Origin of the sequence: Streptomyces sp. NPDC057743 (assembly GCF_042798755.1) — a bacterium.
In the GTDB taxonomy this organism is placed as follows: Bacteria; Actinomycetota; Actinomycetes; order Streptomycetales; family Streptomycetaceae; genus Streptomyces.
On the sequence record NZ_JBHVJX010000021.1, the window covers coordinates 55,831 to 113,501 of the forward strand.

A 57,671-nucleotide genomic window follows, 5' to 3' on the forward strand; every position below is an offset into this window, starting at 1 on the left:
GCCGACGCCGGCTACGTCTACGCCGCGGCCGGGCGGCTGGTCGCCGGCACCGAGGACCGCAAGGCGTTCGGGCTGGACGCCGAGGGGCTCATCGAGGCGTTCATCGACAAGGCGCGCACGATCTTCCCGGACAGCCGGCTGCTGCGGGTCTACTGGTACGACGGCGCCCGCCGCCGGATCCACACCCCGGAGCAGCAGCGGATCGCCGAGCTCCCCGACGTCAAGGTCCGGCTCGGCAACCTCAACGCCCACAACCAGCAGAAGGGCGTGGACTCGTTGATCCGCAGCGATCTGGAGTCGCTGGCCCGGCACCGGGCGATCAGCGACGCGGTGCTGATCGGCGGCGACGAGGACCTGGTCTCCGCGGTGGAGGCGGCCCAGGGCTACGGCGCCCGCGTTCACCTGTGGGGCATCGAGGCCGCCCCGGGCGGCCGCAACCAGGCCGAGCCGCTGATGTGGGAGGTGGACAGCGCGCGCACCTTCGACCTGGACTTCTGCAAGCCCTATGTGACCCGGCGGACGGCCGGCGAGGGCGCGGAGGCGGGGGCCGGCGAGGGGCCGGTGCCGTCCCGCGAGGAGGTCCGGTTCGTGGGGGCGCGGGTCGCCGCCCAGTGGCTGTCCGAGCGCGGCCCGGCGTGGGTGGCCGAGCTGCTGCCCGGCCACCCGTATCTGCCCGGCACCGTCGACCAGGAGCTGCTCACCGCGGCGGAGGCGCTGCTCAAGCACTCGCTGCGCGGCCACGCCGATCTGCGGCGGGTGCTGCGCGACGGGTTCTGGGACCACATCCACGGGCGCTTCTAGGGTCTGGCCGATGGGTCAGCGTCCGGCCCCGGCCATGACCCATCGGACAGGTCCAGGTCCTAGCCATCGCGGACGGGGCGGCGGTCAGTCGAGCGCGCGCCAGAAATCCGCCAGCGCCGTCGCGGTCCGCTCCGGCCGTTCGGCGTTGGGGGAGTGCTCGGCGCCCTCGATGACGGTGCGGTGGGCGGAGAGCCGGCGGGCCATCGCGTCCATCAGCGGCACCGGCCAGGCGTAGTCGACGGCCCCGGAGACGACGTGCACCGGCAGCCCGGTGCGGGCCAGTTCGTCGACCCGGTCCGGTTCGGTGAGCATCTGCCGGCCGGTCGCGATCAGTTGCTCGGGGACGGTGTTCAGCCAACGTTGCCGCAGGAACGCGGCGATCTCGGGCGCCTGCGCGTCCGGGGGCGACCCCGCCGCGGTGGTCCCGGCGGCGTCGGTCGGCGCGGGATCCAGGGCCCGCATCGCCTCCCACACCCGCTCCATGGACATCGTGGTGAGCGCGTCGATCAGCATCCGCACCCGGTGCTGCTGCTCCGGATCGATGGCGGCCGGGCCGGAGCTGAGCGCCGTGAGCGAACGGAACGCCGTCGGATCGCGCAGCGCGGCGGCCCGGGAGATCAGCCCGCCGAGAGAGTGCCCCAGCAGGTGCGGCGGGCCGCCGTCGGGCGCCCGTACGGCCCGCGCCTGCGCCAGTACGTCCAGCGCCAACTCCGGCTGCTCGTAGGCGCGTTGGTCGCGCGGGCCCAGGGACTCGTGCTGCCCGCGGCCGTCCACCGCGACCGCCCGGAACCCGGCCGCGGCGAGCGGCGCCAGCAGGGCGATGAAGTCCTCCTTGCTGCCGGTGAACCCGGGCACCAGGAGGACGGTGCCGACGGGCGTGCCGTCGGGGCGGGCGTCGTGCACGGCGAACCCACCGCGCTCGGTGTCGAGCCGGTGCGCGCGGGCGCACGGCGGCAGGGTGAGGGTGGGCGGCGTGCTCATGGGGTGAGGTTATCGGGCGCTGACCGGCGCAAACGCGTTCGGGAGGGCGGCGCGGACCGGCCCGGCGAGCGCCCCCGAACGCCGGCGACCCGGCGCCCGCGCGAGGCGGGGCCGGGTCGTCAACTGCCGTGGGTGGAGCGGGAGATCAGCCCTCGGTGGGGGTCTCGGCGGCGGCGGTCTTCTTGGCGGGGGTCCGCTTGCGGGTGCGCTTGGGCTTGGCCTCCGCGCCGTCCGCGGCCTCCGGGGCGTCCGCGGCGACCTTCGCGGCCGCGGTCTTCCGGGTCCGCTTCGGCTTGGCGGGGGCCTCCTCGGCGCCCTCGGCGACGGCCGGCTCGGCGGCAACGGCCTTGGCCGCGGCCGTCTTTCGGGTCCGCTTCGGCTTCGCCGGCGCGGCTTCGGCGCCCTCGGCGGTCTCCACCGCGGCCTCGGCCGCGGGCTCGGCGGCCGCCACCTTACGGGTACGGGTGCGCTTGGGCTTGGCCGGCGCCTCCGCCTCCGCCTCCGTTTCCGCTTCCGCGACGTCGGTGCCCTCGGCGGCGGCCGTCTTCTTGGTGGCCGTCCGCTTACGGGTGCGCTTGGGCTTCTCCGGAGCGGCCTCGGCGGCGGTCTCCTGCGCGGCCTCGACCACGGTCGCCGGGGTCTTTGCCGCCTCGCTCACCGTCTCCGCGGCGGCCTTGGCGGCACTGCGGGTACGGCGCCGGCGCGGCTTGGCCGGCTCGGCGTCCGGCTCGACCGCGGGGGCCGGCACCGCGGCTGCGGCGACGGCGTCGCCGGCCTCGGCGGTCGTGGGCTCGACGGCCGCGGACTCGCCGGTCGTGGCCTGGGTCGCCCCGGCCGCCACCGCGCCACGGGTACGGCGCCGACGCCGGGGCGTCCGCCGTGCCGGTGCCTCGGTGCCCTCGGCCGTGCTCACCGCGGTGTCCGCGGCGTCCGTCGCCTGCGGCGCGGCCGCGGACTCCTCGACCGGCGTCCCGCCGCGCGTCCGGCGCCGCTGGCGCGGCGTCCGGGTGCGTCGGGGCTCCTCCTGGACGTCCTGCTCGGTGCGGCCGCCGGGCCGACGGCCGCGCCCGCGGCCCCCGGTCTCGCCCAGGTCCTCGACCTCTTCGGCGGCCAGCCCGGCCCGGGTCCGCTCGGCGCGCGGCAGCACGCCCTTGGTGCCCTGCGGGATGTTCAGCTGCTCGAAGAGGTGCGGGGAGGTGGAGTAGGTCTCCTCCGGCTCGTCGAACGAGAGCTCCAGCGCCTTGTTGATCAGCTTCCAGCGCGGGATGTCGTCCCAGTCGACGAGGGTGACCGCGGTGCCCTTGTTGCCCGCGCGACCGGTGCGGCCGATGCGGTGCAGGTAGGTCTTCTCGTCCTCGGGGGACTGGTAGTTGATGACGTGCGTCACGCCCTCGACGTCGATGCCACGGGCGGCGACGTCGGTGCAGACCAGGACGTCGACCTTGCCGTTGCGGAAGGCGCGCAGCGCCTGCTCGCGGGCGCCCTGGCCGAGGTCACCGTGGACCGCGCCGGACGCGAAGCCGCGGCGGGAGAGCTGGTCGGCGATGTCGGCGGCGGTCCGCTTGGTGCGGCAGAACACCATCGCCAGCCCGCGGCCCTCGGCCTGGAGGATGCGCGCGACCATCTCCGGCTTGTCCATGGAGTGCGCGCGGTAGACGTGCTGGGTGATGTTGGCGACCGTCGCGCCCTGGTCGTCCGGCGCGGTGGCGCGGATGTGCGTCGGCTGCGACATGTAGCGGCGGGCCAGCGAGATGACCTGGCCGGGCATGGTCGCCGAGAACAGCATGGTCTGCCGCTTGACCGGCAGCAGCTGGATGATCTTCTCGACGTCGGGCAGGAAGCCCAGGTCGAGCATCTCGTCGGCCTCGTCCAGGACGAGGGAGCGCACCTGCGACAGGTTCAGCTTCTTCTGACCGGCGAGGTCGAGCAGCCGGCCGGGCGTGCCGACGACCACGTCGACGCCCTTCTGGAGCGCCTCGACCTGCGGCTCGTACGCGCGGCCGCCGTAGATCGCCAGCACCCGGACGTTGCGGACCTTGCCCGCGGTCAGCAGGTCGTTGGTGACCTGCTGGCACAGCTCACGGGTGGGCACCACGACGAGGGCCTGCGGCGCCTCGGTGAGCTGCTCGGGGGTGGCCCGGCCGGCCTCGACGTCGGCGGGCACGGTGACCCGCTCCAGCAGCGGCAGGCCGAAGCCCAGCGTCTTGCCGGTGCCGGTCTTGGCCTGGCCGATGACGTCATTGCCGGAGAGGGCGACGGGGAGCGTCAGCTCCTGGATGGGAAAGGGGGAAACGATGCCGACGGCTTCCAGGGCCTCGGCGGTCTCGGGGAAGATCCCGAGTTCTCGAAACGTCGTAGACAGAGTCTTGCCTCTTCTGTGAGACGCGGTAAGAGGCGGCGGAGGGGGTCGTACCGCACCGTCGTACGGGTTCGTACGGCGCCGGCCCGAAGGGGCCGGACGGGGCGCGGGACCACTGCCGTCGCTCAGGCGCTCTCGCCGCGAGCGGTGTCCCTCCTGCCGTGCGTACGTGGGCACGCGCCGCGCGGAGGGCGGTCGGTTGGAGCCGATCGGGCCACCGACCGGGCATCCGCTTTCGTGGAACGACCCACCGATACTCGGCGGGTCCTTTAGCACTGTACCCCGGAAATCGTCCGTGAATCCGAAGGCGTGTATGACTGAGGAATTCATCACGGCACGCCGGAGCGGTGTCCACGATCACACGCAAGGGTGGCCGGGCCGTGGCTGACCAGGGCCTTCCAAGGCTCGTCAGGCGGGCTATTGTGCGGTCATGGAGACGCCTGACAACGCCGCTGCTGACGCGCAGGAACACACCGGAATCGCCGCCCAGGACTGGGCACGGGCATCCGCGGACCCGCAGTACCGGGCCGCCGTGATCGATCTGCTCGGCGCGCTCGCGTACGGCGAGCTGTCCGCCTTCGAGCGCCTGGCGGAGGACGCCAAGCTGGCCCCCACGATGGACGACAAGGCAGAACTGGCCAAGATGGCCTCGGCGGAATTCCACCACTTCGAGCGGCTGCGGGACCGGCTCTCGGAGATCGAGGCGGAGCCGAACGAGGCGATGGAGCCGTTCGCCGCGGCGCTGGACGAGTTCCACCGTCAGACCGCGCCCTCGGACTGGCTGGAGGGCCTGGTCAAGGCGTACGTCGGCGACTCGATCGCCAGTGACTTCTACCGGGAGGTCGCGGCCCGGCTGGACGCCGACACCCGGGACCTGGTGCTCGCGGTGCTGGACGACACCGGGCACGCCACCTTCGCGGTGGAGAAGGTCCGGGCGGCCATCGACGCCGATCCGCGGGTCGGCGGGCGGCTGGCACTGTGGGCCCGCCGGCTGATGGGCGAGGCGCTCTCGCAGGCCCAGCGGGTGGTCGCGGACCGCGACGCGCTCTCCACGATGCTGGTCGGCGGGGTCGCCGACGGCTTCGACCTCGCGGAGGTGGGCCGGATGTTCTCCCGGATCACCGAGGCGCACACCAAGCGGATGTCGGCGCTGGGCCTGGCGGCCTGAGGCGCACCGGCGACGGACACCGGACGGTCAACAGGCCGTCCGGTGATGCCCCCGCGGAACGGCCGGGCGGCGGGGCCGGCGGCGCGGCGGGCGCACCAGGACCGACAGCAGCGCCGCGCCCACTGCGACCGCGGCGACCATCACCTGCACCGGGTGGCCCGGGCCCAGGATCGAGCGGGTCAGCAGCGCGCCGAGCAGCGCGGCGACCGGGCCGGTGGCCAGCGTCAGGGTCGGGTCGGGGAACCGCTCCGGCAGCCAGCGTCGTGCGGACAGGGCGATGGCGTATCCGACGATCACGGCGCCGAGCGCTTCCCAGATCATGGCGTTCCCTCCCGCTGACGAGGCCGATCGGTCGAACAAATCGGTCGTAGGCGGTCGTACCCAAGGGCCGCCGGCAACAACCCTCCGGCGGGACCCGCTTGTCCGGCCAGCGTGCGCCCTCGTCCGGCCATCGGGCAAGGGATTTCGGCCACGCACCGACAACGACATGGGGCGGCGGCCCGGAGATGGTGTCTCCGGGCCGCCGCCCCATGCTCTTACTCGGCGTCGCTAGCGCCGACGTGGTCCGCCGCTCAGGGCGCGCCGAAGCCGACCTTGCGGGTCGACGGCTCGCCGATCTCCACGTAGGCCACCCGGTCCGCCGCTACGAGGACCTTGCGGCCATGGTCGTCCACGAGGGCCAGCAGCTCCGCCTTGCCGGACAGCGCCTCGCTCACTGCGCGCTCGACCTCTTCGGCAGACTGCCCGCTCTCCAGAACGATCTCGCGGGGCGCGTGCTGCACGCCGATCTTGACCTCCACGGCTTCTGTCCCTCCGAATGCTCTGGGGTTCCCCCAGCGTCAGCTGGGAGAGGTGCGCGGCCAACCGCGCGGTACGCAGCACACATTAGCCCGGTACGGGGACTCGGGCCGCCGCCGTCGCCCACGCCAGCAGCGAACACGCTCAGTGTGTGTCGTTGCCGTGCAGCGGGAATCCGGCGATGCCCTTCCAGGCGAGCGAGGTCAGCAACTGCACCGCGGTGGCCCGCGGGACGGTGCTCTCCGAGGACAGCCAGTAGCGGGCCACCACCTGGGAGACCCCGCCCAGGCCCACGGCCAGCAGCATCGACTCGTCCCGGGAGAGCCCGGTGTCCTCCGCGATCACCGCGCTTATCGCCTCGGCGCACTCCAGGGACACCTTGTCCACCCGCTCGCGGACGGCCGGCTCGTTGGTCAGGTCCGACTCGAAGACCAGCCGGAAGGCGCCGCCGGGGTCCTCCACGTACGCGAAGTAGGCGTCCATCGTGGCCGCCACCCGCTGCTTGTTGTCGTTGGTGGACTCAAGGGCCGCGCGCACCGACTGCAGCAGCGCGTCGCAGTGCTGGTCGAGCAGGGCCAGATACAGCTCCAGCTTCCCGGGGAAGTGCTGGTAGAGCACCGGCTTGCTGACGCCCGCCCGCTCGGCGATGTCGTCCATCGCGGCCGCGTGGTAGCCCTGCGCGACGAAGACTTCCTGGGCCGCGCCCAGGAGTTGGTTCCGTCGGGCTCGGCGTGGCAGGCGTGTGCCCCGCGGGCGCGCGGCCTCGGTCTGCTCGATGGCGCTCACGCTGCCTCCCAGTGATCGTTCCGTTCGCGGTCCGTACAAGGTGGTGAACCGCGGCCGTCATCGTACTTTTGGGTAACGGGACTGTGCGCGGTACGCGGCGAGAAATTCTGCCCGGCCCCGCTCCCCGATGCCGACATAACGCCCCAGGTCATCGGTATTCGTCTTCGTTGAGCTCGACGACCCGGGCCTGTTCGGCGCGGTCCGCCTCGTTCGCCGAGTAGTCCTCGCCGGTCATGGCGTCGTCGCGCTGGGGTGCGAGATCGGCGTGCTGCTCGGCGGCGTCGGCCTCGGGTGCCTCCACGTCGAACGGGCCGGCGGCCGGGGCCTCGTCCGATTCCTCGAAGGTGTCGGGATCTGTCGGGTCGACGCGCATGGTGGCTCCCTTTCCGGTGCTTGCCGGGGCCGTGGCCCGTCGTGGGCGTTCGCCCTGATACGAGCCTAGGAGAGCGGTTGCGGCAGCGCGATGCGGTGTGTGACGGCGAACACACAATTGGGGGCGTGATCGTCTCGTAACATCGACTGCATGTCTTCGACCGAGTCGCCGGACACCGCGACAGCCGCCGCCCTCCCGGTGCCGCCGGCCGGAACCGGTGCCCCGGACGAACTGGTCGACTGGGTCACGCTGGCCTCGCCGCCGCGGCTGACGCTGGCCGTGCGGCGCCCGGCCGCCCGCCGGGAGGCCCCGGCGGGTGCCGCCGCACTGGACCGCGAGCCGGCGCTCTTCGTCCACGGCCTCGGCGGCTCGTCCCAGAACTGGTCGGGGCTGATGCCGCTGCTCGCCGACCGGCTGGACGGCGTGGCGCTCGACCTCCCCGGCTTCGGCGAGTCGCCGCCGCCGGACGACGGCAACTACGCGGTGACCGCACAGGCCCGCGCGGTCATCCGCTATCTCGACGCGGCCGGTCGCGGCCCCGTCCACCTCCTCGGCAACTCCATGGGCGGCGCCGCCGCGACCCGGGTCGCGGCCGTCCGCCCCGATCTGGTCCGCACCCTCACCCTGATCTCGCCCGCGCTGCCGGAGCTCCCGCCGCAGCGCACGGCGCTGCCCACCGCGCTGCTGGCGATCCCCGGCGTGGCCCGGCTGTTCGCCCGGCTCACCCGCGAGTGGACGCCCGAGCAGCGCACCCGCGAGGTGCTGGCGCTCTGTTACGGCGACCCGGCGCGGATCACCCCCGAGGGCCTCGGCGTCCACACCGAGGAGTACGCCCGGCGGCTGCAACTCCCGTATTTCTGGGAGGCGATGGAGCGGGCCACGCGTGGTCTGGTCAACGCCTACACGCTCGGCGGCCAGCACGGCCTGTGGCGGCAGGCCGAACGGGTCCTGGCGCCCACGCTCCTCGTTTACGGTGGGCGCGACCGCCTGGTCTCCTCTCGGATGGCGCGGCGGGCTGCCGCGGCGTTCCGCGGCTCACGGCTGCTGACACTTCCGGAGGCGGGGCACGTGGCGATGATGGAGTATCCCGAGGTCGTGGCGCGAGCCGTGCGCGAACTGGTCGATGCGGTGGGCGCCCGGCGCGCCGCGGACGGGAGCTGACCGGCCCGTGGGACGACACAGCCGCCGGGGCGGGCCGCAGGGCCCGTCCGGCGAAGCGGCCAAGAGCGCCGGCAACACTCCCGCCGCCCCGGGGACGGGGCGCCGGCGTCGGACGCCCGACCCGGCCGGAAGCGCGCCCCGCGACGCCGCGGTGCGCGGCACTCACCCCGAGCAGCGCGAGACGAGCGGTGGCCGGGGCGCGCCGGGGATGCCGCCCGGCGTGCGGATTCCCCGCCCCCGGGCCGGCGAGCCCGGCGGGGGTGCGTTCGGTGTGCCCGGTGACGGGACGCCCCCGTTCGGCGTGCCGGCCGGGGAGCGGGGGAGCGTGCCGGGTCCGCGGCGCGAGTATCTGGAGGCGTTCGAGGCGCCGTTGGGGCGCGGTGCGGCGGAGGTCGACCCCGGGCCTCGTCCGGAGCGGCCCGTGGACGGTGCCGGCGGGGCGGTGGTCGACGAGGTCGACCGGGTGCCGGCCGGGGGCGGGGCGCGCGGGGTCCAAAAGGGCCACCGGGCGCGGACGTTGACCGGTGCGGCCGCGGCCGCGGTGACCACCGCGCTCGCCGTCGTCATCGCGAGCCAGGTCGCCGAGCAGCGCCAGGACGGCTCCGGTACGCCGCAGCCCCGCAGCGGCGACGACCGGACCGACGGCGGCGACGAGGCGTCGCGCTCCCAGACGCGGCCCGGCCAGGACGCCAAGGCCGCCGACTACGCCACGCAGATGGCGCGGGTCTTCCCGTTGGACCCGCAGTTGACCGCCAGCGGACGGTTCCGGCCGGCCGGCGGCGACGCGAAGGCGCCCGGCCACGGGAAGGTGCTGCGCTACCGGGTCGACGTCGAGGAGGGACTGCCGCTGGACGGCGAGCTGTTCGCCGAGGCGGTGCACAAGACCCTCAACGACGACCGGAGTTGGGCGCACGGCGGTCGACGGACCTTCCAGCGGGTGGGGTCCGGCGACGCGGACTTCGTGATCTCGTTGGCGAGCCCCGGTACCACCGCGAAGTGGTGCGCCAAGTCGGGCCTGGACACCACCGAGGACAACGTCTCCTGCGACTCGGCGATCACCGAGCGCGTGATGATCAACGCCTACCGGTGGGCGCAGGGCGCCAAGACCTACGGCGCCGACAAGATGCTGGCCTATCGGCAGATGCTGATCAACCACGAGGTCGGGCACCGGCTCGGCCACAACCACGAATCCTGCACCCGACAGGGCGCGTTGGCCCCGGTGATGATGCAGCAGACCAAGTTCCTCACCACGGACGGGGTGACCTGCCGGCCCAACTCCTGGCCGTACCCGACCGGGAGTTGAGCCGGGCGCCGTCGGCGTGAGACGGCCCGTCTCTCATGGCGAGACGTCTTCCGAGGTGGGCTGCGTTCACCGGCCGGTCCGCCGGGGAGGGGCCGGCCAGCCGGGTGGGCGATGTCCCTCAACGCCCGTACGCCCAGGGGCTGCTGGCCGCCGTCCCTGTGCTGGAGGCGCGGGTGGCGGCCGGGGAACGGGCGCTGCGGACAGGCCCTAGCCGGCCGGAGTTCCCGCCCAACGGCCCCATAGCGCGCAGAAACGCCCCCAGGGGTGGAAAGTCACGCGCGTTCACCCCTTCCGGTGGCGCGATGGACAACCGTCCATCGCGCCACGGGCCCCTTTGCGTAGCTTCTTCCTGCAGGTGGCGGGGGACATGCCGCGCCAGGACGCCGATATGGGAGGACGGGGGTGCCGTCGTGCGCATTGGACTGCTCACCGAGGGTGGTTATCCCTATGCGTCCGGTGAGGCCCACGCGTGGTGCGAGCGGCTCGTGCGCGGGCTCGCCGGCCATGACTTCGCGCTCTACGCGCTGACCACGACCCCCGGCCAGGAGGCCCGCGACCCGGTCGCGTTGCCGGCCAATGTGGAGCTCAGGGGGCGGGCGCCGCTGTGGGGGGAGAGCTCCGTGGCGTCCCGGCGGGGCGGCGAGCGGGGGGCCGGCCGGCGCGTCCGGCGGCGCTTCGTCGAGCACTTCGGCGACCTGGTGGCGGGCTGCGTCGCACCGCGGGTCGGGGAGGGGCCCGCCGCCGAGGACGGACAGGCGGACCGTTTCGCCAGGGGGCTCTACGGGCTCGCCGACCTCGCCCGCGACGGCGCCCCGCTGCCCGCCCTGCTCCGTTCCGAGGGCGCCGTACGGGTCCTGGAGGCGGTCTGTCACGGCCCGGGCGCGCCACCCGCCGCCCAGGGTGCCCAGGTCGCCGATCTCCTGGCGCTGGCCGCGGAGTTGGAGTCGGCGCTGCGCCCGCTCGCCCTGGACTGGTACGGCGACGCCGACCTCGCCCGGGTCGACCTCTGCCACGCCGCCTCGGCCGGCTCCGCCGCGCTCCCGGGATTGCTGGGCAAACGCTTCTTCGGGACCCCGCTCCTGGTCACCGAGCACGGCGTGCGGCTGCGCGAGCACTACCTCGCGCACCCCGATGCACCCCGCTCCGCCCCGGTCCGCGCGCTGCTCGCCGCCTTCCGGCGCGCCCTGGCCGTCGAGACCTACGCCCGGGCCACGCTGCTCACCCCCGGCTCCACCCGGGCCCGCCGCTGGCAGCAGCACTGCGGCGCGGACCCGGCGCGGCTGCGCACGGTCTACCCGGGCATGGCCGCGGGCCCGTTCGCCGCGGTGCCGGACGCCGCGCCGGACGACTCCGCGACCCTGGTGTGGACCGGCGCCATCGCCCCGGACAAGGACCTCGTCGGGCTGCTGCATGCCTTCGCCGACCTCCGCCGGGCGGTGCCGACCGCCACCCTGCGGATCATCGGCGGCCTCGGCGGCCACCCGGAGGCCGCCGGCTACCGCGCCCAGTGCCGGGCGCTGGCCGCCCAACTCTTCCCCGACGAGGCCGCCGACGCGCTGACCGCCGGCGAGAACCCGGTCCGCTTCGAGGAGATCGGCGACCCCACCGCGCCCACCCTCGCCGACGCCTACGCCTGTGCGACCGTGGTGGTGCTCTCCAGCGCGGTCGAGGGGTTCCCGCGCTCCCTGGTGGAGGCGATGTTCTGCGGCCGCGCCACCGTCTCCACCGACACCGGCGCGGTCTGCGAGGTGATCGGCGGCACCGGCCTGGTCGTCCCGCCGCGCAACCCCCGCGCGCTGGCCGACGCCTGCCGGGCGCTGCTCACCGATCCGGAACGGCGGGCCCGGCTGGGCGCCGCGGCCCGCGCCCGGGCCCTCGAACTGTTCACCGTCGAGCAGAACATCGCGGCATTTCGTGGCATCTACCTGGAGCTGATCGCGCACGCCCCGGCCCGTCCGGTCGGGTGCGCGGCCGCGGCCGGGGGCGATGCCCCGCGGCCCTTCGCCCGGCCCGCCGAGTCGCATGTGCCCGGCGGACCGGCCCCTGTCGGCACCGTCCGCACCCCGAGCTGGGCGCGGGCCGAGGAGGCCGACCGGGCGGGCGGACGGTCCCGGCGTACGCGGCACGGAGCGGCCGGCGGGCGGGCCGCCGGACAGGTGTGGTGAGGGTGAGGGAGACGGCAATGGTGACAGTGGTGCTGGATGTGCTCTGCGCGATGGGCGTGGTAGGCGCGGCCTTGGTGACGGGGATGACGGACGTGGCGCACGAGGGGAGTTGGGGGAGCCCGGGCGGCGCCCGGCGGTCCGACCTCCCGTGTACCGGCCGAAGGCTGCCCGTCCCCGGCGGGCGCGGCCCCGCCCCGTGTGCCCGGAAGCGGGGGAGGGGAGCCGGCGCATGACCGCACCCGAGAGCGACACCGCCCTCCGGCCCACCCGACCGACCCCCCGGTTCGGCCCCGCCGACCCGGTCAAGATCCTGATGCACCGTCATCGCGCCCTGTGCGAACGGGCCGTTGACCCCTTGGAGATCGCCGCCGGGCTGGAGGCGCACGGCGTCACCGACCGCACCGCGGCCCGCTTCCGGCACCGCGACGTCTTCTCGCTGGCCGAGGAGCTCTACGCCCGGGTCCCGCGCGCCGAAGCGCCGGGGCCGGAGGAGCCGGCCGGGCCGCCGGACGCACCACCGGACGCACCGCCGGACGACCCCGGCCCGGCCGTCGGGACCGCGGCCCCCGCCCCCGGCCCCCGTTTCGCCCGCGGCGCGGTGCAACTGCTGCCCGGCGCGGTCGGCCTGGCCACGCTCGCCGCACACGCCTCGGTCGCCCCCACAACGCCGCACGCCAGGACGGCCGTTGACGCCGCCGGCCTGCTGCTCACCCTGCTCGCGCTGCGACTGGCGCTGCGCAACGGACCGCTGCGCCCCCGCCGCGGCCCCGGCTCCCGTACGGCCCTGCTCTGCGCCGCCTGGACCCTGGGGTACGCGGTCTACGGCGACTGGCTGCTGACCCAGGTGCTGCAGGGCGGGCCCGAGGTGCCGGGCCCGCACCCCCGGGCGGCCGTGGCGACCGCCGTCGCGCTGGTCTGCGCCGTCGCCCCGGCCGCCGGCTGCGCCGCCGCCTTCGCCCGACGCGCCCGGCGCGGCCTGGCCGCCAGCCGCGCACTGAGCGAACTCGCCGCCCGGGTACGGCCGTTGCTGCTCGGCGTCACCCTGCTCTTCGTGGCCGTCGCGGGGGCGCTGGCGGTCGGCGCGGCGCTGCTCCTCGGCGCCGGCGGGAGCCCCGGCGGCCGGTGTGCCGTCCCGGCGGCGACCGCGCTGGCGGCGCTGCTCTTCCTCGCCCGGCTGCTCACCGTGCACGGCTTCCCGGTCGCCGCGGCGGCCGGCACCGGCCTCGCCGCCGCCCTCGAAGCGACGGCCCTGGGCCTGGCCCTCGCCGCCCGGCTGCCCGAACTGGCCCCGCTCGGCACCCCCGTGACGGCCCTGGTCACCGCCGCCGGCCCGGCCGCGGTCCCGGCGCTCGGCTGCGCGCTCGCGGCCCCGGTCCTCCTGGTGCACGGGCTGCGGGTGCTCACCGGCGCCTGCGCCCACCCGCCCTTCCCCACGCTCTCGACCCCGTTCGAGCAGGGGAGGCCCCACTCCCCGCAACGACGGGCCGCGCGCGACCCCTTGACGTCCCCCGCGCCCGACCGGCGCGGGGCCGCCCCCCTCACCGACGCGGCGGAGGGACACCGGCCATGACCCGTCCCACCCGCCCGTCCGGGCCCCCGTGCCACGCGCACCCCGCGGCGCGGCGCTTCGGTGCCGCCGCTCCGCACGCCCCGGCCCCCGCACCGCGGACCGCACCCCCCACCTGGCCCCCGCCCCCAGGGGCGGATGCCGATGCCGCGGCCGGAGCCGGCGGAACCCACCCGCTTCCCTCGATCCGCATGAGGAGACGACACATGAACGTCCACCCGACCACACGGCACGCGCGCAGGGGGGACGCACGATGAGGGTGCTGCTCATCGGCGCCAACGGCTACCTCGGCCGCTATGTCGCCGACCGCCTGCTCGCCGACCCCGCCGTCCAGCTCACCGCGCTCGGCCGGGGGGACGACGCCGACGTCCGCTTCGACCTCGCCACCGGCAGCCCCGGGGCGCTCACCCGCTTCCTCGACGCGGTCCACCCCGGCGTCGTCGTCAACTGCGCGGGCACCACCCGCGGCGGCGCCCGGGAGTTGACCCGGCACAACACCGTCGCGGTCGCCACCATCTGCGAGTCGCTGCGCCGCAGCGGCTGCGGCGCGCGCCTGGTCCACCTGGGCTGCGCCTCCGAGTACGGGCCCTCGCAACCCGGCTCGTCCACCGCCGAGGACGCGGTGCCGCGCCCCGGAGGCCCCTACGGCGTCAGCAAGTTGGCCGCCACCGAGCTGGTCCTGGGCTCCGGGCTGGACGCCGTGGTGCTGCGGGTCTTCTCGCCGGTCGGCCCCGGCACCCCGGCCGGCTCCCCGCTGGGCCGGCTCGCCGAGGCGATGCGCCGCGCCATGCAATCCGGCGACAACGAGCTGAAGTTGGGCGGCCTGGGCGTCCAACGGGACTTCGTCGACGTCCGGGACGTCGCCCGGGCGGTGCACGCGGCCTCGCTGTCCGCCGCGCAGGGCGTGGTCAACATCGGGACGGGGCGGGCGGTGCGGCTGCGGGAGGCGGCCGCGGTGCTGGCCCGGGTCGCCGGGTTCGGCGGCTCGCTGCACGAACTCGACTCCCCGCCGGCCCGGTTGGTGATCCCGGCCCCGGCCTCCGAAGGCCACCCCGCGGGCGGCCCGCCCACCGCCTATCCCTACCCGGACGGCTGCGGCACCTGGCAGCAGGCCGATGTGCGCACCGCCCGCGACCGGCTCGGCTGGCGCCCGCGGATCGGCCTGGAGGAGTCCCTGGCCGACATCTGGATGGAGGCCGCGTGTCGCATCTGAGCGCTCCCCTGGACAGCGCCCGCGCCCCCACCGGGGTCGGGCCGCTCGGTGTGGGGGTGCCGGGCTTCGCGCACCCCTTGCTGGCCCCCGCCGAGTGGGCGGAACTGCTGCGCGCCGCCCGCGGGTTCGTGCTGCCCCCGGAGCCCGACGGGGTGGGCTCCGGCCCCGGCTACCGGCTGATGACGCCGGTGCACTGGGCGGTGCTCAACGTCTGTAACGGGCCCGGCGCCCGCCCCGACCCGCACTGCCTCCCGGCCGCCGCCCGCGTCCGCGAGGCAGGCGGCCGCGCGCAGCGCGTCGGTGGGGGGTGGTGGTCGGGCGACGGGAGGGCAGGCGTCCGCCTGTTGGGACACCTGGACCTTGGGCGGGGCGCCCGCCCGTTCGCCGAGCTGATCGCCGACGCCCACCGCTACCGCGAGTGGTACAAGGTCGACGGCTTCTGGCTGGACCGTTGCCCCACCGACCGGACGCTGCTGCCGGCCACTCGGCGGCTGGCCGGCGCCCTGCGGACCCTGGAGGACGACGGCTACCTGGTCTTCTCGCACGGCGCCCACCCGCACCCCGGGTACGCCGAGTCCGCCGACCAGTTGGTGACCTTCGCCGGCTCCTGGGCGGACTACCGCTGGTCACAGGTGGCCGAGTGGACCGCGGACTACCCGCCGGACCGCTTCTGCCACCTCGTCCACGGCGTCCCGCGTACGCACCTGGACGAGGCGCTGCGGATCGCCCGCTGGCAGGGCGCCGGCACCGTGTACTTCACCGACCGCCGGGCCGCGGGGGCGGCGGACGCCGCGGCCGTCGCCTGGGAGTCGCTGCCCGGCTACTGGGACACCTTTGTCTCGCGCATCGGACCAGGTGTCTCGGAATGAAGAAGGGCGTGGCAGTGTTACGGGAAGAGCCAACTCCGCCGTCCCCGGTTCCGGCCGGGGCGGAGGAGCCCCATCGAGACCGACCAACGGAGTCCCCGTGTCGCTGCCACCCCTGGTCGAGCCCGCTCCCGAGCTCACCGTCGACGAGGTCCGCAGGTACTCCCGCCACCTGATCATCCCCGACGTCGGGATGGACGGGCAGAAGCGGCTGAAGAACGCCAAGGTGCTGTGCGTCGGCGCCGGCGGCCTGGGATCGCCCGCGCTGATGTACCTGGCCGCGGCCGGCGTCGGCACCCTGGGCATCGTCGAGTTCGACGAGGTCGACGAGTCGAATCTGCAGCGCCAGATCATCCACAGCCAGGCGGACATCGGCCGTTCCAAGGCCGCCTCCGCCAAGGACACGGTCCTCGGCATCAACCCGTACGTCACGGTCAACCTCCACGAAGAGCGCCTCGACTCCAGCAACGTCATGGAGCTCTTCGCGCAGTACGACCTGATCGTGGACGGCACGGACAACTTCGCCACCCGCTATCTGGTCAACGACGCCTGCGTGCTGCTGAACAAGCCGTACGTCTGGGGTTCCATCTACCGCTTCGACGGCCAGGCGTCGGTGTTCTGGTCCGAGCACGGCCCCTGCTACCGCTGCCTGTACCCGGAGCCCCCGCCGCCCGGCATGGTCCCGTCCTGCGCCGAGGGCGGCGTGCTCGGCGTGCTCTGCGCCTCCATCGGCTCGATCCAGGTCAACGAGGCCATCAAGCTGCTCGCCGGCATCGGTGACCCGCTGGTCGGCCGCCTGATGATCTACGACGCTCTGGAGATGACGTACCGCCAGGTCAAGGTCCGCAAGGACCCCAACTGCGCGGTCTGCGGCGAGAATCCGACCGTCACCGAGCTGATCGACTACGAGGCGTTCTGCGGTGTGGTCTCCGAGGAGGCCCAGGAGGCGGCGGCCGGTTCCACGATCACTCCGCAGCAGCTCAAGGAGTGGATCGACAACGACGAGAAGATCGACATCATCGACGTCCGGGAGCCCAACGAGTACGAGATCGTCTCGATCCCCGGCGCCCGGCTGATCCCGAAGAACGAGTTCCTGATGGGCACCGCCCTCCAGGACCTCCCGCAGGACAAGAAGATCGTCCTGCACTGCAAGACCGGCGTCCGCTCCGCCGAGGTCCTCGCGGTCCTGAAGTCCGCGGGCTTCGCCGACGCGGTACACGTCGGCGGCGGCGTCATCGGCTGGGTCAACACCGTCGAACCGGAGAAGCCGGTCTACTGAGGCGGCTGCTCCACCCCATCACGCGGAAGGCGCCGGTCCGTTCATACGGACCGGCGCCTTCGGTGTGTCTGCGGGGCGGAACCGGAACCACCGGCTCCGTCCCTCAGATCTCGCCCCGGCGGGACAGGAAGGTGAAGGCGATCCACCCTGGCAGCACCGGCAGCCAGAAGGTCATCAGGCGGAACAGCAGGACCGCGGGCAGGGCCGTGTCGGCGGCCAGCCCCGAGACCGTCAGCGCGCCCCACAGTGCACCCTCAACGGCGCCCACCCCGCCCGGCGTCGGGGCCGCCGAGCCCAGCGCGTTGCCGGCGAGGAAGGCGACCGCGATGGTCGCGTAGCTGAGCTGATCGCCGCCGAACGCCCGGATCGAGGCGTCCAGGCACATCACGTTCGCCGCCGTCAGCAGCAGCATCCCGCTGATGCCGGTGACCAGCTTCCGCGGCCGCTGGAGGATGTCGAGCATCCGCGGCACCACGCCCGCGAACAGCGACCGCACCCGCGTGACCACGAACTTCCGCAGCACCGGGACGGCCGTGACGATCAGCACCAGCACGGCGACCGTCAACAGGCCGGCGATGACCGTACGGGACGGCGAGATGTCCTGGGTCTGCTCGGTGCCGGTCAGATAGCCGAACGCCAGCAGCAGCATGATGTGGCTGCCCAGCCCGAACAGCTGGGAGGCGCCGACGCTGGCCACCGCCAACCCCGGGCGCACGCCGGCCCGTTGGAGGAAGCGGGTGTTCAGCGCCACTCCGCCGATCGCCGCGGGCGCCACCAGCTTCACGAAGTTGCCGGCGATCTGCGCGATGACCGTCTTGACGAACGGCACCTTTTCCGTGACGAACCCCAACAGGCTCATGGCGGCCGCGGGGTAGGTCAGCGCGGAGAAGACCATCGCGACCAGGACCCACACCCACCGGGCCTTGCTGATCACGTCGTTCAGGTCGAAGTTGCTCAGCTGGGACAACAACAGATAGGCGGCGAACGCCCCGGCGATCCAGCTGACCAGGATGCGCGGACTGAGCCGTTCCAGTTTCGCCGGCTCGATGACCGCGGTCGGTCGCATCAGCAGCACCTGGCGGCGGATCTGGGCCAGCAGGTCCTCCTCCCTGACCTCCTCCGACGCCTCCTCCAGGGCCCGCTTCTCGGCGTTCTTCTCCGCGTTTCGCTCGGCCCGCAGCGCCTTGCGGTCCTTGGGGGCCTCGGCGGCGCGGGCCTCCCGGGCCTCCTTCGCGGCCTGTGAGGCGGCCAGCACCGCCTCCCGCTCCCGTTTGGCCCGCTCCCGGGCCCGCTGGCGCAGGGTGGCGCGGGTGGTGCGGCTGAGCGCGATCGGCTGGAGCAGCGGCAGGCTGTCGGCCACCGCGTCCGGGCCGAGCACCTCGACGGCCGCGGCGACCGCCCGCTCGGCACCGACCCGCAGTCCGCAGGTGGCCAGCAGCTGGGCGATGTCCATCCGCAGCACCAGATCGCCGGCGGCGATCTCCCCGCCGCGCAGGTCGGTGAGCACGATATTGCCGGAACGATCCACCAGCAGCGCGTCCCCGACCAGCCGCCGGTGCGCGATCCGCCGCGACTGGAGCGCGGCCACCTGGCGCCAGGCGCTGTGCATCAGCTCGTCGGTGATCTCCTCGTCCGCGAGCTGGTCGAAGCGGCGGCCCTCGATGTGCTCGTAGACCAGCATCACCGCGTCCGGGCCCAGCTCGGAGGTGGCGATCAGCTTGGGCGCATTGGCCCCGGCCGCGATCGCCGCGTACGCCAGCAGCGCCTCCTGCTCCAGCGCCTGGCGCAGCGACTGGAGGCTGCGGCGCTGGTTGATCCCGCGCAGCGACAGCCGCCGCCACACCCGGTAGAAGAAGCCCTGCGCCTGCTGCTCGCGGTCGACGACGGTGACGTCGATCGGTGCGCCGTCCTCCAGGGCGACGAGGTAGCGCCGGCCCCGGTCGGCGTGGTCGGGGCTGCCGTCCTCCGCGCGCATCGCGCTGACCGGCCGGAAGCCGACCCGTCGCAGACCGGCCAGGAGGTTCTGGCCCGTGGGGCGGACGTTGGGGGAGCCGACGGCGTAGAGGGTGCCGAACGCGACGGTCCAGCCGATGAGGATGGTGACCACGATCGCGAACGGGGTGGTGTACCGCCCGATGAGCACCGCGAACGCGTCCAGCAACAGGACGCACCACATCGCCACCCGCCAACGGGGCCGCCGGGACATCCCCACCGCCGTCATATAGGCGATCACCGGCGCCAGGTAGCTGTGCACCGGCGCGGAGAGCGACCCGTTGGCCAGCGGCTGGGTGAGCGCGCTGCGGATCGAGGCGGGGGCGGCCTCGGCCACCCACAGGTCGGTGGCGAGCGACACCCCGTGCGCCAGCACGGCGGCCAGCACGCCGTCCGCGATCCGCAGCCCGTCCCGTTTGATCAGGCGCTCCACGGCGTAGGCCACCGGCACGATCAGCACCAGGACGCTGGAGGCCAGCCCCGCGAGGTTGATCAGCAGCGGCGGCGCCGCCCCGGCGCCCTGCCCGATGTCGTTCTTCAGGCCCTGGGTGGTGCCGTGCGCGAACGTCGCCAGCGCCAGCACCAGCGCGATCCCGGCGATGCCGAGGAGCAGCCGGAGCAGGTCGGCGGGGCGGTGCACCCGGGCGGGCAGCAGCGGCTCGTCCACCGCGAGCCGGTCGACGTGGAACTCGCCGCTGTCCTCGGTGCCGCTCTCCGCGCGGTGCGCGCCTATACGGGGCGGCGGCCCGCCCCGGGGGGTGTCGTCCGCGGCCTTGTGGTGCTCGGACCGCTCGTCCGGCTGTGCGGCGCCCTGGTCCCTGTCCTCCGTCCGCCGGCCGGGCTCGTGCCGCTCGGGTGGCTCGGGCGCCGTGGGCCGTCCTGGCCTCGCGGACGCCTCGGGTCGTTCGGCCTTCTCGATCGTGCTCGCCTTTTCGGTAGCGGGAGTCGTCGCCGGCCCCCGTTGCTGCGTCCCCGGGGTCGCCGCCCGCGGCCCCTGCGGCTGCGCGGTCTCTGCGGTCGGTTCCGGAGTGGTGCCGGTGTCGCCGGCGGCCAGCACCTCAGGGGCGCCCGCCTCCCGTGGAGGTGCCGCACCCTGCTGCTCGGCCGTCTCTTCTTGATCTCGTATCACCAGTCACCGTCCGGAAGATGGTGGCACGGCCGTCCGGTCCGGGGAGGCATCAGGGTGCATTTGGGGGCCACGGAAAGCGGAACCGCGGCCACCGCACCGGGGCCCCCGCCGCCCGCCAAGCCTCTCCGGTCGGCGCGGGACCAGGCGTCCAAGCCCATTGTCGGTGCTGTGCGGCAGGATGGGCCGAATGAAGGGGACCGGAGACATGGACAGCGCCGGTGCCGCCGGCGATCGGGCCGCGCCGGAGGCCCTGCCGGACTACGCGGAGCGGGTCCTCGGCGTCGCCGAGGAGATCCCGCCCGGCAGGGTCATGACCTACGGGGACGTCGCGGAGTGGCTCAAGGACGAGGACCATCCCGAAGGCCCGGCACGGGGCGGCCCCCGCCAGGTGGGGCGGGTGATGGCCCTCTACGGCAGCGCGGTGCCCTGGTGGCGGGTGGTCCGCGCGGACGGCGTGCTGCTCCCCGGCCACGAGCTGCGCGCCCTGGCCCACTACCGGGACGAGGGCACGCCCCTCAAGGGGGCCTCGACGGCCACCGAGGGCCACATACCGCGGATCGACATGCGGCGGGCGCGGTGGGACGGCGACGCCGCATCCGAGGACGAGGGGCGCTAGGCCCTGTCGTCAAACTCCCGCCTGTCGTCCGGCGCCCGGCACGCACTCTCGCCGCACCGGGCGACGACCCCAGTACGTCCAGTACAGGGGCCATCGCCCGGCACGCCGAGAGCACGCACCGACCACCGCCCGGCCCGCCCTCCGGGCGAACGACGGGAGTTTGACGACAGGACCTAGGGCCTATCCGCCCCCGCCCCGTCGGATAGTCGCTAGGGCGCTTCTGACGGATCTCCGGGGCCGGCTCCCGACCCGGTACGGTCGATGGGGCCGCCGTCCCGGCCGCGCCCCGGCGCGGGCGTCCGGACGGCTCCGGCGGCACCGTCCGCACCCCGACCAGCACCTCCCTCCCAGGACCGGCGATCAAGTTGAGCTCCTCCCTTCCGGCCGTTCCGCCGGCGCAGCCCCGCGAGGCCGCGCGGCGGGGCGCCCCCGGCGCGTACCGCCTGGTGCGCACCCCGCCGGAGCGGACCGCGCCGCCGACCCTGGACGCCGCCCAGTGCGCCGTGGTGGAGCACCGGCACGGGCCGCTGCTGGTCCTCGCCGGGCCGGGGACGGGCAAGACCACGACGCTGGTGGAGTCGGTGGTGCGCCGCGTTCAGGCGGGGACGGACCCCGAGCGGATCCTCGTCCTCACCTTCAGCCGGAAGGCCGCGGTCGCCCTCCGGGACCGGCTGGCCGCCCGTCTGGCCGACGAGGGGGGCGGGCCGTCCGCCGCCCGCCGGCCCGACGCCCCCCAGGCCACCACCTTCCATTCGTTCTGCTACGCCCTGGTCCGCGCCCACCAGGACGCCGACCTCTTCGCCGACCCGTTGCGGCTGCTGTCCGGCCCCGAGCAGGACCTGGTCGTCCGCGAGCTCCTGGAGGGCCAGGCGGAGTTGGCCGGTGACGGCCGCGCCCGGGTGAGCTGGCCGGACGAGCTGCGGGCCTGCCTGACGACCCGAGGCTTCGCCGACGAGGTCCGCGCGGTGCTGGCCCGCAGCCGCGAACTGGGCCTGGGTCCGGACGCGTTGGGCGATTTCGCCCGCCGCACCGGCCGCCCCGACTGGCAGGCCGCGGCCGCCTTCCTCGCCGAGTACCTCGACGTCCTGGACGCCCAAGGGGTGCTGGACTACGCCGAGTTGGTGCACCGCGCGGTGCTGCTGGCCGAGCTCCCCGAGGTCGCCGCCCAACTGGCCGGCGCCTACGACGCGGTGTACGTGGACGAGTACCAGGACACCGACGCCGCCCAGGTGCGGCTGCTGCGGGCGCTCGCCGGCCACCAGGGCGCGCCGGCCGCCCCCGGTTCCCCGGGCCGCACGCTGCTGGCCTTCGGCGACCCGGACCAGTCGATCTACGCCTTCCGGGGCGCCGACGTCAACGGCATCCTCGACTTCCCGGAGACCTTCCGGCGCGCCGACGGGAGCCGGGCCCCGGTGGCCGTGCTGCGCACCTCCCGGCGCGCCGGCGCCACGCTGCTGGCCGCCACCCGCCTGCTCACCCGCCGGATGCCGCTGACCCGGCTCCCCGTTGACGCGGTCCGCGCGCACCGGGAGCCGGCCCCTGTCCGTGACGGCGGCCGGGTCGAGGTGTTCACCTACCCGACGCCCGGCGCCGAGCTCGACAACATCGCCGATCTGCTGCGCCGCGCCCATCTCGAACAGGGCGTGCCCTGGCGCGAGATGGCCGTTCTGGTGCGCGCCGGGGGGCGCTCGATTCCCGCCGTGCGCCGAGCGCTCACCGCCGCCGGGATCCCCCTCGACATCGACGGCGACGACCTCCCGCTCCGCCACGAGCCGGCCGTCGCGCCGCTGTTGACGGCGCTGCGGGTGGCGGCCGGCGTACCGGGCGGGCCCGCCGCCCCGGTGGACGCGGCACCGGACACCCCGGACACCCCGGAAGCCCCGGACACCCCGGACACCGGGACCGCCGCGCCAGGGCGGACGGCCGCCCCCCGTATCGACATCGACCCCGAGACCGCCATCGACCTGCTGTCCTCCCCGTTGGGCGGGATGGACGCGGCCGATCTGCGGCGGCTGGGCCGGGCGCTGCGCGAGGAGGAGCGGGCCGCCGGCCATCCGGTGCCGCCGCCCTCCGACGAGCTGATCGCCCGCGCGCTGGCCGAGCCCGAGCGCCTGGTGGCCCACGACCCCGGCCACGCCCGCGGCGCCCAGCGGCTCGGTCTGCTGCTGCGTAAGGCCCGGGAGCTGCTCGCCGGCGGCGGGACGGCTGAGGAGGCGCTGTGGGAGCTGTGGGACGGCACCCCCTGGCCGGGCCGGCTGGAGCGGGCCGCCCGGCGCGGCGGGGCCGCCGGACGCAACGCCGACCGCGATCTGGACGCGGTGGTCGCCCTGTTCGAGACCGCGGCCCGCGCCGAGGAGCGCACCGGCGGTCGCGGCGCCCGGAACTTCCTGGAGGAGCTGGCCGCCCAGGACATCGCCGCGGACACCCTCACCCGCCGTACGGTCCGCCCGGACGCGGTCCGCCTGATGACCGCGCACCGCGCCAAGGGCCTGGAATGGCGGCTCGTGGTGGTGGCCGGAGTCCAGGAGGGCCTCTGGCCCGACCTGCGCCGCCGCGGCTCCCTCCTGGAGGCGGACCGGATCGGACGGGACGGCCTGGCCGAACCGCTCACCCCGGGCGCCCTGCTCGCCGAGGAGCGCCGGCTGTTCTACGTGGCCGCGACCCGGGCCCGCGAGCGCCTGGTGGTCACCGCCGTCAAGGCCGCGGCCGAGGACGGCGACCAGCCGTCCCGGTTCCTGACCGAACTCGGCGTCACCCCCCAGGACGTCACCGGCCGCCCCCGCCGCCCGTTGACCGTCGCCGCGCTCGTCGCCGAACTGCGCGCCACCACCGTCGACCCGGACGCCGGTCCCGCGCTGCGCGACGCCGCAGCCAGGCGGCTGGCCCGGCTGGCCGCGTTGCGCGACGACGAGGGCCACCCCCTGGTGCCGGCCGCACACCCGGACAGTTGGTGGGGCCTGGAGGAGCCCACCCACAACTCCGTCCCGTTGCGCGAGCGCGACCGCCCCGTGGTGCTCTCCGGCAGCGCCCTCGACCAACTGGCCAACACCTGCGCCCTCCAGTGGTTCCTGGGGCGCGAGGTGAAGGCCGACGCCCCGGCCACCGCCGCCCAGGGCTTCGGCAACGTCGTCCACGTCCTCGCCGACGAGGTCGCCTCCGGGCGCACCCCCGCCGACCTGACCGTCCTGATGGCGCGCCTGGACTCCGTCTGGGACGCGCTCGCCTTCGACGCCCCCTGGAAGTCCCGCCAGGAGAAGGACCAGGCCCGCGCCGCCCTGGAGCGCTTCCTGCGCTGGCACGTCATGGAACGCGAGAGCCTCGGCCGGGACACCGTCGCCACCGAGCACGGCTTCGACGTCACCCTTGCCGCCGGCGCCTACGAGGTGCGCATCCGCGGCAGCATGGACCGCGTCGCACGGGACGCCGAGGGGCGCGCCTACGTCGTCGACTTCAAAACGGGCAAGCAGAAGCCCACCGGCCCCGAGGTCGCCCGCCACCCGCAGCTCGCCGTCTACCAACTCGCGGTCCGCGAGGGCGCCCTCGACGACGCCTTCGACGGACAGCGGCCGGAGGCCGGCGGCGCCGAGCTGGTCCACTTGCGGCTGGGCGCGCCCCGTAAGGAGGGCGGCGAGGCGTTCCCGGCCGTCCAGGCGCAGCCGCCGCCGGAGGGCGACTGGGTCGGCGAACTGCTCGCCACCGCCGCCGGCCGCGTCCTGGAGGAGCGCTTCACGCCGACCACCGGCGCGCACTGCACCCACTGCGCCTTCCGGGCCTCCTGCAGCGCGCGCCCCGAGGGCCGGCAGATCGTCGAGTGAGCCGCCGCACACCCGCCGTCGTACCGCGCTGACCTGCGCCGATACCGGCCGAGGCGGGACTGTCAGTGGCGGCCGTTACGGTGTCCGATGTGTCAGCTCACCTCACCGACCCCGAGCAGCTCAAGGAGCTGCTGGGCATCCCGTTCACCCCGGAGCAGACGGCCTGCATCACGGCGCCGCCCGCCCCGCAGGTCATCGTGGCCGGGGCCGGTTCGGGCAAGACCACGGTGATGGCCGCGCGGGTGGTGTGGCTGGTCGGCACCGGCCAGGTCGCCCCCGAGCAGGTCCTCGGGCTGACGTTCACCAACAAGGCGGCCGGCGAGCTGGCCGAGCGGGTCCGCGCGGCCCTCCTGGCGGCCGGCGTCACCGACCCCGACCCCCTCCCGGGCGCGGCCGCCGGCGCCGAGCCCCCCGGGGAGCCGCGGATCTCCACGTACCACGCCTTCGCCGGCCAGCTCCTGAAGGACCACGGCCTGCGCATCGGCCTGGAGCCCAGCGCCCGCCTGCTCGCCGACGCCACCCGCTTCCAGCTCGCCGCCCGCACCCTGCGCGCCGCCCCCGGCCCGTATCCCTCGCTCACCACCTCGCTGCCCACCCTCGTGGAGGACCTCCTCGCCCTCGACGGCGAGCTGTCCGAGCACCTGGTGGACCCGTCCGCCCTGCACGCCCACGACACCGCGCTGCTCGCCGAGTTGGCGCACGCCAAGCTCGGCAACGCCGATCTGCGCAAGGTCCCCGAGGCCGCCCGCGGCCGGCTGGAGCTGCTCGACCTCGTCGGCGCCTACCGCCGCGAGAAGCGCCGCCGCGACCTGCTGGACTTCGGCGACCAGATCGCCCTCGCGGCGACGCTGGCCACCACCCGCCCGGAGGTCGGCGCGCTGCTGCGCGAGGAGTTCCGCGTCGTCCTCCTCGACGAGTACCAGGACACCTCCGTCGCCCAACGGCTGCTGCTCGCCGGCCTGTTCGGCGCCGGCGCCGGCCCCGCCACCGGGCACGCGGTCACCGCCGTCGGCGACCCCTGCCAGGCCATCTACGGCTGGCGCGGCGCCTCCGTCGCCAATCTGGACGACTTCCCCGCCCACTTCCCGTTCGCCGACGGCACCCCGGCCCGCCGCTTCGCGCTCAGCGAGAACCGCCGCAGCGGCGGCCGCCTCCTGGACCTCGCCAACGGCCTGGCCGCCCCGCTGCGCGCGATGCACGCCGGTGTCGAGGCGCTGCGCCCGGCCCCCGGCGCCGAGCGGGACGGCCAGGTCCGCTGCGCCCTGCTGCCCACCCACGCCGAGGAGCTCAGCTGGCTCGCGGACTCCCTCGCCCACCTGGTCCGCACCGGCACCCCGCCCGGCGGGATCGCGGTGCTGTGCCGCTCCGCCGCCGACTTCGCGCAGATCCAGGGCGAGTTGGTGGCCCGGGACGTCCCGGTGGAGGTGGTCGGCCTCTCCGGGCTGCTCCACCTCCCCGAGATCGCCGACCTGGTCGCGGTCTGCGAGGTCCTCCAGGACCCGACGGCCAACGCCTCCCTGGTCCGGCTGCTGATCGGCCCCCGCTGGCGGATCGGCCCGCGCGACCTGGCCCTGCTGGGCCGCCGGGCGCGCGCCCTGGCCCGCCCCGGTGCCCCCGCCGACGACGACCCGGAGCGCCGCCTGGCCGCGGCCGTCGAGGGTGTCGACCCGGCCGAGACGGTCTCCCTCGCCGATGCGCTGGACACCTTCCTGGAGGCCGGCGGCCCGGACGACGGCCTGCCGTTCTCTCCACAGGCCCGGGTCCGCTTCGCCCGGCTGGCCGCCGAACTCCGCGATCTGCGGCGCTCGTTGGCCGACCCGCTGATGGACGTGCTGCACCGGATCCTGGCCGTCACCGGCCTGGAGGTCGAGCTGTCCGCCTCGCCGCACGCCCTGGCCGCCCGCCGCCGGGAGACCCTGGGCACCTTCCTGGACCTCGCGGCCGGCTTCGCCGCCAAGGAGGGCGGCGCGGCCCTCGACGGTGAGGCCACGCTGCTCGCCTTCCTGGGCTTCCTGCGCACCGCCGTCCAGTTCGAGAAGGGCCTGGACAGCTCGCTCCCGGGCGGCGAGAACACCGTCAAGGTGCTCACCGCCCACAAGTCCAAGGGCCTGGAGTGGTGCGTCGTCGCGGTGCCCGGCCTGGTGACCAAGCAGTTCCCCAGCGAGCAGGCCCGCGAGTCGTGGACCGGCCGCGCCAAGGTGCTGCCGCACCCGCTCCGCGGCGACGCCGCGACCCTGCCCGAGGTGGGGGAGTGGAGCGCCCGCGGCATGAAGGACTTCAAGGAGGCGATGCGGCACCACCAGGAGACCGAGGAACTCCGCCTCGGCTACGTCACGTTCACCCGCCCCCGCTCCCTGCTGATCGGCTCCGGCCACTGGTGGGGCCCGAGCCAGAAGCGCCCGCGCGGCCCGTCCGCCTTCCTCACGGCGCTGCGCGAGCACTGCGAGGCCGGCCACGGCGAGATCGAGGTCTGGGCCGACCCACCCGAGGAGGGCGCCGAGAATCCCGCCCTCGCCGAGGCCGCCGCCGACCGCCCCTGGCCGCTGCCCCTGGACGAGGCCGCCACCGCCCGCCGCCGCGCGGCCGCCGCCACCGTCCGCGCCCACCTCGCCCGCCAGGCCCCCCAGACCGCCCCGGCACCCCCGGCCCCCGGATACGACCCGGAGTGGCCGCCGCCCCCGGACGACGAGGAGTGGCCGGCCGCCTACGAGGACGCCCCGTTCCCGCCGCCCCCGGAGGACGACCCGTACGGGGAGCCCCCGTACGAGGACGAGTTCCCGTACGAGGACGCGCCCCCGTACGGGGAGGACACCCCGGCTGCCGAGCCGTCCGCCGACGCCCCGCGCCCCCGCCTCGTCGCCCAGCGCTCCGCCGAGCCCGACCCGGCCGCTCTGGAGGGCGCCGCCGACGGCACCGCGGGCACCGGCGCTGCCGACGGCACCGCCGGCCAGGAGGACATCCCCCCGCTGCTCCCCGAGGAGCGCCGCCTCGCGGCGTCCTGGGACCGCGATCTGACGGCGCTGGCCGCCGAGTTGCGCAGTTCCCGCACCCGGGTCCGCGATGTCCCGCTCCCGGCCTCGCTCACCGCCACCCAGCTCCTCCAGGTCGCCGCCGACCCGGACGGCTTCGCCCGCGAGCTGGCCCGCCCGATGCCGCGCGCCCCGCAGCGCGCCGCCCGCCGCGGCACCCGCTTCCACGCCTGGGTCCAGTCCCGTTTCGAGGAGCTGCCGTTGCCGCTGCTCGGCCCGGACGAGCTCCCGGGCGCCGAGCCCGGCGAGGAGCCGGAGATCGCCGACGAGCAGGACCTCCAGGCGCTCAAGGAGGCGTTCGCCCGCAGCCCGTACGCCCGGCGGGCCCCGTTCCGGGTGGAGGTCCCGTTCCGGATAACGCTCGCCGGAAGGGTGATCCGCGGCCGGATCGACGCGGTCTACAAGGAGCTGGGTCCGGATGGCGACCGCTTCGAGATCGTCGACTGGAAGACCGGCCGGAACCACCCCTCGGGCGCCGGCGGCGCCGACCCCCTCCAGCTCGCCGTCTACCGCCTGGCCTGGGCCGAGCGGTACGGCCTGGCCCCGTCCGAGGTCGGCGCCGCGTTCCTCTTCGTCCGCACCGGCGAAGTGGTCAGACCGGCCCGCCTACCAGGCCGGGAGGGGCTGGAGCGGATCTTGCGGGGCGAGACCGCCGGCCGGTATCCCCCAGAAGGCCGATAGGCTCGGGCGTATGAGCACCACCCCGGACAACGCCGTCCGCGCGTACATCGCCGGCCACCGCGACGCCTTCCTCGACGACCTCGCCCAGTGGCTGCGCATCCCCTCGGTTTCCGCCGACCCCGAGCGCGCCGCCGACGTGCGCCGCAGCGCCGAGTGGCTCGCCGCCAAGCTGACCGAGACCGGCTTCCCGGTGACCGAGGTCTGGGAGACCGGGGGACTGCCCGCGGTCTTCGCCGAGTGGCCCGCCGGGGACCCGTCCGCCCCCACCGTGCTCGTCTACGGCCACCACGACGTGCAGCCCGCCGCCCGCGAGGACGGCTGGCACACCGACCCCTTCGAGCCGGAGACCGTCGACGGGAAGCTGTACGCCCGCGGCGCCGCCGACGACAAGGGGCAGGTGTTCTTCCACACCCTGGGCGTCCGCGCGCACCTGGCCGCGACCGGCCGCACCGCCCCCGCGGTCAACCTCAAGCTGCTCATCGAGGGCGAGGAGGAGTCCGGCTCGCCGCACTTCCCGGCCCTGGTCAAGCAGCACGCCGACCGCCTGGCCTGCGACGCGGTGATCGTCTCCGACACCGGGATGTGGTCCAAGGACACCCCCACCGTCTGCACCGGCATGCGCGGGCTGACGGACTGTCAGATCGACCTGTACGGCCCCGACCAGGACATCCACTCCGGCTCGTTCGGCGGCGCGGTGCCCAACCCGGCCACCGAGGCGGCCCGGCTCGCCGCCGCCCTCCACGACGCCGACCGCAGGGTCGCCGTCCCCGGCTTCTACGACGGCGTGATCGAGCTCACCGACCGCGAGCGGGAGCTCTTCGCCGAGCTGCCCTTCGACGAGGAGGGCTGGCTGCGCACCGCGCACTCGCACGCCACCCTCGGCGAGGCCGGCGCCACCACCCTGGAGCGCATCTGGGCCCGCCCCACCGCCGAGGTCAACGGCATCGCCGGCGGCTACCAGGGCCCCGGCGGCAAGACCATCGTCCCGTCCTCGGCCCAGTTGAAGCTCTCGTTCCGGCTGGTCGCCGGCCAGGACACGGACGCCGTCCAGCAGGCCGTCCGCGCCTGGGTCGCCGAGCGGCTCCCGGCCGGCATCCGCCACGAGATCACCTTCTGGGGCGCCACCCGGCCCTGCCTCACCCCGCTCGACCACCCCGCGCTCCAATCCGTGGTGCGCGCCATGGGCCGGGCCTTCGAGACGGAGATCCGCTTCACCCGTGAGGGCGGTTCCGGCCCGGCCGCCGACCTCCAGGACGTGCTCGGCGTCCCGGTCCTGTTCCTGGGCATCTCGGTGCCCTCCGACGGCTGGCACGCGCCGAACGAGAAGGTCGAGCTCGACCTGCTGATGAAGGGCGTCGAGACCGCCGCCCACCTCTGGGGCGACCTGGCGGACGCCTGGCGCCCGTCCTGACCCGCGCCCACCGCCGTACCGCTCCGCGTCGCACGCAGCAATCACCCACGCCATAGGGGGAGTTGGAAACAGCAGTGACCACCTGGACCGACCGCACGGCCGACCGGCCGATCACCTTCAGCGCGCCGAGCGGCATCGACCGCAGTGCCCACCACCGTCTGGACGAGGCATGGCTGGCGGCGGCCTGGAGCCACCCGACGACGCGCGTCTTCGTCGTGTCCGGGGGGCAGGCGCTGATCGACGACACCCCGGACGGCCGCACCGAACTGATCATGACGCCGTCCTTCGAGGCGCCGCTGACCGAGGCCCACCGCTACTACCTCGGCACCGACGAGGACGGGGTCAGCTACTTCGCGCTCCAGAAGGACGCGCTGCCCGGCCGCCTCGACCAGTCCGCGCGCGCCGCGGGACTGCGCGAGGCCGGGATGCTGCTCTCCCCGCGGGACGCCGGCCTGCTGGTGCACGCCGTGGCGCTGGAGAACTGGCAGCGGATGCACCGCTTCTGCTCCCGCTGCGGCGAGCGGACGGTCATCGCGGCGGCCGGCCACATCCGCCGCTGCCCGGCCTGCGGCGCCGAGCACTACCCGCGCACCGACCCGGCCGTGATCATGCTCGTCACCGACGACCAGGACCGCGCCCTGCTCGGCCGCCAGGTCCACTGGCCCGAGGGCCGCTTCTCCACGCTCGCCGGCTTCGTCGAGCCGGGCGAGTCCATCGAGCAGTCGGTCGCCCGCGAGGTCTACGAGGAGGCCGGGGTCGTCGTCGGCGACGTCGAGTACGTCGCCAGCCAGCCCTGGCCCTTCCCCTCCAGCCTGATGCTGGGCTTCATGGCGCGCGCCACCTCCTCCCAGATCCAGGTGGACGGCGAGGAGATCGAGGAGGCCCGGTGGTTCTCCCGCGACGATCTGGCCGCCGCCTTCGCCTCCGGTGAGGTCCTTGCGCCCTACGGCATCTCCATCGCCGCGCGGCTGATCGAGAAGTGGTACGGCAAGCCGCTGCCCAGGCCCTGAGTGTCCGCGGCCCGGGCCGCAGGCACGATGGGGCCGCCGACCGGCTCCCTCACCGGACCGGTCGGCGGCCCCGCCATGGTGGTGCGCCGGGCCCTCAGGCCGCGGCGACCTTCTCCTTGACCTGCGCCAGGGACGGGTTGGTCAGCGTCGAACCGTCGGCGAAGAGCACGGTCGGCACCGTCTGGTTGCCGCCGTTGGCCTTCTCCACGAACGCCGCGGACTCCGGGTCCTGCTCGATGTTGATCTCGGTGTAGGCAATGCCCTCGCGGTCCATCTGGCCCTTCAGCCGACGGCAGTATCCGCACCAGGTCGTGCTGTACATCGTCACAGTGCCCGCCATGCGTCCTGCGCTCCTTCGGGGGTCGTCTCGATCGTGATCACGTGCCACGCGCGTCCTTTCCGACGCCGTGGCACCGATGAGCACAACGCCCACCGGCCCCCAACCATTCCCGATCGGCCCGCCGCCGCGCCACCGCCGTCCCCACCAGCGCTCATCGGTACGACCGGTCCCCGGGCACTGTGGACGACGTTCCCGGGCGTCCCCGCGGACCTGGCAGCATGGCGGGGTGACAGCAGCAACGGACGCCACTTACTTCCCGCAGGTTCCGGCGACGGCCGACGCGGTGCTCGACGGGCTCGACCCCGAGCAGCGCGAGGTCGCCACGGCCCTGCACGGGCCGGTGTGCGTCCTGGCCGGCGCCGGCACCGGCAAGACCCGCGCGATCACCCACCGCATCGCCTACGGCGTCCGGGCCGGGATCCTCCCGCCCGCCAGCGTGCTCGCGGTCACCTTCACCGCCCGGGCCGCCGGCGAGATGCGCGGCCGGCTCCGGCAGCTCGGCGCGGCCGGCGTGCAGGCCCGCACGTTCCACTCCGCGGCCCTGCGCCAGCTCCAGTTCTTCTGGCCCCGGGCGGTCGGCGGCGAGCTGCCGCGGCTGCTGGACCGCAAGGGCCCGCTGGTCGCCGAGGCCGCCGCCCGCTGCCGCCTCAAGCTCGACCGCAACGAGCTGCGCGACGTCACCGGCGAGGTCGAGTGGTCCAAGGTCACCCAGACCGTGCCCGCCGACTACCCGGCCGCGGTCGTCAAGGCCGGCCGCGAGGCCCCCCGCGACCCCGCCGAGATCGGCCAGATATACGCCACATACGAGCAGCTCAAGCGGGACCGCGGCACCATCGACTTCGAGGACGTGCTGCTGCTCACGGTCGGCGTCCTCCAGGACCGGCACGACATCGCCGAGCAGGTGCGCGCCCAGTACCAGCACTTCGTCGTCGACGAGTACCAGGACGTCAGCCCGCTCCAGCAGCGGCTGTTGGACCTGTGGCTGGGCGAGCGCGACACCCTGTGCGTGGTCGGCGACGCCAGCCAGACCATCTACAGCTTCACCGGCGCCACCCCCGACCACCTCCTCGACTTCCGCGTCCGCCATCCGCACGCCACGGTCGTCAAGCTGGTCCGCGACTACCGCTCCACCCCCCAGGTCGTCCACCTCGCCAACGGCCTGCTCTCCCGGGCCCGGGGCCGCGCCGCCGAGCACCGCCTGGAGCTGGTCTCGCAGCGCGAGCCCGACGTCGAGCCGGCGTTCACCGAGTACGCCGACGAGCCCGCCGAGGCCGAGGGCACCGCCCGCCGGATCCGCGACCTGATCGCCGCCGGCGTCCCGGCGAGCGAGATCGCGGTCCTCTTCCGCATCAACGCCCAGTCCGAGGTCTACGAACAGGCCCTCGCCGACGCCGGCGTGCCCTACCAACTCCGCGGCGCCGAGCGGTTCTTCGAGCGACCCGAGGTGCGCGAGGCCGGCGTCAAGCTGCGCGGCGCGGCCCGCTTCGGCGGCAACGACACCCTGCTGGACGGCGCGGCCGGCCTGCCGTCCGAGGTGCGCGCGGTGCTCAGCGACATGGGCTGGACCGACCAGCCGCCGGCCGGCTCCGGCGCCGCCCGGGACCGCTGGGAGTCGCTCGCCGCCCTGGTGCGCCTCGCCGAGGACTTCGCCCGGGCCCGCCCCACCGCCACCCTCGCCGACCTCGTCGCCGAACTCGACGAGCGGGCCGGCGCCCAGCACGCCCCCACCGTCGAGGGCGTCACCCTCGCCTCCCTGCACGCCGCCAAGGGCCTGGAGTGGGACGCGGTGTTCCTGGTCGGCCTCACCGAGGGCATGCTGCCGATCCACCACGCCCGCACCGACGAACAGGTCGAGGAGGAGCGCCGGCTGCTCTACGTCGGCATCACCCGCGCCCGCCGCCGGCTGACGCTGTCCTGGTCGCTGGCCCGCTCGCCCGGCGGCCGGCACTCGCGCAGCGCCAGCCGCTTCCTCGACGGCCTGCGCCCCGGCTCCGGCCGGTCCCGTTACCGCGCCGCCGGCGGCCAGGCCACCGGCGGCGTCGAGCGTGGCCGCGCCACCGGTGGGCAGGCCCCCGACCGGCCGCGCCGAGCGCACCGCAGCCCCGCCCGCTGTCGGGTCTGCAACCGCACGCTGACCGACCCCGGCGAGATGAAGCTGATGCGCTGCGAGGACTGCCCCTCGGAGCTCGACGAGGGGCTCTACGAGCGGCTGCGGGACTGGCGCTGCGCGCAAGCCGCGGTCACCCGCCAGCCCGCCTACTGCGTCTTCACCGACAAGACCCTGATGGCCATCGCCGAGACCGTCCCGGCGAGCGCCGAGGAACTGGCCGTCATTCCCGGCGTGGGCCGCCGCAAGCTGGACCGCTTCGGCGCCGACGTCCTGGCGATCTGCGCCGGTGAGGAGCCCGGCGGGGACGCCACCGGGGGGCGCGCGGGGGGCGCGGAAAACTCGTTGGAAAAATAGTTTGCGCACGCGGAGCGCATCCCCATAGCCTGCGGGAGCAACGGAAACAACGGAACTTCCGAGATCCGATGGATCCGTGCTGTACTTGAACGCCCGGATCGGGATTTTCCCGGTCCCCAAAGACGCCGAGAGGAGGCGAGACCCGTGATCAGCTTCATTGAGACCAACAAAATGACCGATCTCTCGGTCGTCGCCCCCTGCGCTCTCGGCGTTTCGCTCCTTGGTACCGGTCTGTCCGGCTCCGGCCGCCTGTCCGGTATTGAGGTCGCGCGTCCCGAGGCCCTCGCCGTCCCGACGGCGGGCGAGCGCGTCGCGCGACCGACCCAGGCACCCGCGGCAGCGGTAACGACGGCGAATTGCTTTGCCCTCGTGACGGCGGCCCATGGTGCCGAATCCCGGAAGCAGTACCAGCACGACATGTGGGCCTACCGCGGCCTCGAACCCTGGAGAGATCCAGCCTGATCGGCGATCAGGTCGGCACCTTCCAGGGCCGCGGAACCCACACCGGGATCCGCGGTCCTTTTGTTTTGCCCATCGCGCCCGCCACCAGCCGGGCCGCAACAGACGAGGAACACACACCAGTGCAACTCACGACGCACACCCCGTCAGCCACCGACCTGATCCCTCCGCCTGACCTCCAGGAGAACCCCTTGTTGCCCCTCACCGAGCTCGACGACGAGATCGACCGCCTCGGCACCGCCGTCCCCTGCCGCACCTACGACCCCGAGGTCTTCTTCGCCGAGTCCCCGGCCGACGTCGAGTACGCCAAGACGCTGTGCCAGACCTGCCCCGTGCGCGAGGCCTGCCTGGCCGGCGCCAAGGACCGCCGCGAGCCGTGGGGTGTGTGGGGCGGTGAGCTCTTCGTCCAGGGCGTCGTCGTACCGCGCAAGCGTCCGCGGGGCCGTCCGCGTAAGAACCCGGTCGTGGCATGAGCACCGCGCGCACAGGAACGATCGACCGTCCCGCCACCCGGGACCCCCAGAAGCAGGACCCCACGATGACCCCGTCTTTCACTGAAACCCCCGCACCCGCGAACTCCGGCGCGCTGAAGTCGCGTCAGAACAGGAACCTCGCCATGCAACTCATGCCAGAAGCCCTGGCCAGGGCCCATGTGGAGCAACGCCTCCAGGAAGCCGAGTCCGAACGCAGGGGGCATCGGCTCGCCGCCGCGCGGCGGATGCAGCGGCGCGCCGAGCGCGCGTCGCTGCGTGCCCGCCGGGCGCTGGCCATGGCCGTGATGCAGTGACCGGGCGTCCCGGCACCGCGCACTGAACCACCCGCGCTACGGGGCCCGTTCGATCGGACGGGCCCCGTACTGCGTTGCGTCCCGTTTCACGACTCCTGCGGGGATATCGTCGGATGGTGGACCAGAAGACGCATCAGACGCGGCAACAGGCGGAGTTGACCTCCGACGGCACGGTCGACGGCACGGTGTGTGCGCGCTGCGGCGCGGTGGCCGAGGGCTCCCCGCCGACCTGGACCTGCTCGGTCGAGAACGGCGAGCGCCGGTACTTCTGCGACCGCTGCGCCCGGGACAACATCCGTGCCATCGAGGGCAGGCTGGACTCCAGCTGGTGGTGACGGTCAGGCCGGACTCTCCGCCGGGCTCCCGGCGGCACCGTCCGCGCCCGCCTCCCGCGCGACCACGCTCTCCCCGACCTCGTCCTCCCCGGTCGTCTCCTTCGCCGCCGCGTCCTCCTCGTACGCGTCCGGCAGGAACCCCGGCAGCCACGCCGCCAACTCATCGCGCAGCCGCACCGTGGCCCCCAACTGACACAGCACCCCGATGGTGCTCAACGTCACACGATGTATCAGGAGGTAGGCGGGCGGGAGGTTGAGCTGCTTGCCCAACTGGTGGGCGGGGGAGCGCGGATCGCCGATCCGGGCCGCCTGCTGGCGCATCCAGCCCCGGGTGAAGGTGAAGGCGTCCACCTGCGCGGGCTCGATGATCGGCAGCAGATACTCCAGCACCGCGTCGGGATCCAGGGCGATGGACTCCTTGACGAAGCCCTCCTCGCACAGCATGCGGTAGACCGCGTCCGCCTCGCCGTCCAGCGCCATCCGCAGCGAGGCGCCGATCGTCGGCGGCAGCCCGTCGGGCAGCCGGTCGACGGTGCCGAAGTCCAGGACGCCCAGCCGCCACTCGGCCACCGGGCCGTCCGGCGACTTACCGGGCAGCAGCCGGAAGTTGCCCGGGTGCGGATCGGCGTGCAGCAGGCCGGTGCGCGCCGGGCCGGAGAAGAGGAAGCGCGCCAGCAACTGCCCGGCCCGGTCCCGCTGTTCCTCGGTGCCGTCGGCGATCACCTCGGACAGCGGCACCCCCGTCAACCACTCCGTCACCAGGACCTGGTCGCCCTGATGCACCACCGCCGGCACCACCACGTCGGGGTCGGCGGCGAACTCCGCGGCGTGCGCCTGCTGGGCCTCGGCCTCCAGCGCGTAGTCCAGTTCCTCCGAGACCCGGTCGCGCAACTCGGTGATGAGCGGCTTGATGTCCATGCCGGGGATCAGCGGCCCGAGCAGTCGGGCGAACCGGCTGAGCTGCGTCAGGTCCGACAACAGCGCCGGGCCCGCCCCCGGGTACTGCACCTTGACGGCCACCTCGCGGCCGTCGTGCCACACCGCCCGGTGCACCTGCCCGATGGACGCCGCCGCGGCCGGCTTGTCCTCGAACTCCGCGAACAGCTCCCGCCAGTCGGCGCCCAGTTGCTCGGCCAGCACGGCGTGCACGGTGCTCGTCGGCATCGGCGGCGCCGCGTCCTGGAGCTTGGTCAACGCCGCGCGGTAGGGGCCGGCGATCTCCTCGGGCAGCGCCGACTCGAAGACGGACAGCGCCTGGCCGAACTTCATGGCACCGCCCTTCAACTCTCCGAGCACCTTGAAGAGCTGTTCCGCGGTGCGCTGTTGGAGCTCGCGGCCGACGATCTCGGCGGACCGGCCGCCGAGCCGTTTGCCCAGGCCCCAGGTGGCACGGCCGGCGAACCCCAGTGGTAGCGCGGCCAGCTTGGCGGTCCGGGTGACCGCCTTGCGGGGAAGATCAGACATGCGCCCCTCCAACTCACACCGTCCCCTACCGGGGTTACCCGGTCATTGTTGCGTGTCGCGGCCGGGGAACCGAGGCGTCCGCCGGGCCCCGCTCCGCGGCGGCACCGCAGCCGCAGTCGGGATGCGGGGCGATCCGCACCGTCCGTACGCTCGCACACGGCAGCGGCAGTTCCATCCGCGCCCCCGTGCACGGCGGTGGCTCGCCGTCGAGGAACGCCAGCGCCTGGACGGCGGTGAGCCCCGCGACCGCCGTGGCCAGCGCGGCGTCGCAGGCCGGCACCGCCGGGGTGCCGCGCCCCGAGCGCCACTGCGCGAGCAGCCGCGGCCAGGCCGGCTCGGCGTCCGTGCGCCGGAGTTGGTCGCAGCCGGCGCAGGCCGAGACGCCGGGCACCACCAACGGGCCCACCACACCGGTGCCTTCCAGCACACCCGCGTAGAGGTGCGGGATGCCGGCGGTGAGCAGCGGTTCGGCGAGCACGGGATCGGGGGCGTAGGCGCCGAGGCCATCACGCGGGGCGAGCACCATGAGGGAGATGCCGGGCTCACCGGACTCGGTGACCGGGGCGCCGGACCGGGGCCGGCCGCTCCACGGGGACGACTCCCGGACCAGCCGGCCGGCGGCCTCGGCCCGCCGTTCGCCGATCTGCCCGGCCGCCGGCCCGCCCGGCACCACCTCCCACGGCGCGACCGCGCCGCCGTCCACCACGTCGACCCGGCCGACCCCCGACGCCGACAGCAGCGCCGCGAGCTGCGCGCCGACCCGCCCCGCCCCCTTCACCTTGACCCGGACCGACCGCCGCGCCCCCATCCGCGCGAGCGGCCCTGACGCGCCCCCGCGCTGGCGCACCGACAGCGCGCCCAGATCCGCCCGTAATCGCTCGACGGCCGCGCCGTCCGCCCGCAGGGCGTCCGCCGCCGGTCCGTCCGCCGCCGGCGCCTCCAACAGCCCGGCCGCGCCGAGCCGCTCCACCACTGCGCGCGCCCGCTCCGGCGGCACGTCCAGCGCCACCGCCTCGTCGAGCAGTTGGGGCAGCGAGCGCGTGCCGTCGAGCAGCTCGATGAAGCAGCCGGTCGCCACATCGACCGGCCCGACCGACTGCGCATGGGCCGGTGCCACCCCGAACCACACCGTCTCCCGGTCCCGCCAACCGCGCCGCAGCGCGGGCTTGAGCATCGGATGCATGTCTTGTGCCCCCGTTCGTTCTCGACCGGACTCCAGCATGCGCCGAACGCCCGAGCGCGGCGGAAGTTATCCACAGGCGGCGGTCATTCGTCGTACAACGCGTGCACGCCGGGGGCGTTCAGGTGGCGAACCGTCCGAGGGGCGGGACTTCCCGCAGCGTCAACGGGTAACGTCGGGCGCGTGCCCGCCGACCCTTCCCCACGCGGATCCGGGGAGACGCCCCTGCGCCGCGCCGCCGATCGCCCGCGCCGGGACGAGCCGAGCCCACCGGCCCGCGCGGTCGAAGTGCGGCGCAGCACGCGGCGGCGCCGAACGGTCTCCGCGTACCGCGAGGGCGACCGCACCATCGTCCTGATCCCGGCCCGGATGTCGCAGTCCGAGGAGCAGCGCTGGGTCTCGGTGATGCTGGACAAGCTCGCCGCCCAGGAGAGCAAGCGGATGCTGGGCGACGGCGATCTGGCCGAACGGGCCGAGCGGCTCTCCGGGCAGTACCTCGACGGGCGGGCCCGTCCGGGGTCGGTGCGCTGGGTCACCAACCAGAACACCCGCTGGGGGTCGTGCACCCCGGCCGAGGGCAGCATCCGGCTGTCGCACCGCCTCCAGGGCATGCCCGAGTACGTCATCGACTACGTCCTGCTGCACGAGTTGGCGCACCTCCTCGTCCCCGGCCACGGGCCGGAGTTCTGGCGCCTGTTGGAGTCCTATCCGCGCACCGAACGGGCCCGCGGGTACCTCGAAGGCGTGGTGGCCGCCGACCGGCTGCCGCATCTGCCGGCCGCCCGTCGCCGCTGACAGGGCCTAAGGGGCCCGGGCGCGCACCGGGGAGGCCCGCTGTCCGTGCCAGCCGTTAGCCTGGCGAGGGTACGGATTCAACGCGAGGGCGGGGGAGGGCCGGTGTCCATGGCCAGGGAATTCCAGCGGGGCCACAAGGCCAGGCTTGCCGATCTGACGACGGAACGGGAGCTGTACGTCGGGGTACAGATCGCCGGTCCCGGATTGGTCGTCGACATCAGCTGCTTCGGGCTGGACGCCGACGAGCGCCTGTCCGACGACCGCTACTTCATCTTCTACAACCAGCCCAAGTCGCCCGAAGAAGCGATCCAGTTGCTCGGTGCGCAGGGCGGCGACACCGAGTCCTTCCGGATCGCCCTCGACCGCATCCCGCCGCAGGTAAGGAAGTTGACCTTCACCGCCACCCTCGACGGCGACGGGCAGATGTCGCAGATCGGGCCGGGCTTCCTGCGCATCGTCGCCGGTGGCCAGGAGGTGGCCCGATACCCCTTCACCGGCGCCGAGTTCAGCACCGAGCGCGCGGTGATGCTCGGTGACCTCTACGTCAAGGACGTCTGGCGGTTCGCCGCCGTGGGCCAGGGCTTCGACGGCGGCCTGGAGGCGCTGCTGACCAACTTCGGCGGCGAGGTCCTGGAGGAGGACGAGGGCGCCGGGGAGGCGACCGGGCCCGCCGGGGAGGCGCCGGCGCCACCCGTCACGGCACAGGGCGTCCCCGCCCCCGCACCCGCACCGACACCCGCGCCCGTCCCGCCGGCACCGCCCGTCACCGCGCAGGGGGTGCCCGCCCCGGCGCCGACCGCCCCGGATCCGCGCGAACCGGCGCCGTACCAGCCGCAGTCGGCCCCGCCCCCGCTGCCCCAGCCGGCCGCCGCGCAGATCCACAGCGCGCCGACGCTCGTTGCGCCGCTGGTCCCGCCGGGTGGGACGCCGCCGCCCCAGGGCGTCCAGGCTCCGCCCCCACCGCCCCCGCCGCCGGCCGTCGGGGTGCCGGGTCCGCCCCCGCCGCCGCCCCCGCTCCCGTACGGCCAGGCGCCCGGCGGTCAACAGCCCCCGCCGCCGCCCCCGTACGGTCAACAGCCACCCCCGCCGCCCCCGTACGGTCAACAGCCACCCCCGCCGCCCCCGTATGGCCAGCAGCCCCCGCCGCTGCCATACGGTCAGCAGCCTCCGCCGCCTCCGTACGGGCAGCAGCCGCCCCCGCCGCCCGGTGGGTACGCCGCACCCCAGGGGCCGCCGGTGCCGCTCCCGCCGCCGCCCGGTGCGTACGGTCAGCCGGGCCAGCAGCCGCCGCCTCCGGGGGCCCCGCACGCCCCGTATCCGGGGCAGGGCGCGCCGGCTCCCGAGGGTGCCGGCGGACAGTGGCGTCCGGAAGAGGAACCGCCTGCGGGCCCCGGCGACCCGCAGGGCCACCCGCACCGGGGGCGCTGAACCGGCGCGCCCGTGAGGGCCCGCGCGAAGGCCCCACATGCGTTCGGCGCCCGCCCCGTTGGGGGCGGGCGCCGGAATCGACGCAACGTCAGGTGGCGTGTGGGGGCGTCATGTCGTGGCCGACAGCAGCGCCCGGGTGTCCGCCACCAGGTTGACCACCGACGCATCGGCCACCGAGGGCACCTCGTCGTAGCGGAACCACCGCAGGTCCAGCGACTCGTCGCTGATCGCCGCGACCGCGTCCGGCGGCGCCAGCGCGGCGTACTGGACGTCCAAGTGCACGGCGCAGGGCGTCTGATGGCGGTCCAGCCGCACCGGCGCACCGCCCAGCAGCGTCAGCCCCCGCGCGATCCCGGACTCCTCGCGCGCCTCCCGCAGCGCCGCGTCGGCCAGCGAGGCGTCCTCGGGCTCGCAGTGGCCGCCCATCTGGAGCCACATCTCCAACTTGCGGTGCAGGGTGAGCAGCACCCGACCGCCCTCGGGGTCGATCACCAGCGCGCTGGCGGTGAGGTGCCCTTCCTTGCACGGCTTCCACATGCCGTCCCGATGGGCCGCGAGGTGGTCCAGATAGGCCAGCCGCAGCCGCTCCTGGTCGGCCGACGGCGCGGGCCACTCCTTGAGCACCCGCGCCGCGTCCTCCCGCAGGGTCACTGGGCGCCGCCGCCCTTGCCCTCGTCCTCGGGGCCGCGCGCGCCGCCCTCGTCCTTGGTGCCGTCCGACGGCGCCGCACCGGCGTCCCCGGGCCGCTTGGTCAGGTCCGGTCCGGCACCGGACGCCGCCTCGCCCAGCATCTTGTCGAGCTCGGAGAAGTCCGGGTGCTCGTGGTGGACGAAGCCGTCCGGGTCGTCCAGATCGGCCGCGGTCGGCAGCATGTCCGGGTGCTCCCACAGGCCGTCGCGGCCGTCCAGGCCCCGCGCGTCCGTCAGGGAGGCCCACAGTCGCGAGGCGTCCCGCAGGCGCCGCGGACGCAGTTGGAGGCCGATCAGCGTGGCGAAGGTCTGCTCGGCCGGGCCGCCGGTGGCCCGGCGCCGCCGCAGCGTCTCGCGGAGCTTGTCGGCGGACGGCAGGTGCGGCTTGGCCGCGGCGTGCACCACCGCGTCGACCCAGCCCTCGACGAGCGCCAGCGCGGTCTCCAGACGGGCCAGCGCGGCCTTCTGCTCCGGAGTGTCCTCGGGCTGGAACATGCCCTGCTGGAGGGCGTTTTGGAGCTCCTCGGGGTGCTGCGGGTCGAGCTGGCCGACCACGTCCTCCAGCTTGGTCGTGTCGACCTTGATGCCGCGCGCATAGCCCTCGACGGCACCGAAGAGGTGCGAGCGCAGCCACGGCACGTGGGAGAACAGGCGCTGATGGGCGGCCTCGCGCAGGGCGAGGTAGAGCCGCACCTCCTCCTCGGGGACGCCCAGTCCGGCGCCGAACGCCGTGACGTTCGCCGGCAGCAGCGCGGCCTTGCCGGCCGGGCCCAGCGGCAGCCCGATGTCCGTCGAACCGACGACCTCGGAGGCCAGCACGCCCAGCGCCTGACCGATCTGGGTGCCGAACATCGCGCCGCCCATGGAGCGCATCATCCCGAGCAGCGGGCCCGCCATGGCCTGCATCTCCTCGGGCAGCACGTCGCCCATCGCCGAACCGACCCGCTCGGCGAGCGGGTCGACCAGGTCCTTCCACACCGGCAGGGTCTCCTCGACCCACTCGGCGCGGCTCCAGGCCACCACCGTGCCGGCGCCTGACGGGAGCGACGTCACACCGTCCAGCCAGAGGTCCGCGAGCCGCACGGCGTCCTCGACCGCCGAGCGCTCACCGGGGGAGACGCTGGCGTCCTTGCTGCCGTCCTCGGCGCCCTGCGCGACGGTCTGCCGCGCGATGTCCTTGGCCATCTCCCAGTTCACCGGGCCGCCCTCGTAGGAGAGCATCTGGCCGAGGCGCTGGAAGGCGGCGCCGAGGTCGCCAGGGTTCATCTGGCCGCCGGGTCCCCCCATGCCGCCGAAGAGCGCCGCGAACGGATTGTCCGCGTCGCCGCTCCCGCCGCCGAACCCGAAGGGGTTCGCGGGGCCCTGGCTACCTCCCTGGCCGCCCTTCTGCTTGCCGTTGTCGCCGTCCTCCGGCTCCTCCGGCGGAAGGCCGAATCCAAATGGGGTGTCACTCACGGGTTTCCTCGGCTCGTAGGGCCGCCGGCCCTACGCCGACGGCGGCTGCCCGACATCACCTCCAGCGTAGACACTCGCCCCGCCCTGGGGCTCGGTGCTTCGCTGTCCCGGTGGCTGCGGCAGGATGGACGCCACCTGGTGCGAACGCGTCAGACGCGCCCGCACTGAAGACAACCGCTGGAGACGCCCGGTGAGTTCCCCAGATCCGACCGTTCGCGCAGCGCGAAACGCTGCCGCCACAACAGAACAGGCCGACCGCGGCCCGTCCGATACCGGCCGGCCGCTGCGCCGCCCCGTCGTCGCCGTCACCGGAGCCGCCTCCGGGGTCGGCGCGCTGCTCACCCGCGCCCTGGTCGCGTCCGACGAGGTCAAGCAGGTGGTGGCCATCGACGAGCGGGTCGGTGACGTCCCCGAGGCGGAGTGGCACGTCCTCGACGTCCGCGACCCCGCCATCGCCGACAAACTGCGCGGAACGGACGTCGTCGTCCACCTCGCGCTCGATCTCGACCTGGAGACCGACGCCGCCGCCCGCACCGCCTACAACGTGCGCGGCACCCAGACCGTGTTGACCGCCGCCGCGGCCGCCGGCGTTCACCGGGTGGTGCTGTGCACCTCCGCGATGGTCTACGGGGCGCTGCCCGACAACGACGTCCCGTTGGCCGAGGACGCCGAACTGCGCGCCACCGCCGACGCCACCGGGGTCGGCGACCTCCTGGAGATCGAGCACCTGGCGCGCCGCGCCCCCCGCGCCCACCCGGGCCTGAACGTCACCGTGCTCCGCCCCGCCGTCCTGGTCGGCGGCACCGACACCGCGCTGACCCGCTACTTCGAGTCGCCGCGCCTCCTGGTCGTCGCCGGATCCCGCCCCGCCTGGCAGTTCTGCCACGTGGAGGACCTGGTCAGCGCCCTGGGGTACGCCGCCCTGGAGAAGGTCGAGGGCGAGCTGGCGGTGGGCTGCGACGGCTGGTTGGAGCAGGAGGAGGTCGAGGAGCTCTCCGGTATCCGGCGCATGGAGCTGCCGTCCTCGGTGGCGCTGGGTGCCGCCGCCCGGCTGCACCGGATCGGCCTGACGCCGTCGCCCGCCGGGGACCTCGCGTACACCATGCACCCCTGGGTGGTCAGCGGCAGCCGGCTGCACGACGCGGGCTGGCGGCCCCAGTGGACCAACGAGGAGGTCCTCGCCGAACTGCTGGAGGAGGTCGCCGGGCGGCACACCGTCGCCGGCCGCCGGCTCGGCCGCAAGGACGCCACCGCCGCGGGCGCCGCCGGTGCCACCGTCGCGCTCCTGGGCACCGCAGCCCTGGTCCGCCGAGCCCGCAAGGCCCGCCGCCGCATCTGACGCCACCCGCCGGGACCGCCGGCCCGCCCGTACACCTCCCGAAACGGCCACCGGGGCCACGGGACTGTACGAGCCTCCATACGCGGCCGCGGACGCCCGGTGGAAACGGCCATTCCGCGGCGCCCTCCCGGTACGGCACGATGGGACCATGTCTGGCACGCACTCCCGCACCGGCCGCGACCACCCTGGTGAGCAGGCCGCCAAGGACCCCATCCGGCTCCTGGAGATCCGCGGCACCGCGCTGTCCGTGGACGAGGTCTTCGCGGCGGTCGGCGACGCATCGGCCGGCGGCACGGCCCTCTTCGTCGGCACCGTCCGCTCGCACGACGGCGGTGCGGACGTGGACGGCCTGGGCTACTCCGCGCACCCGTCCGCTAAGGCGGAGCTGCGCCGGATCGCCGAGAAGGTCGTCGCCGACTACCCGGTCCGTGCGTTGGCCGCCGTCCACCGGGTGGGCGACCTGGCCATCGGGGACCTGGCCGTGGTCGTCGCGGTCGCCTGCCCCCACCGGGCCGAGGCGTTCGCGGCCTGCCGCAAGCTGATCGACGACCTCAAGCACGAGGTCCCCATCTGGAAACACCAGACGTTCTCGGACGGTACCGAGGAATGGGTAGGCGCGTAGCGCCTTCTTCTGGGGGTGGAGGTCGGGTGACGGGCGGGCGGGTAGGCGCGTAGCGCCTTCTTCTGGGGGTGGAGGTCGGGTGTGTGCCCCGTGCCTCTGGGGCCATGCGGCCGAACCGGTGCCTTGGGTTCCGGTTGCGTAACTCCGCCCTCGCGACCAGCGTTGACGTGGCAGATGGTTAATCTGCTTATTCGTCGATTGCGGGTGTGCAAGGGGTAAGGGAGGTCGCCATGGGAGCGCTCCTCTGGCTGCTGATTCCGGTGCTGGCCGGGCTGGCCGCTGCGATGTGGAGCAGTTGGGCCATGCGCAACCGCCGCTCCGGGGACGTCGCCGAACTGGCGGGCTACGCCCGGTTCCGCGCCGCGATGGAGCGGGAGCACGCCCCGGCAGCGACCGCCCCCGAGCACGCCTCGGACCTGGTCTGACGCCGTAACGACGTGTCCGGCGCGATCGCCGGCCCCGTACGGACGGCCCCGCGGGCCGGTTGTCGTACCCGTCCCGTACTGTCGTTCCATGCCACGCCGCACCGCGACGCTGCTCGCCTCGACCTTGATGCTGATCGCGCTGCTCTGCGCCGGGGTGCTGATTCCCGTCCCGTATGCCGAGATGTCGCCGGGGCCGACGGTCAACACCCTCGGTGAGCACAACGGGGAGCCGGTCCTGCAGATCTCCGGCCGGAAGACGTATCCGACGTCCGGTCACCTCAACATGACCACGGTCCGGGTCACGGGGCCGGACTACAACATGAACCTCCTTGAGGCGGTCTACGGCTGGTTGGACCCGAGCAGTGCGGTGGTGCCGCACAAGACGCTCTATCCCGAGGGGCAGACGGCCGAGCAGGCCGACCAGCAGAACGCCGAGGAGTTCAGCCAGTCCCAGGAGAGCGCCAAGGCCGCCGCGCTCAAGGAGTTGAACATTCCGGTCGCCACCCAGACCGTCGTCGGGGCGGTCCTGAAGGACAAGCCGGCCGACGGGGTGCTGCACGCCGGCGATGTGATCAAGGCGGTGGACGGCAAGGACGTCCAACAGACCAGCGACGTCGTCAAGTTCGTCACCCAGCACAAGCCGGGCGAAAAGGCGGTCTTCTCCATCATTCCGGCCAAGGAGGCGGCCGCGGCGGAGAAGAAGGGCAAGCGGCCCGAGGTCCCCGTCAAGCAGCTTGCGATCACCACGGCGTCGGACGGCGGCCGGGCGGTGGTCGGTATCCAGGCCCAGTTGGACCACATCTTCCCGTTCCCCATCGACGTGAAGCTGGCGGACGTCGGCGGCCCGAGCGCCGGGCTGATGTTCGCGCTGGGCATCGTCGACAAGCTCACCCCGGGTGGCGATCTGACGGGCGGCAAGTTCGTCGCCGGTACGGGCACCATCGACGATCAGGGCAAGGTCGGCCCGATCGGCGGCATTTCGATGAAGACGATCGGCGCGCGGGAGAAGGGCGCGGAGTTCTTCCTGACGCCCAAGGAGAACTGCGCGGCCGCGGCGAAGGACACCCCCAGCGGCCTCCGGCTGGTGAAGGTCGGCTCCATTCAGGACGCGGTCAAGGCGCTGGAGAAGATCCGCAAGCACGACACCGCCGGCCTGCCGAGCTGTAGCCCGGCAGGCCGGTAGCGGGGGCGACCGGCGGGCCCGTCCGGCCCGCCGCGGTCGTTACTCCTCGAAGGTCGCGGACAGCGCCTCGGCGAGGCCGGGCACCAGCGACTTGCCCGTCAGCACCTCGGAGGTGGAGTCCTTCTCGCGCAGTCGCAGCGCGGACTCGCGGGCGCCGTCCCGGAGGACGGCCACCGTCATCCGCACCTCCTGGCGGTCGGGGTGCTTGGCGACCCACTCGGCGAGCTGCTCCCCGCTCATACCGGCCGGCTCGGCCTCCTCGGCGGACGGCGGCAGCATCAGGCGCTCCACGGTGAGCGCGCAGCCGACGACGGCGTCCGGCCAGGCGATGGTGGCGAGGAACTCGTCCAGCGGGGCGCCGGCGGGGATCTCGTCCTGCTCGATGGGGGTCAGGGAGGTGCCGGAGGACTCGTCGATGCCCAGTTGGGCGGCGAGCGAGGGCTCCTGCGCACGGAGCTTGGCGGTGTCGACGAGGGCGAACAGTCGGGCGGGCTGGTCCCAGCCGAGTCCGGCGGCGTACTCGTCGATTTCGAGCACCGCGCGGGTCAGTGGGTCGGCGGCGAGGGGGGTGCCGTCAACGGGGAGGTTGGTCATGCCCAACATCGTGCCTTGTAGACCCCGGAAATCGGGAACCGAGTAAAGCCGTCGTAAGTTGCATCACTGGGTCCTACTATCGCCGGGCCTGCTCCACACGACAGCGAACTTCGAGGTGCGCACCTTGGCTTTCCAGATGCCGGACCGCGGCGGAGGCCCCTCCGGGCCACGGATCAGAGTCGGCCGACCGTCGCGGCGGTTGAGAACCCTGCTCATGACGGTGGGCGCGCTGGCCGTGCTGGCCATGCTCTTCGTGATGTTCTCGGGCTTCTGGACCGACTGGCTCTGGTACCGCTCGGTCCACTTCTCCTCGGTCTTCACCACCACCCTGTGGACCAAGATCGGGCTGTTCTTCGCCTTCGGCATCGTCATGGCGGTCGCCGTCGGCATCAACATCTGGCTGGCGCACCGGCTGCGGCCGCCGCTCGCCGCGATGTCCATGGAGCAGCAGAGCCTGGACCGCTACCGCATGAGCATCGCCCCGTTCAAGAAGTGGGCGCTGATCGCGATCACCGCGGTGATCGGGCTGATTGCCGGGGCCTCCGCCTCCGGCGAGTGGCGCACCTGGCTCCAGTGGGTCAACCGCGTCCCGTTCGGCACCACGGACCCGCAGTTCCACAAGGACGTCTCGTTCTACGCCTTCGATCTGCCCTGGTACCGCTTCCTGTTGAGCTTCGGCTTCGCCTGCGCGGTGCTGTCCCTGGTGGCCGCCGCCCTCACCCACTACCTCTACGGCGGGCTGCGGCTGACCAGCCCCGGTTCCCGGGCCACCGCCGCGGCCACCGGCCACCTCTCGGTGCTGCTGGGCATCTTCGTCTCGCTGAAGGCGGTCGCGTACTGGCTCGACCGCTACGGCCTGGCGGTGAAGTCCAGCGGCCTGAAGTCGGCCGACAACTGGACCGGTCTGCGCTACGTCGACGCCAACGCCTATCTGCCGGCGAAGACGATCCTGTTCTTCATCGCGGCGATCTGCGCGGTGCTGTTCTTCGCCACCCTGTGGCGGCGCACCTGGCAGCTTCCGGTGATCGGCTTCGGGCTGATGGTGCTCTCCGCCGTCCTGATCGGCGGGCTGTACCCGGCGATCGTGCAGAAGTTCCAGGTCCAGCCCAACGAGCAGGCCAAGGAAGCGCCGTACATCGAGAACAACATCAAGGCGACCCGGGACGCGTACGACATCCAGGACGCCGAGGTGACGCCCTACAAGGGCAACAACAAGCCGGCCACCAAGGAGGACAGCCAGCGGCTGCGGGACGCGGCGGACACCACCGCCAGCATGCGGCTGCTCGACCCGAACGTGGTCTCGCCGGCCTTCCAGCAGCAGCAACAGGTGCGGTCCTACTACCAGTTCCCGTCCACCCTGGACGTCGACCGGTACAAGGACAAGGACGGCAAGGAGCAGGACACCGTCATCGGCCTGCGCGAGCTGAACATCGCCGGCATCCCCGAACGCAACTGGATCAACGACCACTTCAAGTACACCCACGGCTACGGCGCGGTCACCGCCAAGGGGACCGAGACCGCCGACGGCGGCGCCCCGGACTACACCGAGGCCAACCTCCCCTCCCGTGGACAGCTCCCCCCGTACGAACAGCGCGTCTACTACGGCGAGAAGACCACCCAGTACTCCATCGTGGGCGGGCCGCAGAAGGAGCTGGACTACTCCGACGACAGCGGCGAGAAGGGCTACCGCTACCAGGGCAAGAGCGGGGTGAGTCTGTCCAACCCGATCAACCGCGCCGCGTACGCGGTGGCGTTCGGGGAGCCGCAGATCCTCTACTCCGGCGCCATCGGGGACAAGTCGCGGATCCTGTACAACCGCACGCCCAAGGAGCGCGTGGAGTCCGTCGCCCCCTGGCTGACGATCGACGGTGACGCCTACCCAGCGGTGATCAAGGGCCGCATCCAGTGGATCGTGGACGCGTACACCACCAGCAACGGCTACCCGTACGCCTCGCGCACCACCCTCGGGGACAGCACCGCCGACTCGCTCACCAACGGTCAACGCGCGGTCGTGGCCCAGCAGAACCAGGTCAACTACATCCGTAACTCGGTCAAGGCGACGGTCGATGCCTATGACGGCACGGTCAAGCTCTACCAGTGGGACACCAAGGACCCGGTCCTGAAGACCTGGATGAAGGCGTTCCCCGGCACGGTCGAGAAGAAGAGCTCCATCAGCCCCGAGCTGAAGGCCCACCTGCGCTACCCGCAGGACCTCTTCAAGGTGCAGCGCCAGCTGCTGACCACGTACCACGTCACCGACCCGGGCACCTTCTACACCGGTTCGGAGCGCTGGCAGATCCCGAACGACCCGACCACCAAGTCGGGCAACGCGGTGCCGCCGTACTACCTCAGCATGAAGATGCCCGACCAGAAGGACCGGGCGTTCTCGCTGACGACCACCTTCACGCCCAACAAGAAGGACAACCTGGGCGCCTTCATGGCGATCGACGCCGATGCGAACAGCAATGACTACGGCAAGATCAGATTGCTGAAGCTGCCCGCGCAGACCCCGGTGCCCGGACCGCAGTTGGCCCAGTCGAAGTTCAACTCCGACCCGGCGATCGCCAACGAGCTCAACATCCTCAAGAAGTTCGGCGACTCGGAGATCGAGTACGGCAACCTGCTGACCGTCCCGTTGGACGGCGGTCTGCTCTACGTCGAACCGGTCTACCTGCGCGGCGCCAACACCAACTACCCGCTCCTGAAGAAGGTGTTGGTGAGCTACGGCGACAACAAGCCCGTCCTGGAGAACAGCCTCAAGGACGCGCTGGACGTGGTCTTCGGCAAGAAGGCGCCGAGCGCGGGCACCAGCCCGGAGAATCCGCCCGGCGGCGGCCAGACCGGCGAGCAGCCGCCCGCCGGCCAGACCGTCCAACAGGCCCTGTCCGACGCCGAGAAGGCGTACGACGAGGGCGAGAAGGCGCGCGTGGCGGGCGACTGGGCCGCGTACGGCGACGCCCAGAAGAAGCTGAAGGCCGCGCTGGACCGGGCGGCCAAGGCGTCCGAGAAGGGCGGGAAGTCGAGCGGCTGAGCCCGCCCGGGCACGGTGGCCGCCGGCGCGAACCGGCGGCCACCGCGCACCGAGTGTCAATTGCGGTCCCCGTGACGTGATACGTTGGAGTCACAACGGCGCGGGGTGGAGCAGCTCGGTAGCTCGCTGGGCTCATAACCCAGAGGTCGCAGGTTCAAATCCTGTCCCCGCTACTGAAAGACCAAGGCCCGGATTCCTTGAGGATCCGGGCCTTTGTCATGCGTTCGTGTCAAAGCGACCGACAGGCGGGTCGGACGCCCCATGTGGGAAAGCTGTGTGCTTGAGTTTGGCATGTCGCCGTGTCGGGAAGTCGACAAACCGCTGAAGTGACCTCACTTGCTGCGGTATACCAGGTGTACGCGCGTTACAGGTGATGCGACGATGGTTCTTATGGGGGACAAGGCAAGGTTGTTGGAGACGGACCGGTTTGTGCAGGCGCCCGACGACGGGCGCGATTCCGAGAGGGCGATGGACGCGATGGAGGCCGACGGCACGGCCGAGGCGTCCGACGCGGTGACCGAGTCCGGCTACCGCCGCGCCGCCGAGGCGGGCGACACCGCCGCCATGAGCGCCCTGGGCGCACTGCTGTTGCGCCGCGCCGATCTGGACGGCGCCGAGCCCCACCTGCGCTCCGCGGCCGCCGCCGGGGACCGGGCCGCGGCCAACAACCTCGGCGTCCTCCTGCACCAGCGGGGCTACGGCGACGAGGCCGCCGGCTGGTGGCGGATCGCCGCCGTCGCCGGTTCCGCCGCTGCCGCGCACGCCCTGGGCCGTCACTACCGCGAGCGCGGCGACGAGCCGGCCGCCGAGTACTGGCTGCGTCAATCCGCCGAGTCCGGCCACTACTTGGGCGCCTACGCCCTCGCCGACCTCCTGGAGCACCGCGGTGACATCGGCGCCGAGCGCTGGTTCCGGACCGCCGCCGAGCGCGGCCACCGCGAGGCCGCCTACCGCCTGGCCCGGCTGATCGAGGAGGGCCGGGACGCCGAGCGCCGAACGGCGCCCGCCTACGGGGAGTTGACCCAGCAGGCCGAGGTCGAGCAGTGGTACCGCCAGGCCGCCGCCCGCGGCCACCGGCGGGCCGCGCTGCAACTGGGTGCGCTGCTGGAGGAGCGCGGCGAGATCCAGGAGGCCGGCCGCTGGTACCTCTCCGCGGCCAAGGACGGCGAGGCCCGCGCCGCCTGCGCGTTGGGCTTCCTGCTGCGCGACGCCGGCGACGAGGAGAGCGCCGCGGAGTGGTGGCGGCGCGCGGCCCAGGACGGTGACGGCAACGCCGCCAACGCCCTGGGCGCGCTCCACGCCGACCGCGGCGAACTCCAGACCGCCGAGCGCTGGTACCGCGCCGCGCTGGACGCCGGGGACATCAACGGGGCCTACAACCTCGGCCTGCTCTGCGCCGAGCAGGGCCGGCCCGGCCGGGGCGAACAGTGGTACCGCCGGGCCGCGTACACCGGTCACCGCGAAGCCGCCAACGCGCTGGCGATCCTGCTTCTCCAGCGCGGCGACGCCTCCGGGGCCGAGCCGTGGTTCTCCAAGGCGGCCGAGGCCGGCAGCGTGGACGCCGCGTTCAACCTCGGCATCCTGTTCGCCGGGCGCGGCGAGGAGCGGCTGGCGCTCTCCTGGTACGAGCGCGCGGCGGCCGCGGGGCACACCGAGGCCGCGCTCCAGGTGGCCATAGCGCAGCTGCGGGACGGCGAGGTCAAGGAGGCCGAGCGGAACCTGCGGTGCGCGGCCGGCGGCGGCAGCGCCGAGGCGGCCTTCCGGCTCGCGGACCTGCTGGACCGGCGCTCCGTGGAGGCGGACGGCGAGCGGTCCGAGGGCGACGAGACCCGACAGTGGTACGAGCGGGCCGCCCGGCAGGGGCACCGCCGCGCCCAGGTCCGGGTTGGCATGTTCGCGGCGGCGCGGGGGGACGCCGTCGAGGCGGCGAACTGGTACCGCACGGCGGCCGAGGCCGGCAGCCGCAACGGCGCCTTCAACCTCGGCCTGCTGCTGGCCCGCGAGGGCAGCCTGCCCGAGGCCACCCTGTGGTGGCAGCGCGCCGCCGAGGGTGGGCACGGCCGGGCCGCGCTGCGGCTGGCGCTGATCGCCGCCCGGCGCGGGGCGCTGGCGGAGGCCCAACGTTGGTGCGTGCGGGCCGTGGAGCTGGGGCCGCCGGAGGTGGCCGAGCGGGCGGCCCGGTTGCGGGCGGCGCTCCAGGAGGAACTGAGCGCGTGACGGTGGCCGGGCGCGGTCCGCGCCCGGCCACCGGGGCCCGGCCCGAGGGTCGGCCACGGGGGCCCGCGGAGGGGATTTGCGCTGGTCGTCGCGGTGGGGTTAAAGTTGACACACAACGGCGCGGGGTGGAGCAGCTCGGTAGCTCGCTGGGCTCATAACCCAGAGGTCGCAGGTTCAAATCCTGTCCCCGCTACTGAAACCGAAGGCCCGGATCCTCAAGGATCCGGGCCTTCGGTGTTGTCGGGGTGGTGGCGTCGCGCCCGGTGGGGTGCGCGGTTGGCTGCGCGTGTGGTGGTGGAGCGCCGGAGGTTCTCTCGCGGTGTGCTCACCCTGGGGGCCGGTTGGCCTCGGTGATCAAAACGTTCGACATGGTCAACGCGCATGGCGTTGCGGCGATATGACGTCTCGTCAGGTGAGGCGGCAGGGGCATGCGCGTCCCGTGCGTGGGCAGATACGCGGGCGTGGTGGACGCGGGGAGTGGCCGGAGCGTCGTTGGCTGGGTCGGCGGTGGGCCGTGGCTCCGTGGGAGGAGTGGGCCCGCGGGGTGGCCGACGGGGTGGCGCGCGGTGGCGGCCGGGGTCCTGGGGCGCGGCCCGGACGGGGGCCGGGCCCAAGTCAGGAGTCGGTGTTGCAGTTGGGGCAGATGCCCCGGTAGGTCACGGTGACCTCGGAGACGTCGAAGCCGTAGCGCTCCGGCTCGGGCAGGGCGGACAGCGGGTCGCCGTGCACGTGTACGTCGCGGATGGTGCCGCAGCGCGAGCAGACCAGGTGCTGGTGGTCGTGGTGGGCGTTGGGGTCGTAGCGCTTGGCGCGGCCGTCGGTGCTCACCTCGATCACCTCGCCGAGCGAGACCAGTTCACCGAGGGTGTTGTAGACCGTGGCGCGGGAGATCTCAGGAAGGCGCTCCGACGCCTTGGCGTGCACCTCGTCGGCGGTGTAGTGGACGTGGTCCCCGTCCAGGACCTCGGCGACGACGCGGCGCTGTGCGGTCAGCCGCCAGCCGCGTCCCCGGAGTCGTTCCAGCAGGTCACTCATGCCAATCACCTATCAGTCAGATAGCCACCAGGGTACCAGCGGTCGTCCATCACCGGATCGTGTACGACTTTCGGCCACTTCTTGACTTAGACAATGTCCAATGTAGGATCGGGTTCGGCGAAAGCCAAGGGCAGGTGTACGAAAGACATCAGGAGGCGCACGTGTCGGTAGAGAGCACCACCGGACCGCTGACCACGGAGGCCGGGGCCCCGGTCGCGGACAACCAGAACAGCGAGACGGCCGGCGTCGGCGGCCTCGGTCTGATTCAGGACCAGCACCTGATCGAGAAGCTGGCGCACTTCAACCGCGAGCGCATCCCGGAGCGCATCGTGCACGCCCGCGGCGCCGGCGCGTACGGCACCTTCACCGTGACCGCGGACGTGACGAAGTACACCCGCGCCAAGTTCCTCTCCGAGATCGGCAAGCAGACCGAGACGTTCCTGCGCTTCTCGACCGTCGCGGGCAACCTCGGTGCGGCCGACGCGGTGCGCGACCCTCGCGGCTTCGCGCTGAAGTTCTACACCGAAGAGGGCAACTACGACCTGGTCGGCAACAACACGCCGGTCTTCTTCATCAAGGACGCCATCAAGTTCCCCGACTTCATCCACACCCAGAAGCGCGACCCGTACACCGGCTCGCAGGAGGCGGACAACGTCTGGGACTTCTGGGGCCTGTCGCCCGAGTCCACCCACCAGGTGACCTGGCTCTTCGGTGACCGCGGCATCCCGGCCAGCTACCGCCACATGAACGGCTACGGCTCGCACACCTTCCAGTGGAGCAACGAGGCGGGCGAGGTCTTCTGGGTCAAGTACCACTTCAAGACCGACCAGGGCATCAAGAACCTCACCCAGGACGAGGCCAACAAGCTGGCCGGCGAGGACCCGGACAGCCACCAGCGGGACCTGCGCGAGTCCATCGAGCGCGGTGACTTCCCGAGCTGGACGGTCCAGGTGCAGATCATGCCGGCGGACGAGGCGGCCAACTACCGCTTCAACCCGTTCGACTTGACCAAGGTCTGGCCGCACGAGGACTACCCGCCGATCGAGATCGGCAAGCTGGAGCTCAACCGCAACCCGGAGAACATCTTCGCCGAGGTCGAGCAGTCGATCTTCTCCCCGCACCACTTCGTGCCGGGCATCGGCCCCTCGCCCGACAAGATGCTCCAGGGCCGCCTGTTCGCCTACGGCGACGCGCACCGCTACCGCGTCGGCATCAACGCCGACCACCTCCCGGTGAACCGCCCGCACGCGACCGAGGCGCGCACCCACGGCCGGGACGGCGTGCTCTACGACGGCCGCCACGCCGGCCAGAAGAACTACGAGCCCAACAGCTTCGGCGGCCCGGTCGAGACCGGTCGGCCGCTGTGGCAGCCGGTCGCGGTCTCCGGTGAGTCCGCCAAGAGCGCGGCGCCCTCGCGCGCCGAGGACAACGACTTCGTCCAGGCCGGCAACCTCTACCGCCTGATGTCCGAGGCCGAGAAGGAGCGCCTGATCAACAACCTGGCGGGCTTCATCGCCAAGGTCTCCCGCGACGACATCGCCCAGCGCGCGATCGAGAACTTCCGCAAGGCGGACGCGGACTACGGCAAGCGACTGGAGGCCGCGGTCCAGGCCCTGCGCGGCTGACGTTCCCGGCGCCGCGGCCGCCGCCCGCGCGGTGGCGGCCGCACCACGGGACGATCCGTCGTCGCTTGCCGTACATGCCGAAGAGGCCGGAAGCCATGGGGCTCCGGCCTCTTCGTGCGTGCGCCGCCCCGTGCCCGCACGGGGCGGGCCCAGGGCCGGGGCGCGCGGTGGCTTCGCTCATGCCGCCGCGGCCGCCCGGGCGGGGACGCCGGACCAGCAGCTGATGATGTCGCGGACCGAGACGATGCCGACGGGTTCGAGGTCGTCGAGGACGACGAGGTGGCGGAAGCCGCCGCGGACCATGGCGCCCGCCGCGTCGTCCAGGGTCCAGTCCGGGGTCGCGAAGACCACGTCCGAGGTGGTGTGGCCCTGTGCGGTCTCCCGGTCGGGATTCTCGCCCGCGCCAAGGGAGTTGAGGATGTCGCGCTCGGTGAGGATGCCGATGCCGCAGGTGTCGTTGTCGAGGACCACGGCTGCGCCGATGCGGCGGGCCGCCATCAGTCGCGCCGCTTGGCGGAGGGTGTGAGCCGGCCCGATGGTGAGGACCACCGTGCTCATGGCGTCTTTGACGAGCATGGGCATGGAGAGGAGCCACCTCCTTGGGGGCAGTGAACATGCGAAACGGTTCACAAGTTCACAAAGTGGGGGCTTCTCATGTTCACATGCTCCGGGGCGCACAACAAGGGGCAGATGCTGGACATCAGTCCGAACATCCGCCCCTGTGCAGGTCAGACGGGGTGTGCGCGGCGTGAAAGCCGGCGCCGTTCGCCCGTGCGGGATCAGCTCCGGTCGTCGCCGACGTGGGAGAGCAGGTCCTCGTGGAGCAGGCCGTTGGAGGCCGCCGCGTTGCCGCTGTGCGGGCCGGGCCGGCCGTCGAGTCCGGTGAAGCGCCCGCCGGCCTCCTGGACGATCACCGCGCAGGCCGCCATGTCCCACAGTGACAGCTCCGGCTCCGCGCAGATGTCCACGGTGCCCTCGGCGACCATCATGTACGGCCAGAAGTCCCCGTAGGCGCGGGTGCGCCAGCACTCCCGGGAGAGGTCGAGGAAGCCGGCGAGTTTGCCGCGCTCCTCCCAGCCGGTCAGGGAGGAGTAGGCGAAGGACGCGTCCTGTAGGCGGCCGACCTGGGAGGCGTGCAGCCGGTTCGCCGAGGTCAGGCTGCGGCCGGTGAAGGCGCCCAGGCCCTCCGCGGCCCACCAGCGACGGTTCAGCGCCGGCGCGGAGACCAGCCCGACGACCGGGCGGTCGCCGCCCTCGCCGCGCTCCATCAGGGCGATCAGGGTGGCCCAGACCGGCACCCCGCGCACGTAGTTCTTGGTGCCGTCGATCGGGTCGATGATCCAGCGGCGCGGGCCGGAGCCCTCGCTGCCGAACTCCTCGCCGAGCACCGCGTCCCGCGGCCGGGCGCGCTGGAGGTGGCTGCGGATCAGTTCCTCGGCGGACTTGTCGGCCTCGGTCACCGGGGTCATGTCCGGTTTGGTCTCCACCTTGAGGTCGAGGGCCTTGAACCGTTCCATGGTCGCGGCGTCCGCGGCGTCCGCCAGGACGTGTGCCAGGCGAAGATCATCGTGATAGTCGGGCATGGGCGAACAGTATCGACTGGTATACGCGGGAGCCACACGGCCATGCCGCGCCCATTGGGTGGTCTGTCCGTCGGTGTCGGCCGGGTTCGCGCCGGCGGTGCGCGTAGCGGGCCTTGACAGTCCCTGACGGCGCGTCAATTCTGTGATCTGGCCCACAAGTCGGGTGGGTCGGGGAGGTGGCGGATGCCCTCGGCGCGCGAGGCCCTGCTGGACGCCGCCTATGCGGCGCTGCTGAACCGGTCCTGGGCGGAGGTCCGGATGGTGGAGGTGGCGACCGCGGCCGGAGTCTCCCGGCAGACGCTCTACAACGCCTTCGGCAGCAAGGAGGGCCTGGCCCGCGCCCTGGTCCGTCGGGAGACCGAGAGCTATCTGGCCGGGGTGGAGCGGGCGCTGGCCGTCGGCGGCCCGGACGGGCCGGCGGGCGACGCGGTCGCGCGGGTGGCCGCAGCGGCCGCCTGGACGCTGCGCACCGCGCGGGCGAATCCGCTGGTCAGGGCGGCGCTGACGGGGTGTTGGGGGGAGCGGCTGCCGGCCGGGCAGGCCGGGCCCGCCGAACTCGTCGGGTACTTCCGGGACCGGGCGGTGGCGGCGCTGGCGCCCGGCCGGCCCCGGGAGGAGCTGCCGGCCCTGGGCGCCGCCTGCGAGACCGCGGCCCGGCTGACGCTGTCCTGTGTGATCGTCCCAGCGGGCCCCGCGCCGGACGCGGAGCCGGCGGGAGCGCTCGTGCAGCTGCCGCGGCAGCGGGTGCCGGAGGCGGAGACCGAGGCGGTCGGCCGGCTCGTCCGGAAGGCGTTCGTCGGGCTCACGGCCTGATAGCGCGACCCGGACGGGCGCTCTTGTGTGCTTCGGCGTGCTTCAGTGCGCCGAGCCGGACAGTTGGAGCCCGATCACCCCGACGACCACCAGCGTGATGGAGACGATCTTCAGCGTGGAGACCAGGTCGCCGAGGAAGACCATGCCGTAGATCGCGGTGCCGGCCGCGCCGATACCGGTCCACACCGCGTACGCCGGGCCGACGTCCAGCTTCCGCAGCGCCAGCGTCAACAGGCCGAAGCTGCCCAGCGCGAAGACCGCGAAGGCGACCGTGGGGTAGAGGCGGGTGAAGCCGTGCGAGAGCTTGAGGCAGACCGCGAAGCCGGTCTCCAGCAGCCCCGCCACCACGACCAGCAGCCACGCCATATCCCATGCCTCCGTCAGCTCGGGGGCCGCTCCAGCCAGTTGAGCACTTCTGGCGGGGCCGGACCGGATCGGACGGGATCGGACCGGACCAGACCGGACCGCGTCCTGGTTGAAGGCGATTATGCCCGCGGACCGGACGGTCGGCAGGGGAGCGCCGCGCTCAGTCGCCCTCGCGCCGCTCGCGGGTGGCCAGCAGCCGGCGCAGGGAATACAGGCGGGCCGGATCGGCGTGCCCCTCGGCCACCCAGGCGTCCAGCGCGCAGTCCGGCTCGTCGTGGCTGCACGCGCGGGGGCACTCGACGGTGCCGGGCTCCAGGTCCGGGAAGGCGTGGATGACCCGGGACGGGTCGATGTGGGCCAGCCCGAAGGAGCGGACGCCCGGGGTGTCGATGACCCAGCCGGTGTCGTCCGGGAGCGGCAGCGCCAGCGCCGAGGTGGTGGTGTGCCGGCCGCGGCCGGTGACCGCGTTGACGTGCCCGGTGGCTCGGCGGCGCTCCGGCACCAGGGCGTTGACCAGGGTCGTCTTGCCCACCCCGGAGTGCCCCACAAACGCCGTCATCCGGCCGGTCAGCTTCTCCCGGACCCGCTCGGCGGCGGCGCCGTCGGCCAGCTCCTCGCGGTTGGTGACCACGTACGGGACGCCGAGCGTGCCGTAGGACTCCAGCAGCGTGTCCGGTGGTGCGAGGTCGGACTTGGTGAGCACCAGGAGCGGGTCCAGCCCCGCGTCGTAGGCGGCGACCAGGCAGCGGTCGATCAGCCGGGGGCGGGGCTCCGGGTCGGCGAGCGCGGTGACGATCGCGAGTTGGTCGGCGTTGGCGACCACCACCCGCTCGAACGGGTCGTCGTCGTCGGCCGTGCGGCGCAGCGTGGAGGAGCGGGCCTCGACCCGGACTATCCGGGCCAGGGTGTCCTTGGCGCCGCTCAGGTCGCCGACCACCG

At 73.7% G+C, this 57,671-nt stretch carries 46 protein-coding genes, 2 tRNA genes and 1 pseudogene (2 of these 49 only partly in view); 31 read left to right on the plus strand and 18 right to left on the minus strand.

The features are described 5' to 3' along the window. Positions 1–801 carry the 3' portion of an NYN domain-containing protein gene (locus tag ACFVFQ_RS23940; RefSeq protein WP_383419370.1) on the plus strand. The gene continues 129 nt to the left of window position 1, outside the view, so 801 of the gene's 930 nt are visible here — the last part of the coding sequence; the start codon falls outside the window, past its left edge; it ends in the stop codon at positions 799–801. A gap of 84 nt (positions 802–885) precedes the next feature. On the opposite strand, the gene ACFVFQ_RS23945 is transcribed toward ACFVFQ_RS23940, so the two are convergent. Together ACFVFQ_RS23945 and ACFVFQ_RS23950 are read right to left on the minus strand one after the other, a co-directional pair. Continuing rightward, complete coding sequence (locus ACFVFQ_RS23945) at positions 886–1,782, minus strand: alpha/beta fold hydrolase (RefSeq protein WP_383419372.1); 897 nt, start codon at positions 1,780–1,782, stop codon at positions 886–888. Positions 1,783–1,927: 145 nt separating this feature from the next. Further along, the gene (locus ACFVFQ_RS23950; protein ID WP_383419374.1) at positions 1,928–4,318 is read right to left on the minus strand and encodes a DEAD/DEAH box helicase; all 2,391 of its coding nucleotides are present in this window, start codon (positions 4,316–4,318) and stop codon (positions 1,928–1,930) included. 253 nt (positions 4,319–4,571) lie between these two features. Here ACFVFQ_RS23950 and ACFVFQ_RS23955 point away from each other — a divergent pair, with 253 nt between their 5' ends. Beyond that, a complete protein-coding gene (locus tag ACFVFQ_RS23955) occupies positions 4,572–5,309 on the plus strand; it encodes a ferritin-like fold-containing protein (protein ID WP_274913450.1) in 738 nt (245 codons plus the stop codon). A gap of 27 nt (positions 5,310–5,336) precedes the next feature. Here the strand turns inward: ACFVFQ_RS23955 and ACFVFQ_RS23960 are convergent, their stop codons facing one another. The 4 genes from ACFVFQ_RS23960 to ACFVFQ_RS23975 all read right to left on the minus strand — a co-directional run bounded on the left by ACFVFQ_RS23960 (position 5,337) and on the right by ACFVFQ_RS23975 (position 7,266). Further along, complete coding sequence (locus ACFVFQ_RS23960) at positions 5,337–5,630, minus strand: hypothetical protein (RefSeq protein WP_383419378.1); 294 nt, start codon at positions 5,628–5,630, stop codon at positions 5,337–5,339. A gap of 251 nt (positions 5,631–5,881) precedes the next feature. Next, positions 5,882–6,109 (minus strand): DUF3107 domain-containing protein, encoded by a 228-nt coding sequence (locus ACFVFQ_RS23965; RefSeq protein ID WP_274913448.1) that lies wholly within the window; start codon positions 6,107–6,109, stop codon positions 5,882–5,884. Positions 6,110–6,251: 142 nt separating this feature from the next. After that, a complete protein-coding gene (locus tag ACFVFQ_RS23970) occupies positions 6,252–6,893 on the minus strand; it encodes a TetR/AcrR family transcriptional regulator (RefSeq protein ID WP_383419381.1) in 642 nt (213 codons plus the stop codon). A 148-nt stretch (positions 6,894–7,041) separates the two neighbouring features. After that, positions 7,042–7,266, minus strand: a complete 225-nt coding sequence (locus tag ACFVFQ_RS23975; RefSeq protein ID WP_383419382.1) for a hypothetical protein — start codon at positions 7,264–7,266, stop codon at positions 7,042–7,044. Positions 7,267–7,416: 150 nt separating this feature from the next. Here ACFVFQ_RS23975 and ACFVFQ_RS23980 point away from each other — a divergent pair, with 150 nt between their 5' ends. The 7 genes from ACFVFQ_RS23980 (at position 7,417) to moeZ (ending at position 16,820) form a co-directional block, all read left to right on the plus strand. Continuing rightward, complete coding sequence (locus ACFVFQ_RS23980; protein WP_383419384.1) at positions 7,417–8,427, plus strand: alpha/beta fold hydrolase; 1,011 nt, start codon at positions 7,417–7,419, stop codon at positions 8,425–8,427. 7 nt (positions 8,428–8,434) lie between these two features. After that, a complete protein-coding gene (locus ACFVFQ_RS23985; protein ID WP_383419386.1) occupies positions 8,435–9,730 on the plus strand; it encodes a DUF3152 domain-containing protein in 1,296 nt (431 codons plus the stop codon). 410 nt (positions 9,731–10,140) lie between these two features. Beyond that, entirely contained in the window at positions 10,141–11,895 is a 1,755-nt protein-coding gene (locus tag ACFVFQ_RS23990; protein WP_383419388.1) for a DUF3492 domain-containing protein, read from the plus strand. A 229-nt stretch (positions 11,896–12,124) separates the two neighbouring features. Further along, entirely contained in the window at positions 12,125–13,465 is a 1,341-nt protein-coding gene (locus tag ACFVFQ_RS23995) for a hypothetical protein (protein ID WP_383419390.1), read from the plus strand. Positions 13,466–13,715: 250 nt separating this feature from the next. Beyond that, positions 13,716–14,675, plus strand: coding sequence for an NAD-dependent epimerase/dehydratase family protein (locus ACFVFQ_RS24000; protein WP_383419392.1), 960 nt, complete (start codon positions 13,716–13,718; stop codon positions 14,673–14,675). Beyond that, positions 14,663–15,544, plus strand: coding sequence for a spherulation-specific family 4 protein (locus ACFVFQ_RS24005; protein WP_383419394.1), 882 nt, complete (start codon positions 14,663–14,665; stop codon positions 15,542–15,544). The genes ACFVFQ_RS24000 and ACFVFQ_RS24005 overlap by 13 nt, the downstream gene beginning before the upstream one ends. A 97-nt stretch (positions 15,545–15,641) precedes the next feature. Beyond that, entirely contained in the window at positions 15,642–16,820 is a 1,179-nt protein-coding gene (moeZ, locus tag ACFVFQ_RS24010) for an adenylyltransferase/sulfurtransferase MoeZ (protein ID WP_376565060.1), read from the plus strand. Positions 16,821–16,923: 103 nt separating this feature from the next. On the opposite strand, the gene ACFVFQ_RS24015 is transcribed toward moeZ, so the two are convergent. Continuing rightward, positions 16,924–19,941, minus strand: coding sequence for a flippase-like domain-containing protein (locus ACFVFQ_RS24015; RefSeq protein WP_383419397.1), 3,018 nt, complete (start codon positions 19,939–19,941; stop codon positions 16,924–16,926). Between the two features lie 187 nt (positions 19,942–20,128). Here ACFVFQ_RS24015 and ACFVFQ_RS24020 point away from each other — a divergent pair, with 187 nt between their 5' ends. From ACFVFQ_RS24020 to nudC, 5 genes are all read left to right on the plus strand, one after another. Further along, entirely contained in the window at positions 20,129–20,557 is a 429-nt protein-coding gene (locus tag ACFVFQ_RS24020; protein ID WP_383419400.1) for an MGMT family protein, read from the plus strand. 365 nt (positions 20,558–20,922) lie between these two features. Continuing rightward, the gene (locus ACFVFQ_RS24025) at positions 20,923–24,372 is read left to right on the plus strand and encodes an ATP-dependent helicase (protein ID WP_383419402.1); all 3,450 of its coding nucleotides are present in this window, start codon (positions 20,923–20,925) and stop codon (positions 24,370–24,372) included. An 89-nt stretch (positions 24,373–24,461) separates the two neighbouring features. Further along, positions 24,462–28,082 (plus strand): UvrD-helicase domain-containing protein, encoded by a 3,621-nt coding sequence (locus tag ACFVFQ_RS24030; RefSeq protein WP_383419404.1) that lies wholly within the window; start codon positions 24,462–24,464, stop codon positions 28,080–28,082. A gap of 10 nt (positions 28,083–28,092) precedes the next feature. Further along, positions 28,093–29,493, plus strand: coding sequence for a dipeptidase (locus ACFVFQ_RS24035; RefSeq protein ID WP_383419406.1), 1,401 nt, complete (start codon positions 28,093–28,095; stop codon positions 29,491–29,493). A gap of 74 nt (positions 29,494–29,567) precedes the next feature. Next, positions 29,568–30,503 carry an NAD(+) diphosphatase gene (gene nudC, locus ACFVFQ_RS24040; RefSeq protein ID WP_383419408.1) on the plus strand — a complete coding sequence of 312 codons (936 nt, stop codon included), beginning with the start codon at positions 29,568–29,570 and terminating at the stop codon, positions 30,501–30,503. 94 nt (positions 30,504–30,597) lie between these two features. On the opposite strand, the gene ACFVFQ_RS24045 is transcribed toward nudC, so the two are convergent. Next, a complete protein-coding gene (locus ACFVFQ_RS24045; protein WP_274913419.1) occupies positions 30,598–30,843 on the minus strand; it encodes a mycoredoxin in 246 nt (81 codons plus the stop codon). A 226-nt stretch (positions 30,844–31,069) separates the two neighbouring features. On the opposite strand from ACFVFQ_RS24045, the gene ACFVFQ_RS24050 reads away from it, so the two are divergent. The 5 genes from ACFVFQ_RS24050 (at position 31,070) to ACFVFQ_RS24070 (ending at position 34,888) form a co-directional block, all read left to right on the plus strand. After that, a complete protein-coding gene (locus tag ACFVFQ_RS24050; RefSeq protein WP_383419410.1) occupies positions 31,070–33,307 on the plus strand; it encodes an ATP-dependent DNA helicase UvrD2 in 2,238 nt (745 codons plus the stop codon). Between the two features lie 144 nt (positions 33,308–33,451). After that, positions 33,452–33,769, plus strand: coding sequence for a hypothetical protein (locus ACFVFQ_RS24055; RefSeq protein ID WP_383419412.1), 318 nt, complete (start codon positions 33,452–33,454; stop codon positions 33,767–33,769). Positions 33,770–33,888: 119 nt separating this feature from the next. After that, on the plus strand, positions 33,889–34,239 hold the full coding sequence (locus ACFVFQ_RS24060) for a WhiB family transcriptional regulator (protein ID WP_274913415.1): 351 nt from the start codon (positions 33,889–33,891) through the stop codon (positions 34,237–34,239). Beyond that, entirely contained in the window at positions 34,236–34,553 is a 318-nt protein-coding gene (locus ACFVFQ_RS24065; RefSeq protein WP_274913414.1) for a hypothetical protein, read from the plus strand. Before ACFVFQ_RS24060 ends, ACFVFQ_RS24065 begins: the two co-directional genes overlap by 4 nt. 113 nt (positions 34,554–34,666) lie before the next feature. Then, complete coding sequence (locus ACFVFQ_RS24070) at positions 34,667–34,888, plus strand: hypothetical protein (protein ID WP_383419414.1); 222 nt, start codon at positions 34,667–34,669, stop codon at positions 34,886–34,888. A 3-nt stretch (positions 34,889–34,891) separates the two neighbouring features. Here ACFVFQ_RS24070 and ACFVFQ_RS24075 read toward each other — a convergent pair whose 3' ends face one another. Then, on the minus strand, positions 34,892–36,352 hold the full coding sequence (locus tag ACFVFQ_RS24075; protein WP_383419416.1) for an ABC1 kinase family protein: 1,461 nt from the start codon (positions 36,350–36,352) through the stop codon (positions 34,892–34,894). A 34-nt stretch (positions 36,353–36,386) separates the two neighbouring features. Then, positions 36,387–37,526 carry a TOMM precursor leader peptide-binding protein gene (locus tag ACFVFQ_RS24080; RefSeq protein ID WP_383419529.1) on the minus strand — a complete coding sequence of 380 codons (1,140 nt, stop codon included), beginning with the start codon at positions 37,524–37,526 and terminating at the stop codon, positions 36,387–36,389. A gap of 189 nt (positions 37,527–37,715) precedes the next feature. On the opposite strand from ACFVFQ_RS24080, the gene ACFVFQ_RS24085 reads away from it, so the two are divergent. Continuing rightward, positions 37,716–38,327, plus strand: coding sequence for a M48 family metallopeptidase (locus ACFVFQ_RS24085; protein ID WP_383419420.1), 612 nt, complete (start codon positions 37,716–37,718; stop codon positions 38,325–38,327). Positions 38,328–38,435: 108 nt separating this feature from the next. Further along, positions 38,436–39,566 (plus strand): annotated as a pseudogene (locus ACFVFQ_RS24090) (TerD family protein); the annotation flags it as partial. A gap of 297 nt (positions 39,567–39,863) precedes the next feature. On the opposite strand, the gene ACFVFQ_RS24095 reads toward ACFVFQ_RS24090, so the two are convergent. Beyond that, positions 39,864–40,406, minus strand: coding sequence for an NUDIX hydrolase (locus ACFVFQ_RS24095; protein ID WP_383419422.1), 543 nt, complete (start codon positions 40,404–40,406; stop codon positions 39,864–39,866). After that, positions 40,403–41,899 carry a zinc-dependent metalloprotease gene (locus ACFVFQ_RS24100; RefSeq protein ID WP_383419427.1) on the minus strand — a complete coding sequence of 499 codons (1,497 nt, stop codon included), beginning with the start codon at positions 41,897–41,899 and terminating at the stop codon, positions 40,403–40,405. Before ACFVFQ_RS24100 ends, ACFVFQ_RS24095 begins: the two co-directional genes overlap by 4 nt. Positions 41,900–42,089: 190 nt before the next feature. Here ACFVFQ_RS24100 and ACFVFQ_RS24105 point away from each other — a divergent pair, with 190 nt between their 5' ends. The 4 genes from ACFVFQ_RS24105 (at position 42,090) to ACFVFQ_RS24120 (ending at position 45,468) form a co-directional block, all read left to right on the plus strand. Further along, positions 42,090–43,238, plus strand: coding sequence for an SDR family oxidoreductase (locus tag ACFVFQ_RS24105; RefSeq protein ID WP_383419429.1), 1,149 nt, complete (start codon positions 42,090–42,092; stop codon positions 43,236–43,238). A gap of 148 nt (positions 43,239–43,386) precedes the next feature. Next, complete coding sequence (locus tag ACFVFQ_RS24110; RefSeq protein WP_383419431.1) at positions 43,387–43,860, plus strand: molybdenum cofactor biosynthesis protein MoaE; 474 nt, start codon at positions 43,387–43,389, stop codon at positions 43,858–43,860. A 230-nt stretch (positions 43,861–44,090) separates the two neighbouring features. Further along, positions 44,091–44,285 carry a hypothetical protein gene (locus ACFVFQ_RS24115; RefSeq protein WP_383419433.1) on the plus strand — a complete coding sequence of 65 codons (195 nt, stop codon included), beginning with the start codon at positions 44,091–44,093 and terminating at the stop codon, positions 44,283–44,285. Positions 44,286–44,373: 88 nt separating this feature from the next. After that, positions 44,374–45,468: a PDZ domain-containing protein gene (locus ACFVFQ_RS24120; protein WP_383419435.1), complete on the plus strand. Its 1,095-nt coding sequence runs from the start codon at positions 44,374–44,376 to the stop codon at positions 45,466–45,468. Positions 45,469–45,507: 39 nt separating this feature from the next. Here the strand turns inward: ACFVFQ_RS24120 and ACFVFQ_RS24125 are convergent, their stop codons facing one another. Further along, a complete protein-coding gene (locus ACFVFQ_RS24125) occupies positions 45,508–46,062 on the minus strand; it encodes a PPA1309 family protein (protein ID WP_383419437.1) in 555 nt (184 codons plus the stop codon). A 214-nt stretch (positions 46,063–46,276) separates the two neighbouring features. Between ACFVFQ_RS24125 and ACFVFQ_RS24130 the strand changes: the two genes are divergently transcribed. The 4 genes from ACFVFQ_RS24130 to ACFVFQ_RS24145 all read left to right on the plus strand — a co-directional run bounded on the left by ACFVFQ_RS24130 (position 46,277) and on the right by ACFVFQ_RS24145 (position 51,503). Next, the gene (locus tag ACFVFQ_RS24130) at positions 46,277–49,093 is read left to right on the plus strand and encodes a UPF0182 family protein (protein ID WP_383419531.1); all 2,817 of its coding nucleotides are present in this window, start codon (positions 46,277–46,279) and stop codon (positions 49,091–49,093) included. A 99-nt stretch (positions 49,094–49,192) separates the two neighbouring features. Beyond that, positions 49,193–49,266, plus strand: a tRNA-Met gene (locus tag ACFVFQ_RS24135). Positions 49,267–49,474: 208 nt separating this feature from the next. Next, positions 49,475–51,310, plus strand: a complete 1,836-nt coding sequence (locus ACFVFQ_RS24140) for a sel1 repeat family protein (protein WP_383419439.1) — start codon at positions 49,475–49,477, stop codon at positions 51,308–51,310. Positions 51,311–51,429: 119 nt separating this feature from the next. Further along, positions 51,430–51,503, plus strand: a tRNA-Met gene (locus ACFVFQ_RS24145). A gap of 422 nt (positions 51,504–51,925) precedes the next feature. Here the strand turns inward: ACFVFQ_RS24145 and ACFVFQ_RS24150 are convergent. Beyond that, on the minus strand, positions 51,926–52,345 hold the full coding sequence (locus ACFVFQ_RS24150; protein ID WP_383419441.1) for a Fur family transcriptional regulator: 420 nt from the start codon (positions 52,343–52,345) through the stop codon (positions 51,926–51,928). Between the two features lie 161 nt (positions 52,346–52,506). On the opposite strand from ACFVFQ_RS24150, the gene ACFVFQ_RS24155 reads away from it, so the two are divergent. Next, the gene (locus ACFVFQ_RS24155; RefSeq protein ID WP_383419443.1) at positions 52,507–53,970 is read left to right on the plus strand and encodes a catalase; all 1,464 of its coding nucleotides are present in this window, start codon (positions 52,507–52,509) and stop codon (positions 53,968–53,970) included. 177 nt (positions 53,971–54,147) lie between these two features. Here the strand turns inward: ACFVFQ_RS24155 and ACFVFQ_RS24160 are convergent, their stop codons facing one another. Both ACFVFQ_RS24160 and hisN read right to left on the minus strand, forming a co-directional pair. Then, entirely contained in the window at positions 54,148–54,546 is a 399-nt protein-coding gene (locus ACFVFQ_RS24160) for a cyclic nucleotide-binding/CBS domain-containing protein (protein ID WP_383419533.1), read from the minus strand. Between the two features lie 203 nt (positions 54,547–54,749). Further along, positions 54,750–55,553 carry a histidinol-phosphatase gene (gene hisN, locus ACFVFQ_RS24165; RefSeq protein ID WP_383419445.1) on the minus strand — a complete coding sequence of 268 codons (804 nt, stop codon included), beginning with the start codon at positions 55,551–55,553 and terminating at the stop codon, positions 54,750–54,752. A 183-nt stretch (positions 55,554–55,736) separates the two neighbouring features. On the opposite strand from hisN, the gene ACFVFQ_RS24170 reads away from it, so the two are divergent. After that, complete coding sequence (locus ACFVFQ_RS24170) at positions 55,737–56,366, plus strand: TetR/AcrR family transcriptional regulator (protein WP_383419447.1); 630 nt, start codon at positions 55,737–55,739, stop codon at positions 56,364–56,366. Between the two features lie 42 nt (positions 56,367–56,408). Here ACFVFQ_RS24170 and ACFVFQ_RS24175 read toward each other — a convergent pair whose 3' ends face one another. Together ACFVFQ_RS24175 and rsgA are read right to left on the minus strand one after the other, a co-directional pair. Continuing rightward, positions 56,409–56,732 carry a DMT family transporter gene (locus ACFVFQ_RS24175; RefSeq protein WP_383419449.1) on the minus strand — a complete coding sequence of 108 codons (324 nt, stop codon included), beginning with the start codon at positions 56,730–56,732 and terminating at the stop codon, positions 56,409–56,411. 160 nt (positions 56,733–56,892) lie between these two features. Further along, positions 56,893–57,671 carry the 3' portion of a ribosome small subunit-dependent GTPase A gene (gene rsgA / locus ACFVFQ_RS24180; protein WP_383419451.1) on the minus strand. Its footprint extends 229 nt past the window's final position, so the window shows 779 of its 1,008 coding nt (coding positions 230–1,008); its start codon lies beyond the right edge, outside the window; the stop codon is at positions 56,893–56,895.

What these genes read in the sequence shown, in the direction of transcription:
- ACFVFQ_RS23960 (WP_383419378.1), bottom strand. Translation starts at nt 5,630, where the DNA reads ATGATCTGGGAAGCGCTCGGCGCCGTGATCGTCGGATACGCCATCGCC.
- ACFVFQ_RS24160 (WP_383419533.1), bottom strand. Translation starts at nt 54,546, where the DNA reads ATGCTCGTCAAAGACGCCATGAGCACGGTGGTCCTCACCATCGGGCCG.
- ACFVFQ_RS24170 (WP_383419447.1), top strand. Translation starts at nt 55,737, where the DNA reads ATGCCCTCGGCGCGCGAGGCCCTGCTGGACGCCGCCTATGCGGCGCTG.
- ACFVFQ_RS24000 (WP_383419392.1), top strand. Translation starts at nt 13,716, where the DNA reads ATGAGGGTGCTGCTCATCGGCGCCAACGGCTACCTCGGCCGCTATGTC.
- ACFVFQ_RS24035 (WP_383419406.1), top strand. Translation starts at nt 28,093, where the DNA reads ATGAGCACCACCCCGGACAACGCCGTCCGCGCGTACATCGCCGGCCAC.
- ACFVFQ_RS24075 (WP_383419416.1), bottom strand. Translation starts at nt 36,352, where the DNA reads ATGTCTGATCTTCCCCGCAAGGCGGTCACCCGGACCGCCAAGCTGGCC.
- ACFVFQ_RS23975 (WP_383419382.1), bottom strand. Translation starts at nt 7,266, where the DNA reads ATGCGCGTCGACCCGACAGATCCCGACACCTTCGAGGAATCGGACGAG.
- ACFVFQ_RS24115 (WP_383419433.1), top strand. Translation starts at nt 44,091, where the DNA reads ATGGGAGCGCTCCTCTGGCTGCTGATTCCGGTGCTGGCCGGGCTGGCC.
- ACFVFQ_RS24080 (WP_383419529.1), bottom strand. Translation starts at nt 37,526, where the DNA reads ATGCTCAAGCCCGCGCTGCGGCGCGGTTGGCGGGACCGGGAGACGGTG.
- ACFVFQ_RS24045 (WP_274913419.1), bottom strand. Translation starts at nt 30,843, where the DNA reads ATGGCGGGCACTGTGACGATGTACAGCACGACCTGGTGCGGATACTGC.
- ACFVFQ_RS23995 (WP_383419390.1), top strand. Translation starts at nt 12,125, where the DNA reads ATGACCGCACCCGAGAGCGACACCGCCCTCCGGCCCACCCGACCGACC.
- ACFVFQ_RS24125 (WP_383419437.1), bottom strand. Translation starts at nt 46,062, where the DNA reads ATGACCAACCTCCCCGTTGACGGCACCCCCCTCGCCGCCGACCCACTG.
- ACFVFQ_RS23955 (WP_274913450.1), top strand. Translation starts at nt 4,572, where the DNA reads ATGGAGACGCCTGACAACGCCGCTGCTGACGCGCAGGAACACACCGGA.
- ACFVFQ_RS24175 (WP_383419449.1), bottom strand. Translation starts at nt 56,732, where the DNA reads ATGGCGTGGCTGCTGGTCGTGGTGGCGGGGCTGCTGGAGACCGGCTTC.
- ACFVFQ_RS24140 (WP_383419439.1), top strand. Translation starts at nt 49,475, where the DNA reads ATGGTTCTTATGGGGGACAAGGCAAGGTTGTTGGAGACGGACCGGTTT.
- ACFVFQ_RS23980 (WP_383419384.1), top strand. Translation starts at nt 7,417, where the DNA reads ATGTCTTCGACCGAGTCGCCGGACACCGCGACAGCCGCCGCCCTCCCG.
- ACFVFQ_RS24130 (WP_383419531.1), top strand. Translation starts at nt 46,277, where the DNA reads ATGACGGTGGGCGCGCTGGCCGTGCTGGCCATGCTCTTCGTGATGTTC.
- ACFVFQ_RS24120 (WP_383419435.1), top strand. Translation starts at nt 44,374, where the DNA reads ATGCCACGCCGCACCGCGACGCTGCTCGCCTCGACCTTGATGCTGATC.
- ACFVFQ_RS24070 (WP_383419414.1), top strand. Translation starts at nt 34,667, where the DNA reads ATGGTGGACCAGAAGACGCATCAGACGCGGCAACAGGCGGAGTTGACC.
- ACFVFQ_RS24150 (WP_383419441.1), bottom strand. Translation starts at nt 52,345, where the DNA reads ATGAGTGACCTGCTGGAACGACTCCGGGGACGCGGCTGGCGGCTGACC.
- ACFVFQ_RS24110 (WP_383419431.1), top strand. Translation starts at nt 43,387, where the DNA reads ATGTCTGGCACGCACTCCCGCACCGGCCGCGACCACCCTGGTGAGCAG.
- ACFVFQ_RS23945 (WP_383419372.1), bottom strand. Translation starts at nt 1,782, where the DNA reads ATGAGCACGCCGCCCACCCTCACCCTGCCGCCGTGCGCCCGCGCGCAC.
- ACFVFQ_RS24020 (WP_383419400.1), top strand. Translation starts at nt 20,129, where the DNA reads ATGAAGGGGACCGGAGACATGGACAGCGCCGGTGCCGCCGGCGATCGG.
- hisN (WP_383419445.1), bottom strand. Translation starts at nt 55,553, where the DNA reads ATGCCCGACTATCACGATGATCTTCGCCTGGCACACGTCCTGGCGGAC.
- ACFVFQ_RS24065 (WP_274913414.1), top strand. Translation starts at nt 34,236, where the DNA reads ATGAGCACCGCGCGCACAGGAACGATCGACCGTCCCGCCACCCGGGAC.